Here is a 57,671-nt window from a genome sequence, read left to right as displayed (position 1 = left end):
TCAACTAAAACAAGGAGGATAATAAAATGAAATCAAATCACACTCAAAAACATCCCATGGCCCGTATCGCAACAAAAGCCATCGGGGGCATGATGACAGCCATCGCCATTTTGGGCTTCGTCGGCACCAAGGCTTCAACAGCTGACACATTGGATAATATAAAAGAACGCGGTAAAGTCGTCATCGGCATTCAGGGGGACAATCCACCCTTTGGTTTCTTAGATTCCACAGGAAAAAATGACGGCTATGACGCTGATCTGTCAAAGCTCTTTGCGAAGCATCTCGGTGTTGATCTGGAGCTGGTTATTGTCACGAACCAAAACCGGATTGCCGCCCTGCAAACGGGTAAGGTTGATGCGTTGTTTGCCACCTTGGGCATAAGCGCAAAACGCGCAGAATCCCTGCAGTACAGCATTCCTTATGCCGAAGACAGCATGCCTGTGATTGCCCCAATTGATGTCACTGTTTCTGATTTTAAAGATCTGAACGATTTGACCGTTGGCGTTCCAAAAGGCAGCACACAAGAGAACATCGTGCCCAAAGTTGCAGACAAGACAACCATGCTAAGCTTTGACGATGATTCAGCTACGATCCAGGCTCTGCTTTCCGGTCAGGTTGATGCTATCGGCGGAAATCAATTTGCAATGGGTAGAATAGAAGAACGCGCCCCGGGTAAATTTGAGCAAAAGCTTATACTTGCAACAAACTACAAAGGTGTTGGCACTATTTTGGAAGATGCCAAAATCAATGCCACAGTTAATTCTTTCCTAGAGGGCCTCAAAAAGGACGGAACAATGGAAACTCTTTACCAGAAGTGGTTTGGTCTGGAGCAACCAAAATTTGAAGCACCGGTCGAAGGCGTATCCTTTACCGTAAACTAATAAAAAAAGACCAAACAGGAAGCCGTCAAAATGCAAAACACGTCCCCGTTAAACACTGCCTCAATGTCTGTCTCGGAAAATGAAACCCTCATTGAGCTAAAAAATATCAACAAATGGTTTGGCGGCTTCCATGCTTTGAAAGATATCAGCTTAACAGTCAACAAAGGGGAACGAATTGTTCTGTGTGGGCCATCCGGTTCTGGAAAATCTACATTAATACGATGCATTAATCATCTGGAAGCAATCAAAGACGGGACGATTACGGTAGCGGGCAAGGAAATGGCAAATGATGCGAAATCAATTGATTCCATTCGCCGTGAAGTCGGCATGGTATTCCAGAGCTTTAATCTATTCCCTCACCTAAAGATTATCGACAATTGTTCACTCGCCCTGCGTCGTGTCAAAGGAATGCAACGAGACGAAGCAGAAGTTATCGCACGTAAATATCTAGACCGTGTTCATATCCTCGAACAGGCTGATAAATATCCCGCTCAACTGTCGGGCGGACAGCAACAGCGTGTCGCAATTGCCCGGGCTTTGTGTATGGAACCCAAGGTCATGCTGTTTGATGAACCAACATCTGCACTCGACCCTGAAATGGTGAAGGAAGTTCTGGATACAATGATTGGATTAGCCCAAGATGGAATGACAATGATTTGCGTTACCCACGAAATGGGATTTGCCCGGAAAGTTGCAAACAGGGTGCTATTTATGGCCGATGGGCAAGTACTGGAAGAAGCAGCCCCGGATGAGTTCTTTTCTGCACCCAAACATGAACGTGCCAAAGCTTTCTTGGGTGAAATACTTGCTCATAACTAGAGCTCAAAAACAGCACAACAATAAATAACGCTTAATTTTCATGAGCGCGCCATACATTGGCGATCATTCTTATCAAGCGTAACCATACTTTATTAATTAACGACCCTGATCCTTCTGGTTCAACAAACAGGTTATTGGATCTTAGGGGCATTGGGGTGTCTTCTGGACTGCCCGACGCACACGGCGTTGAAACCCCAGCCCAACAGGCGATTAGCCCGCCTGATCACAATCAGTACATAAACAGGAGGTAAATATGCACAACGCAGGTGTCATCGGATTAGGAGATATGGGGAGTGGCCTGGCCAAGAACCTGATTAATAATGGTTTCAAGACAACAGGTCTGGATCTGTCAAAAGATCGCATGGTTACATTTGAAGCCATGGGTGGTTCGCCAGCTAAAACAGTGGCTGAAGTCGGGCAAAATGCAACCGCCGTCTATGTCATGGTGATGAATGGTGATCAAGCCAAATCCGTCATTCTGGGGGACGACGGCTTGGTCAATCATATGTCCAGTGGCAGTGTTATCATCCTGACAGCAACCATTAAACCATCTGAAGCACGTGAAATCGCTGCCGCAATGGAAGGGGCCGGTATCCATCTTATTGATAGTCCGGTATCAGGCGGTTTTCCCGGCGCACAAAGCGGTACTCTGACAATGATGGCAGCCGGAACAAATACTGTTCTGGATCAATATGCCTCTGTCATGCAGGCAGTATCCAAAACCATTCATCGTGTCGGCGAGAATGCTGGTGACGGGCAGGTTGTAAAATCCTGTTTGCAATCCTTAATCGGGTCAATTTTTGGGGCAACTTTTGAAGCTGCTGCACTTGCCGCCAAAGCCGGGGTAAAAGGCGATGTTTTATTCAATGTGTTTTCAACATCAGGCGCAGGATGCGGTGTTGCAAATACCGCCCTTGAAAACATTATCGACCGACGATTTGAAGGCACGGGGTCCGGCATTGGCACAATGCATAAGGACTTAACCATCACCCTCGCCATGGCAGAAGAAATTGGCGTGCCATTACACATGGCCTCCACCGCCATGCAAATCTTTCACGCTGGCAAAAGTAAGTATCCGGACGGGGATAACTGGGTCTGCACACGTGTCATCGAAGATATCATTGGTGCAGAGTTGCATCGTTAATCAGGAGTACCGAATATGAAACTAGGCGTTATCTGTGACGGCATAAGCCGCGATCTGGCTCACACCGTTGATGTTATGGACGAATTTGATCTTGAATATGCCGAGCTACAGTTTGTTGGCGACACTGAAGTCGGTGATCATAGCAAACAGGAAATCGCAGAAATTGATAAGCTGTTACGTGATCGGGGAAAGCCTGTTTCGTGTCTGAGTCGTCATGTCTTTGCTGGCATGACCGGTGCGAACAAGCAAGGCGACGAGCTACACACAAAACATATGGATGCTTTGAAACGCGTAATAGAGATGGCACATATCGTAGGATCCCCTTTGGTACGCATCATGTCATCCAAAAAAGAACAAATTCTTTGGGGCCACAACGGTGCCGAAAAATGGAATGTCGCAAAAGGTGCCTGGGATGCGATGCTGCCTCTGATATCACCCGCTGTTGACTTAATCAGATCCGAAGGCCTGAAACTGGTCGTGGAAACCGGCAACGGCACGATGGTGAATTCCAATTATACCGCGCGTAAACTGATAGATGATCTAAATGCCAAGGATGCATTACAGGTACTGTGGGATCCTGCAAATAACTGTTGGTGTCATGAAAACGCATTCCCCGAAGGATACAATGAAGTAAAAGACGGATATCTTGGACATATTCATATTAAAGATGTTCAGGTTGATACCCCCCGCGCAACACTGGAAGTTCGCAGAATGGGTGAAGGTCAATTGGCACGTCTTTTCCAGCCTATCGCTGATGCGCTTTGTCGCGACAACTACGATGGAGTCATTTCATTCGAAAGCGTTTATCACCCGGGCAATAACGATTTTGAAGAGGGCTTCCGCCAATGTATCGGACAATTTAAACAGCTCTTCTCTTAGGTGTGCCTCACTGATTACTCCCTAAGTGCCACCCTGCTTCTTTAATCATTATTAGTGGTAGTGTTTAAAGCTCTGGCACTTATTTAACCCCGCTAAACTGATAAACGTTTGGCGGGGTTCTTTTTTCATACGATAAAATTGCAAATTAAAAGGCCTATCATTCGGTAACAATTTGGCCTTCGGCAACGATCCGGTTTTCCACAGCAATATCATTTTGCTCAACAACGGCAGGCTGTTTTCGTACACCCAGTCTGGGATGGAGCTTTCCAGCCACAACCCAGGCCGCAAACATACCAAACCCCGCGGTAGCAAAGAGCGCCGAGATAGGTGCAACAAGCAAGACCAGCCACGCCACACCCGGACTGATAATACCGGATATATCCCGAAAGGTAGAATAAACCGCAGACATTTCAGTACGTTCCGATGGCCTGACCGCCATCAGAAAAGGCAATCCGGCACAGATATCCAACAGAATTAGAAACAGTGTTCCAAATAAAAGAAACCCAACCGTTACCCAAGGCATGGATGCACTAAAGGTCGCCGCAATAAAAACACCGCCCCCAATCAAAAAGCCCGCACGTATAGCATGGCGAACAGAGTTTCTTTCAATCCACATCAGCATAAAAGGGGTCAGGAACAACAAGCTGTTGGAAACAGACAAAGCAATCCCGCCAATGCTTTCATCCAGTCCGGCCTCTACCGCGTAAATTGGCAGATAAACGATATAAACCCACCAGCTACAGGACTTTATAACCGCAAATAACCATCCGGCAATCAGTCTTGGTTGCACAAAAAAGCGTTGAATAAAAGCCACCGGATTTGGCGTCGGGGCACGGGCTTTGGTAATGAGTTTGCCGTCTCCTAGGCGCATCCACCAAAAGACAACAAGCAGAACAGTTGCGCCTAGGGCAGAAACTAGAAATGGCGCAGGCGTCCACCACTGTAACAACCAGACACCACCTGCTGGTCCCGCGGACCAAGCCAAGGCGCTATAAAATAAACGCAGGGTTTCGGAACGCTTCAGTTCAATCTTTGCAACATAATCCAGCACATAAGCATTAAAACAAACAAAGAGGATGACCACCGCAACGGTGTAGGAAAAAAGAGCCAGTGCAATCGCAATGGGCGAACCTTCTATCGCAAGGGAAGAGCTGACAATAAAAAGCACAGCCCCCAATGAATACATCCAACGACGGGGAATAAAGCGTGTCAGCCACGGCACCAGTAAGCCACAAGCAAGCGATATAATCCCGACAAAGAAATATATTTCGGAAACAACCAGCGTATCCTGAAATGCCCGATACATCACAAGGGGGAAAACAGAAATCAAAATACCGCGGGAGATTGATTCGATACCGGACAGAACAGCAAAGCCCTTTGCCCCCGGCGTCGGGGCATGACGAAGCCATTCGGGAATTCGACGCTGAAACATCTAATCACCTCATAACCTGTTGGTTTTAAAAGAGCATGCTTTTTGAATGGTGTCTCTCTTATCACCGACAAGAATGATGATTTTTAAGGTGAACCTGTCTTATTCACGCCGTTTTTGATGTTATACAGGGAACGCCAACGCACCATTAATAGCGTACTGCAGCGTTTACTTCAGCAATTGAACAAATCACAAATATTGAGGTTATTTTTTGACTAGGAAATATTAATCCTGTGTCAGATCAACTTCTTTCATCACCAAAAGTCGCGCATAGGTCGCTGTCCATAGAGCAACAGTAAACACCAGTAGCAGGCTCCATTGAACAAAAGGAACAAAAATTTGAACAAAAAACTTCGACTTGACGGCCAGCAAATTAAAGAGGTCAGGAAATTCAGCCAAAAAAGCGAAAAAAGCCCAAATGACAGCACCAAAGATCGCTGCGACAACAAAGTTGAGAAGAAACAGGCCAAGGATAGCAATATAATTACTTTTACTGAGTTCTAGCGTGCGTTTTAAAGCCCCAATAAAACTTGTTTTCTCTATCACCGTTAGTGGTATTAGGATGAAGAACAAAATACAGAATATGTGGTATGGTGCCTGTATCGCGATATCCAAGACAACGGGATATTCGCTCAAAATCGCACCGGAACTATCAACCTTTAAAAAAACATCCACCCAGACATCATAAATATACACTTCAACAGTCGGGTAAACGATCTCGGTAATAATCACAAGTATCAGAAGAGCCGAATTAAAACGCAAAAACTCTTTCGGAAACCACGCGCCAGCCTCTTTCTTGTCAGGATTGCGTAGGCACTGAAAACAGCGCCAAGACACCAGCCAATAGAGCGCATAGGTAAGCAACACGACCAAAGCCATGTGGCCAAGGTAGAGAAGACGCGTTTCGCTGTTTGTAATCCCGGTAATAAGATCCGGAACTTCATCTATTGGAAAAAAGGTAATCACCGTCACAAAGACAGCTGCTATTGGCGCAAAATATAGAAAATTACGCCCCCAAAGACTAAAAGCTTCTAAAAGTGTATCAAAAACAGGAAGCTTTGCGGGAATAGTCGAAGGAATTGCTGTCATTGTGAATGCTCTCTTCTCTTCCAAAGGTTGATATTTATAATATCAGCACACCACAAAAGACAAGCGCTAAGCCAGAAACTGTTCCCGTACTTTATGCAGGTTTTTCATCACCGCGATACAGAGTTCAGAGATTTCGTCGGTTGGGGCCAACATGTCGGGCACCATGATGGTTTGCAAGCCCGCCCCATGTGCTGACCTTACGCCGTTATGTGAATCTTCCAATGCAAGACAGTTTTGGGGCAATACACCCAGACGCCTTGTTACCAGCAAATAAGGCTCTGGATCAGGCTTGCCACGAGATACATCACCGGACGTCACGACAGTGGAAAAATAGGGCATCACCCCGGCATGGGTCAGATGGCTTTCTGCCCGCCGTCTGCTTGTTGAGGTTGCCACAGCAATAGGCAAATCCCGCTCAGCCAAGTGTGCCAGAAGTTCCTCTACACCTGTTTTCAACGGCACGTGACGGGCAAATTCGATTTCTAGTAACTCATGCATTTTACGATTGAATTCATCAAAGGGAAAATCGGTCCCCATCCCTCTGCGAATAACATCTTCCCCTGCCTGCATCGTCAGGCCAACCACGGACTTATAGAGATCTTCGCTGAGCTCGAACCCCAATTCCTTCGCCGCCTCAACGGAAGACCGTAAATAGATCGCCTCGGAATCAATCAAAAGCCCGTCCATATCAAAAACAACGGCCTGTAACTCATGGGCTTTAAAGGGCATAAAGCGAACTCCGACTTTGAAAAATAAAAGCAAAAAATTCAGTTGGACAGGATCAACCAACCGAGAAGAGAAAAGATGTATTCTGAAACCAGAACATTATTTGATGTATTACCCAATACACTATTTTCTTGCGGGAAGCTTTCGTAAAGTCATTCCATATTTATCTTCGTCAGAAAAACCAAGACTTTCGTAAAAGCCTTTGGCGCCACCGTCTTTGCGTCCCTTGCCCGTCAAGAGCATGATTTTATAGGCACCAGCTTGCCATGCCATATCAATAGCCCGTTCCATAACCTGTCTGCCCAGCCCCTGTCCGCGATATCGCTGTGATGTAATGACATTTTCAATCAAGGCATAAGGCCGCCCGAGATAGGTCATGTTGGGCAGAACATGCAACGTTACAATCGAACAGATGGGGGCACAGGTTTGATCGCTTTCCTGTTCTGCGACTGTCGCTTTTTTGCTCTCATCCACAGCAACAATAACCGATGTACCGGGATGCGCCAGCAAAGTCCGCCATTGAGCCAATCCCTCTTCCCCTGAAATTCCGGGAACAACCCCACCAAACTCGGCATAAAGCTCAACGACAGAGGCATAGTCTGTTTCTCTGGCAAGGCGGATTAACATTAACGAACCTGTTACGAGATGATGTCTTAAATGACGAATTTAAAATAAATTATGCGACGGCTTCAGCATACATATTCTACCCCTATTCAAATAGAAACTCCAACAAAGAAAACCAGTTGAATGCCTCCAACTGGTTTTCTTCTATGTACCTGTTTCTTATGCTGCTCTACGCTGCATCAAAGGCAGACAGCACCATATTTGCACCAGCTTCACGGGCGGCGGTCAGGGCCTGATATTCTGGGGATTGGTAAAAGGCATTCAGCTTATCTTGATCTGGGAAGCGAAAAACGGCCGTACCCGGCAGGGGATCTGTGCCTGTGAAAACTTTGATAGGAACACCCTTGAAAAGAAGTTCACCGCCGAACGAAGCCATAATTGGCGCAGCAGCTTGTGCGTAGGTTGCCAGTTTAGCTTGGTCTTTAACAACAAAATGAGCAACAAAATATGCAGACATAGCGTGGTTCCTTATTAAATAGATGGGTAAATTGAATTGATAATTTAATCCTCACACACATGCACAAAAACCGTAAATAGATAGATCTGCATAAAAACCATGCTATATTGCATAGATGGAAAATTGGGATGATCTTCGTATATTTCTTGCCGTTGCCCGCTGTGGATCAATCACAGCCGGGGCGATACAACTCGGGCTAGATCAAAGTACTGTGTCGCGCAAACTTCAGTCTTTTGAGGAAAGATTGGGCCTGAACCTCTTTATTGGCAATGCCAAACGCAACACGCTAAGCCCATCTGGGCAGAGGATTTTTGAAGGGGCTGCAAGACTGGAAAAAGAGGTTGAAGATATCAACCAGAACATCGCCGGATTAAACGAGGAACAAGGCGGGACAATTCATATCGTCACAACCAATATTCTCTCAAACCATCTGCTGATGTCAGTGACATCTGAATTCCTGCACAAATATCCCGACATCAACTTGCGCATTCGCACGCAGGATATTGATGAAAAACATCTGTCCTCAAATAATTCACATCACAATCCACTACCCGGAGATTTGGCGCTCTACGCCACCAACACCCCTAACGAAGATCTCTTTGGCCGCAAGCTGGCAACCGCCACCTTTGCGTCCTATGCCTCTCGCGATTATCTCGACAGTTTAAAGGGCGATCACGACAAGATAGTGTGGCTAAACTGGGATGACGGCACAGCGACGCCCACATGGCCCAGACTGGCCCCCGAAATTCCCGATCACATGTGTCGCCTGCGCAGTGATTCCGTCGCCAACTTGCTCGATGCTGTGCGGCTTGGCATCGGGGCCACCATCCTGCCCTGCTTTATCGGCGAGCAAGATCCCAACCTCGTTCGCCTCACCCCCGGCCAAACCGTCAGCCAGCGCGACATCTGGCTGCTGATGCACAAAGACCTGCGTCGCGTCCCCCGCATCCGCACCTTTGTTGATTTCTTCGTTCAGAGGATTAAGGAACGGAGAGGTATTATTGAGAGTGAGTGATAATCCGGCTTGATTTTTCACAACACCACTTTAAGTTGATTATTTAACAAGAACCATCAAGTGGAACAATCAAGATGTCAGAAAAAGGTTGGCTTTTCGGCGGCGCAGGGCTTTTGTTTCTCGTCTCTCTAGCGATGAGATTATTTGGAATACCAAATATCCTAACCCCTTATCCAATGCCCCTTTTTCTTGTTGCTGTTCTAGGCGGAAAGTACCTATTCCCCTTTATAACACCCCTGCTCTACATGCTGGCTTTAAAGATATTTTCCAATTCAAGACACTTCTCCAAGGTGGTTATTTTCCTGATTTTGGCATTTGCATTCCTGAATTTGTTGTATTTTCTGAACTCATGGGATCTTGCCGTAAAATATCAGAGCTATGATTACGCACTGTTCATTGCCCTAGAAAATGGTGTCGGATTTCTTTTAGCCCTGACAATGGGCCTTGCTGGCCATATCAAGAAATCACGCCGCTTGACCCTAACCGCAAATCTAACCCTCTTTATCCTCCTATCCTGGTGCGCCTTCCCTTACCTCGGAGAAATGCTGTAGTAATTCATAAGATACATATTTTATGATGAGGAAATTCATACACACAGCTTGGATTAAAACAGGCATAAGTAGTAATATTTTATTTTACGCTGCAATAAAGGTCGCGATTTTTGTTGAAATTCCTAGCTAAAAACACTCTGATATCTAAATTATCAGCTACCAGCTTTGTTATCAGTTTTTTATTTTCGACAATAACTATTGCAGCTGACACTCCGGCCTTTCCCATACCTGATGGCGCTGAAAAGTGGCGACCAGTAACCGTTACGCCAACAGAAAATTTACTATGGAATAGGGAATATGCACGACCACAGGGTAAACCTTGGTCAAGTATCATATGGATCACCAATCTAACACTGGAAGAATACCCTATTTCAGAGCGATTTGAGCAGGAAGAAACTCTCGTTATTAAAGTAAAGCAGCACGAGAATGGCTCGTTGAAAATTGTTGATATAGAGGGCGATTTCCTCCCCCAATCAACAAAAACTACTCTGGGTAAGGCCTTACATATCAACATTCAGCGATATTGGGCGTCAGAAAAGGAAGAAAACCGGGAACTCCTGACAGACAGCTTTGCCATCAACATTCCGCTGCCATCCAACGCAACCCGTCGATACGCCATCGAAGCCATCAAATATGTCATGTTTGAACGATGTATCGGAGCCTTGGAAAAGACAGGACATCCCGACACCAACGGCATGACCGAGATCCCCTTGGGAAAATACGGCAACGACACTCTCAAATCAAAATGGTCAAGCCCCCACTTCCCGATGCCACTGGATATTCATGAAACGCACTATAAGGATTTGCCATATCGCTCTTGTGTATTCCAAAACCCCTTTGACAGCATACCAACTTACATCAATGAAAATACATTTGCTGACCAATTTGAAAAATGGACAAATACAAAAGAGATCAGTTCAACTTATGAAACGCCGAAAACCTGTAAAAACTCTGAGAAAAACAAGCATTATATTAGCAAAAATGCTACAGCGTCGGGGCAATATATAAAAGTAGCTTACATCAACTATGATGAAAAAGGTGGACAGTTTTTGCTCGCTACCGCGTCCCAAAACGATCACGAGATGTGTAAATAATTTCCTCTGCCCTCCTTTTCGATCCCGTCAGAATCACCCGAAAAGGCTAAAAAAAAGACTTTGCGCGTATTTTCTAAAAAGGACGCACAGATCCCTCTCCCACAACTCTAAGTCGGTTTCATCAACAACAAATTCCCCCGGCAGATCAAGCCGATCACGCCAAGAAGTATAGAGGATGCCGTCAGGATGATGGTGCTATTGAGGCCGATTGTATCGACCAACACCCCAAGGCCGAAGGTGCCAAAGGTGGCCAGTCCCCAAAAGGCGGTCTGGTCAACGGCAATCAAAACACCCCGTTCATCGTTTGGGCTGTTATGCATGTATTTCCCATAGACCAGCGCCTTGCCCACATTGGTACTGCCAAAGACCATCACCAACAGGCACAGCGCTGTAAAGCTATCGACAAAGAGCAACAGGAAGACGCCACAAGCATAACCTCCCCACGTCATTAACGATACAAGGCCGGGCTTGATTATGCGGTAGGAATAGCGTTTGGCAATGGTCGTTGCTGTAATGGCACCGATCCACCCGCAAATATTTGCAACGGCAATATAATCACCATACTCGGGAAATTGTTCGCGCATGATCAGAGGCCAGAGGATGTATCCTGTCGGGACGATTAATAATCCCTGAAGCCCGCTGGACAGAAGGATATCAAAATTCTCCGGACATTTGCGATAATGAGAGAAAATCCTGTGAAAGACAAAACGGGAAACCTTCCCCTTTTGCTCAGATCGGTTTTGCTGCGATCCCTTTTGTGCTTTCTTTTTCTGCTTTAAATGCAACAGCAGGAATAAAACGCTGATCAGCATCAGGATGCCATTGGCGATAAAACCGCCAACCGCGATCAGAAAGGGTAACAACAGTCCCGTGACTGTCCCCGTCAATTTCGCCAGATTATGCGCCGTTGCGGCCAACAGGCTGTTTTCCTGCACAGGCAGAGATGAAGCCTCGGGAATAAAGGTATCAATCGCGGGGTTGGAAACCGCACTGACAATGCCAGCCAGCAGGCAATAGGCAAAGAACAGTTCAAAAACATACCCGTAGCTATGATCGAGTATTCCGTAAGCGATGAGTATCACGCCAAACAAACAGGTAGAGATCACATAGCTAATCGATGCGCCGACTTTGTCAGTCAGGGCACCGCCAGCTATGGTAAAGATCAAAAATGGAGATAACACCAGTCCCTGAAAAAAGCCAATTTCAGTCGCCGTCAGATCCGCATGAAAAGTCATGTACCAGGTAAAGAGAACGGTTTGAAAACCTTCTCCCCAGTGCCAAAAACCATAAGATCGAAAAAAGTTATTTTTGAATGGCATCATAAGACCTTATGACAAGATATACCAAACGATTAAGGGGAAAATGCTTTAACCCGGATCGTAATCAGCGTATAATTTCATCATAATTTATGTATCAAAATTATGATGAGTCAAGCATAAAGAAATGAAAACAACACGCCAGACCCAGCCCATTATCGGCAAACGCATGCGCGAACTCCGCAAAGCCAAGGGCTTGACGCTCAAGGAACTTGCGACAGAGACGGCATTATCTGTTGGCTATCTCAGCCAGTTGGAACGGCAGGATGCCGATCCATCTATCACCGCCTTGAACGCCATAGGAAAAGCCTTGGGCGTTGGCATCAACTGGTTTTTCCCTGATCCGGAAGAAGCAAGTAATCCGGAAGCTGACCTGGTTGTGCGTGCGGACAAACGGCGATCACTCCGTTTTGAGTCCGGCCTGCGGGATGAACTGCTCAGCCCTTCCCTTTCGGGTAAACTGGAGCTTATTTTGACAACCTTTAATCCCGGAGCCAGTTCCGGTGACGAGCTTTATTCCCATCCCGGAGAAGAAGCCGGTTATGTCACCGAGGGTCAGTTGGAACTAACCATTGAAGAACAAGTGATCCTGTTAAACCCCGGAGATGCCTTTCACTTTGATTCATCAAAGCCACATAGATACAGAAACCCCGGCAACATCAAAACCGTCATCGTCTGGGTAATGACCCCGCCGCACTATTAATAGGGGCACATTATTAAGACAAGCAAGCTTGCCAAACCAAACAATATTTATAAAAATAATTACGCATCAATATGATAACAAACATTTCTTCAGGAACTTATACATGCTCACTAGCGACAATTTGATCGCCAACATTGATGCTCAACGCAGAGAGAATGGTTTCCGTACTCTGGCTGAAACCATGGAACTCACAGGGAATGGCAACACGATCCTTGATCCCTTTTCAACCTTGATTTCAGTGCACGCCAAAATAGGAAGAGGCAACACTTTCTATCCCAACATCGTTATTCGCGCGAACAGCCCTGAAGCAGTCGTGATCGGCAATGAAAACACCGTTTATGCCCAAAGTTATATAGAAGCCAGTGGTGGGACCATCACCATTGGGTCGAACAACCAGTTTGGCCCGGAAGGTGGGGTAACAGTCAAGGCAAACACGCCTGACAGCGCTATTCGTATCGGTGACCACGGCAGATATCTTGGCGGCGTGACCATCCTCGGGAAATCAAGTCTGGGCAATGGCGCTCAAATCCTTGGAAGTATCACCTTTGAAAGCTCTTCCCTCGAAGCCGGCGGTTCTTTCACAGAACAGAACCCTGATTTGCGGGCCGCTGTAGTCAAAGGTCGGGGATTGATCCGCAATCAGGACATTCAACAAGGACATGTCGCTGTCCTTGGCGAAGTATCACCCCCGGTTAATACGCCTGTGAATATTCTGCCCCAATCACATTTTCATCCAAAGAAAACATATAACGCCGGGGAAAATCACGCGTAAAAATTCGCCATTTTCCGCACTGTGTCTTTCATTTCATCCACAAGTTCCTGTGGTGCCAAAACCTGACAGTTTGATCCTAACTGCAGGATATCGGCACAGGCATTCTGAAGGGTTTCAATCGGGATCGTAATTGTCACAAAACCGTCGGGATCAGGTTCCGGTTTGTTTTCCATGACAGCCCGGACAACTGGCTCGCCCAAGCGCGGTAATTGGCGAAGACCTTCTTCGTTTATACGCAAGGTCGCCCTATCCTGATAAATATTTGCCTCGTATCGACGAACTGCCTTGCGCCATACAGCCACCAGATCAAAATTCTTTGGGCGGTGAAAGCCTTCGCCCAAAACAGATACTTTCTGAAATTTTCCGACCCGATAAATACGTTCATTGTTCCCGGCATTGTCCCCGGCATCATCCCTGACATCATCCACATTGTCTTTGCCTTGGTTACCCTGTTCGCTACAGGCCTTAATCGCAAGGGCAACCAGATACCATTTCCCGCCTTTCACGACCAACCCCAGGGGACATAGCTCTCGCTGGACTTCTCCGCGCCAGCTTTCGTACACACATGAAATTTTACGCTGGTTCCAAACCGCATCTGCCAGTTCTCGAAGATCTTCGGCTGGCTCTTCCGCCCCGAACCATGAAACAGGATCCACATGAACACAGCCAGAAATCTTCCCGATAAAATCTTTTTGGGGCGCTGACAATGTGTCCAGAATTTTCTCTTGCCCACTTAGCATTGCGCTCTGCAACCCCAGTTGCCGGACCTGATCTGGCATACCGGAAAGCAACAAGGCCTCTGCCTCTATCGTGGTGAGGCCTGTTACCGGCATCTGCCATCCGTCCAAAAGCTGAAAGCCCCCTGCGCGGCCCCGGTCAGCGTAAACCGGAACCCCTGCGAAGCTCAGGTGATCCATATCGCGATAGATTGTACGGACAGAAACTTCCAGATCTTTCGACAGCTCTTCCGCCGTGACCTGTCCCTTTTGCAATCGCATCAGAATGGAAAGAAGTCGAGACGCACGCATTTATTTTTGCCTGCTAATAATACCTGACATTATTTGACAGGTATAACAAATTATCTTCCTCAAGCATAGAGGTATTGGGCATAGAGGCATTGGGCATAGATGCTTTTCAACTGAATACGCCAAGACCAATCCTGAAAACCTGACAGGCATGATGCCTGAATCTGGTTACACAATATGAGGAATAAAACATGACACAGCCACAGTCCACAGCCTTCGATTTTCTTCACGGGAAATGGAACGTACACCACAGACGATTAAAGGAACGCCTTTGCAGTTGCGAAGACTGGCAGGAATTTTCCGGGCAGATGCACGCGCAGCCCATTTTGGGCGGACAAGGCAATATGGATGACAATATTCTCAATCTGCCGGATGGTGCTTACCGGGCGATTTCCCTGCGCACCTATGATCCAGAGAGTGACAATTGGGCAATCTGGTGGCTGGACAATCGCACTCCACACAGTTTGGATGTTCCGGTAAAGGGTTGGTTTGAAGGGGGCAAGGGAACCTTCTACGCTGATGATATCCTGAATAACACCCCCATCAAGGTTCGCTTTCAATGGACCCGTATCGCTACGGCCACGCCGCGCTGGGAACAGGCCTTTTCATCTGATGGAGGTATAACCTGGGAAAGCAACTGGACCATGGATTTTACCAAACAGGAATGATCTTTAATTTTTCAAAAAAGCGTAAATCCTGGTACAGGGATCTCCTCTGTGTCCTGTAATAGGTTTACCCAGAGACCTGAGCAAATTGATATAAGTCAATGCACAAAATCACACAAACATTTAGTTAACTGTATGGGCAACGCACCCACCAAAATCACATAAAGATAAAGATCTTTAAAAAACAATATCTTAAGTAATTATTTTAAAGATTTAACATAATTAAAAGATCAGTATCTTCTCTTAGGATAATGCAATGAAAAGCTTTCTCTATAATCGCAAAATTTCTACAAGGGTGTTACTCAGCCTCTCATTACCCGTTCTTGGATTTCTGGTTTTATCGGGCCTGTTTCTCACCAGTTCCTTTCAACACTTGAAAAGCACCCAAACCATAGAAAACCTGTCTTATCTGGCACCAGAGATCTCAGCACTGGTCCATGAGATGCAAAAAGAACGCGGTGCATCCGCTGGCTTTACCGCGAGCAAGGGGAAGAAATTCAGTTCTGAAATTAAAGATATTCGAAAGGCAGCAGATCAAAAACAAAATATTTTTTATACCAGTCTGGAAAAATTTGATTTGGAATCTTATGGCACTTCGCTGGAAGAACGTGTCAACAAGGCCCGTACATCCTTAAAAAAGCTTGGCGACATACGAAAAAGCATATCAAACCAGTCAACCACAGTACCGAAACTGGCTAAATACTATTCTTCAACAATTCAAGACCTTCTTTCCATTATTGAACTTATGGCTGTGCTGGGGGATGATGCTGAAATAACCCGGACGATTACCGCCTACACAGCATTTTTACAGTCGAAAGAACGCGCAGGGATAGAACGCGCAATGGGTGCAACCGGTTTTTCTGCGGGCAAATTCAATCCAACTGTTTATCGCCGTTTTGTTCAACTTATCTCTGCTCAACAGGCATTTTTCAGCACTGCAAGCCAATTTGCTACACAGGAGCAGCTGGATTTTTATGATTCAGTGATCAAAGATCCTTCTGTTGCTGAAGTTCAGCGCCTTCGAAAGATTGCAATTGATAGTATTACCAATAATGATACTCAAGGTATTGAAGGTGACTATTGGTTTGAAAGCATAACCAAGAAAATAGATCTTTTGAAAAAAGTAGAAGATAATTTTTCAAACGATCTGAAAGTTCAGGCATCAGAACTAAGATCATCTGATGAGAAAGCTTTCATCACACTGCTTTCAGTGCTGGTAATCATGGCCCTGATTACCGCCTATATCGTGATCCAAATTGTTCGTAGTATTGTTAAACCAATTGTTGGCTTAACAGCCACCATGACCACGCTTGCAGATGGTGACCATCAGGTTGAGATTGAAGGCGCAGATCTTTCAGGCGAAATTGGCGACATGTCCCGAGCCGTGGTTGTCTTTAAAGAGCATGCACAAACAGCTGCGCGACTTCAGGAACAGGATAAAGTCCAACAACAAGCAAATGCAGACCGTATCGCCCTTGTTGATCATCTCATACACAGCTTTGAAGCCAAAGTCAGCAGCCTGTTAGGAAATTTCTCGGCAATGTCGTCCACACTGGGAGAGTCTGCGACCGCTATGGCAGGAACGGCACAGAGAACCAGCGAGCAATCCGCATCAGTTTCCGCCGCTGCTGAGCAAGCTTCTAGCAACGTCCAGACAATGGCGAGTGCAGCCGAGGAGCTTTCCAGTTCTATTTCCGAAATATCTAGTCAGGTAACAAATGGATCGGTCTCGGCACAAAAAGCCGTTGATGCATCGGTTAAGTCATCAGAAACCCTAAAAGGTTTGACACAATCGGCAGAAGATATCGGTGCTGTCATCAACCTTATTCAAGACATTGCCGAACAAACCAACCTGTTGGCTTTGAACGCAACAATTGAGGCTGCTCGGGCAGGTGAAGCAGGAAAAGGCTTTGCGGTTGTCGCCAGTGAAGTGAAAAACCTCGCCAACCAGACAGCCAAGGCAACAGAGGAAATTTCCAGTAAAATTACAAGCATTCAGCAAACCACAGAAGAAGCAGTCCAATCAAACATCTCGGTATCAGAATTGATCACAAACATGTCCGAAGTATCATCAGCCATTGCAGCCGCAGTAGAAGAACAAGGTGCTGCGACTACAGAGATAGCCCGAAATGCTCAACAGGCCGCGGTGGGGACAGAAGAAGTGACGAGCAGTATTTCACTGGTCAGCGCTTCGTCCAGTGAAACCGGTCAATCAGCAACGGAAGTACAGGGACTAGCAACAAACATGAATGATCAGGCTCAGGAAATGGAACAGGAAGTTTCTGATTTCCTCAATCGTGTCAGGGAAGCATGACACATAAACATTGCCAAGCACGTCTCTATAACGAAGCCAGCCAGTAATCCATTCCGGCTGGCTTCGTCTTATTAAAGTTTCTCCGTATAATTCCCGTTATAATTTCTACTCCTTACTTACATACGCAATAATATTTGATAGGTTTCATCCATGCATGATCTTTCAAATATGTCTTTGGTTTTTGCCATCTTTTTTCTGGCTGGCCTGATAAAGGGCGTTATTGGTCTTGGACTTCCCACGATTAGTCTCGGACTTCTAACGGTCTTTCTAGATTTGCCCAGTGCCATGGTGCTGCTACTCGCCCCCTCCCTTGCCACCAATATTTGGCAAGCATTCATCGGGGGAAAATTCATTGAATTACTCAAACGTCTTTGGCCTTTCTTACTTTTTGCTTCGATGTTCGTCGGGCTTGGTGGCTTAGCGATAATCTATGTGGAAAACTATATACTTACATCATTGCTGGGAATTTTATTGATCCTTTATGGTTTAATAAGTCTTTGTGGATTTCGCACTTCTTTGTCAGGAAAACAACAGATCTGGTTTGGGCCGCTAATCGGCGCTATGAATGGCATTCTAACCGGAATGACAGGCTCTTTTGTTGTTCCGGGAGTCATGTATCTGCAAGGGATTGGTCTATCGCGTGATATGTTGGTGCAAGCAATGGGCATGCTGTTTAGCCTGTCAACATTTGCCCTTGCTATAACTTTGGGCAGTATGACTTTAGGCGATATAAATCATGAGGGAAATAATCTGCTGCGTACAGAGCTTGGCATATTATCTTTTCTGGCACTTTTACCAGCAACCATAGGAATGATCTTGGGTCAGAAAATCAGACATCAATTATCTGAAAATGTTTTTCGCCAACTCTTCTTTATTGCCTTACTCATTCTCGGGAGTTTTATTCTTTGCAGAACTTTCTTCAATCACGAGTTCCTTTGGCACACTTTATCTATACATCTTTAGACAACGCCGATTATTTCATCAGTGTTTAAAACACGCTCTGTTATATTTTTAAAATCGACAATGTTAACTGGCTTTTTGATATAGGCACGGCAACCGCTGTCATACGCATCCGCAATAATCTTTTCGTTCGTGTCTGCGCTAACAACAATAATAGGTAAATCGTTTTTTTTCAGGGTATTCTTGATATATCTAATTGCTTCTAACCCGTTCATATTTGGTAAATTAATGTCCATATAAACAAGATCAAAATCTTCTTCCAGAATAAGGTCAAAGCTGTCTTCTGCCGTTTCTACCGAAAACAGCACCTCGCCCCAAAGTCGTTCAACAAAAAGGCGAAGAACACGCGTGTTCATGGGTTGGTCTTCAACATATAAAAGCTTCATGGAACCTCCATTGACTATAAAGACACCACACGAAATCAATCTGCAACTTTTATGCAGGACTATAAATATCTTTCCAGTACTTCGACTGTTTCCAGTAAATTGATTGGTTTTGCAATCATATCGCTGAATTTTTGCTTCTTGATTTTATTAACCGTTAACATGGAAACATCAGCCGTAATAGCAATAATGGGCGGCAATTCCTGATGTAATTTTTCAAGACATTTCATTGCATCTATACCGCTCATACCTGGTAAATTTATATCCATAAAAACCATGTCACAACGGTGTTTTTGGATATAGTCGACCCCCAGTTCTGCCGACGGGCAACTATCCATCGAAATTCCCGGATAAACCTTATTGACGATCTGCTTTAACAACGCAACATTTGACGGGTTATCCTCGACATAAAGAATGCGTCCGTTTGATCGTCTGATATTGCCATCAATTGACGGTTTTAGATCTTTATGGGTGACTTTCAACTTATTATCAGTATTCCCAATGGGTAAGTCTATCCAGAACTGGCTACCGTCCGGTTCACTGGAAAATCCAATATCCCCTTTCATCATACGAATAATTTTCTGGGTAATTGCCAATCCGACACCACTGCCCTCAATCACCGAATTCTCAAGCCCAAGCCGATCAAAGGGAATAAACAACTGGTCTTGCATTTTAGGCGGAATTCCATAACCAGTATCTGCAATATCAATGCGAACAAATTTGCTTTTCAATTTTCGATAGGAAATCGTGACGGTACCGCCTTCACGGTTATATTTAATCCCATTGGTGATCAAATTTATCAGGCCCTGTCGAACCCGCACCCTATCTGCATGAATGAAGGTTTTACCTCTGTCTTCCGGACGAAAGATCACTTTAATGTTGTTAGATGTTGCTAAAAATTTTGTTAAATCAATACACTCATCAATAATTTCGCGAACATCAATATCTTCCAGCGAAACCGCGATAATTCCAGCTTCTATTTTAGATAAATCAAGAACATCATCGATCAGGTTTAGAAGGTGGTCTCCACTTTTCAAGATATGTTGCGTGGCTTCTTGATAGAGCTCATATTTCATATCCTTCTCATCTGTAACTTGTATCAGCTGCGCAAACCCCAGAATTGTGTTCATCGGTGTTCGTAGTTCATGGCTCATAGAAGACAGGAAGTGAGATTTCGCCAGATTGGCTTTTTCTGCTTCTTCCTTCGCTTTTATTATTTCATTCTCAGCACGAACCTTCTCGGTCAAATCCCTCAAAATACCAACGAAACAAACCTGATCTCCGACCTCTAACTCGCTGACAGCAAGATACATAGAAATTTCACGTCCTCGTTTGGTCTTGCCTTCGACAATGCGACCAATCCCGATAATTTTATTAGGGCCGCCCGCCATAAAATTTGATAAATATTGATCGTGTTCAGAACTATAGCGTTTAGGCATCAGAATTTTTACGTTCTCACCAACAAGTTCCTCTTCTTCATAACCAAATATTTTCAGTGTCGCAGGGTTCACCATCTGGATCATTCCCAAATGGTCAATCACAATCATTCCATCAACAACCGTTTGCCATATAGATTGAAATAGCGGAGAACCACTTTGGGCAGCTGACAGATCAATACTCTTCATTGAGAACTTCTCATTGTGGGGGTGCGAGTAACTTTTACCTCCTACCACGTTACTCGGGATTACTTAAGGATGTATTACCATAGGAGCACTACCCGTATAGACGAAAACCTCTTCAAAACTCACAAAGATCATCTGTTCAAAACAGCAAACACTATTCCTCCGTCCCCCTTTACAGAAGATACTATTTGCCCTTTACAATACTAAGAACAATAACGCGCAGGATCTGGCATATGTGTACGATAGGTGGCATCCATATTTCCCAAGACGAATATATCCTCTTTAAGAACAAAGATTTTACCCGCTCTTTCTATGAAGATCAGATAATATCAAATCGAGACATTTGGGGTGCAGAAGGACTGGAAACTTTTGCAGAAGATCCAGCAACCGACGATGTCTATTCAGGCCTTTCTATTGGCGCAAACAAATATGGATTATTCGCCGCTGACGCCCATGTAAATATCACCACGAACCAAGCTAATAATTACGATATCCTAGTCCAAATTGCCCTCGAGCAAGGAAAAGATATAGAAACAGCGATCCCTGCGGTGCAAAGATATGCAGAACAAAATGAAAGCTGGTGGGGAAATATTGTGCTGGTTGACGCTTCTGGAACTGTCGCTCTTGAAGTACGGGGAAAAACGTTAAAAATTGAACGTGCAACTTCAAAAGTTCATCGGACAAACCATCAGTATCTTCACGGTGTACACAATGGTTTGGAAAATAATGATAGCAATAGTTACGGCAGATTTGAGTGGGCAAAAAACCATCTTGAAGATGCAAACAACATTATTGATCTGAAAAAGATGCTTGCTTCACATGACAAAGAATTGAGCAACGGCACACCTACTGGTATATGCAACCACACCTATAGCCAAACAGTATGCTCTTATCTACTGCATTACAAAACTGGTAAGACAACCCTGCATCACCTTAACGGTTTTCCCTGTCAGGTGTCACACTATAACGAACAGCAACTCTTTAACTAAGCTACTGTTCGCCATGATCATCAAGAAGCCCGGATCTGGTTCATAAACTCATCAACCTGACGCGTTAGAACCGCCGCATCATCCTGTAATGTTTGCGCTGCCGTCAGGACAGATTGGGCAACATTACCCGCCTCTTCTATATTGCTGTTCACCTCGGTAATGCTTCTTGTGACTTCACTGGTACCCGCCGCAGCTTCTTGAACATTTCGCGAAATTTCCTGTGTCGCAGCTCCCTGTTCTTCCATGGCCGAGGCAATCACAGTCGAGATTTCACTGATTTGCGAAATTGTGTTTCCAATACCGCCGATGGCTTCAACAGATGCATCTGTTTCATCTTGAATACCCGAAATCTGACTTGTAATTTCTTCTGTTGCCTTGGCCGTTTGATTGGCCAATGATTTAACTTCAGAAGCAACCACAGCAAAGCCCTTGCCGGCATCACCAGCACGGGCGGCTTCAATAGTTGCATTCAAGGCGAGCAAATTAGTCTGTTCCGCAATATCACTGATTAACTTGATCACATCACCAATCTTCAAGGCTGCATTGGATAGCCCCTGCACCTTGGCATTTGCCCGATCAGCCTCTTGCACAGCTTCCTGTGACACAGAAACAGCACGTGTAATCTGCGCATTGATTTCACCAATAGACGCCGACAACTCTTCTGTAGCACTAGCAACTGTTGCCACATTTGCCGATGCTTCTTCGGTAGCCGTCGAGACAACTGTTGTCTGCTTTGACACATTATCTGTCACCGCGGACATACTCTCTGCCGACGTCAAAAGATGATCAGACGAACTGGATACATTACCGACCACGCCCTGAACTTGCTCTTCAAACTGGTTTGCAATCCCTAGAAGCGTATCTCGACGTTCCTGTTCTGCTTTACGGTCTTTTTCCACCTGTTCTGATTGCAAGTCGCGAACCTGAATAAGCTTGTTACGGAAATGTTCCAGTGCCTTTGCCAGAACGCCGATTTCATCGCTCCGCTGTTGATCCTTAATTTCGACATCAGTCTCATCCCGAGATAGCACTTCAATAACACCGGTAATGTTTTTGAGCGGTTTGCTCATTAATACCGTAATCAAAACAGCAATGATCAACGCCATAAGCAGTGTCAAAACCACCGCTGCGATAATCATGTTATTACGAACGCTGGTAGCACCATCCTGAACCTTGTCCAATGGCATGATAGCAGCAATTGACCAAGGTGTTTTTGAATGCCCGACAGTCAAAGGAACCAGAACGTAAAGTGCTTCTTTACCCAGTTCATTTGAATAATTAATCCAGCTTGCGTTCTGGCCTTTTGCAATGAAATCCTTGTAATCCTGTAATTGTGGTGAACTTTCTTCAATCGGTTTTCCGATTTGTTCTCCATCTGGATATGCTGCCCAAACACCGTTGTTTGTAATGAGTGTGACGATACCCTCTTCGTAGGGTCGAATTTCAGAGATTTTGTCCTGTACTTCCTTTAGATTAAAATCAATACCAACGGTGCCAATAAACTTACTATCCTGTATCAGGGGAACGACAACAGACGTTGCCAGGAACTCCTCGGTCCCTTCATCTTTCGCCAGCTCCATAGAATAGGGTTCCGTAATCACCTCTGCCATGGCTTTTCTAGGGCCGTCATACCAGTCAGCCGTTTCCCCTTTATCGATGTTAAGCCCGCGAACACCAAGGTCGGTGGCATTCTTTAGAAACCAGAGATCAATAAAGCGACCACTTGCATTACTTTCTGGTGTGTTTGCAAAATCAGCATCCTTACCATCCAAGGCATTTGGCTCCCATCCACTCCAAACCGCTGCAAAATCGGGATTGTTAAGCGTGATACCTTTCAACGCTTCCCGATAAACGTTACGGTCCTTAATGCCAGCCCGATGATAAGCCAGAAATGTTTCAGCCATGGTGCGCGATGCTGTCATCGCCACATCAATATCAGCCTTCACCTGACTACCAATATTTCCGGCAAGCTCCTGGCCATGCTTTTCAGCCACATCCAGGATCGCATCCTGACTTTCCTTCACGACAAAAGCTGTCGTGGCGGTTAATCCGATGGCGAGAGTAATAACAACCGAAGTTAAAATCTTACCCGTGAGGTTAAAAGATTTACTGAAAATCTTTGGCATGATGTGACCTTGTGAGTGATTGGCAATAAGAAAATGCAAAATATTCGCTATCAATTTTCCGTCACAAAGTATTAATTTGTCTTTAAAAATGCACTTTAAAATTGTTAAAAACATAACATTTCAAGGTATTCTTAATTTGTTACTCTAATACTACAAATTACTATCCCTAAGGTTTATTATATTAGAGTATTTATTTATCAGGAGAGCAGCCATCTGCACTCAAATATTACTGTTACACCGATGTTGTGAAATCATATGTATTTAATTGATCAAGCCAGAGATCATTGGAATCAACTACGTGCCGATGATCACTTGCCTGCCAAGGAAGATTTGGATCCGATTAATATTCCAAGATTACTTGGCAATTCCTGTTTGATTGACGTGCTTGATGGTGGAACTGATTTTCGTTATCGCATTATTGGTTCAGCCATTCAGGACATATCCCGCGCTGGCCAATCGGGCAAGAAAATCAGCGAAATAGATAGCCAACGCCATCCCAGCAAAATTTATGACCTTTTCCATACCTCCGTCGAAGGCTATTGCCCGCAATATACAACCCTCGATTATATAGGGGAAGACACAAGGGTTGGAGACATTCATATCGGCGTATTTCCCTTCGCAACAAAAGAAACCCCCGAAGACGTGAAGTTTCTTTGGAGTGTTGTCGAAGTTAACATGAATTAAGCGAGAGATGAAACAAGCGATAGGGTAGGTCACCCAAGTGAGCAAAGCTTTTAAACAGAAACAGCTTAGCTCATAATCGACTGGCTTATTTTTGGGCTTATTTTTGGGTCTATCTTTTATTGTTGGTTATTTTTATTTGTTGGGCTTTGTGGTTGTCTTTCAAGCAAATAAAAGAGAGCCACAAAACCCGACAAAAATACCCCCATAAAAATAATCAAAGGCAGAACGCTTTTATCCCCCCGGATATTCTTTAACGTTCCTCAAGCCGTGACTGCTACCTGTGTCACCTTAACGATCTTTCCTTACCCCGACACCCGCATAAGCGACGCATACCACTACGCTGTAAATCAAAACGCGATCCCCACACTTAACCTATCGCATAGCGTTCTGATCTACCTACATCACAGTTAAATAAAACTGCGGGTTAGTCATCTTGATCAGGATCTTACGTCCTGTTCTATATGGCTTTCACGTTGGCTAGATCCCCCCCAAAAGGAAGTGCCTTTGACAGTTTGAAACCAGACAAGAACACAAGTTGTCGAATACCACACAAACGAGCTACCACACGCTTTGAACGAAAGGTTCCGGCCAAACACACAAGACCACCCATGACGCAACCACCCTACACATCAATTCGTTCAAAAAAGCTCTAGACGACCAGGTCCAGCTTCTACACGCACCCCACTCCATACTAATGATGATCAGGTTGTGCTTAAACACACTATACTAGTTCACAAATCTGATCCGGCTTGCGCTTTAATCAACATCATTGCGATGTCATACAAACCTTTATCTATGGAGCCACCCCTGACTACGTAGGGAGCGAATGTAGGAAAATTACGTTGAATTAGTTAAAGAGACATTAACGCAATCAAAATTCCGTGAACAGTCTTAATTAAACGAATACAATTTAACTAAATACCCAGTAGAAAAGTCAAGTATATACAACTTAAGAATCAAAGGCATACAGTAATTATTTAGCTAAATTTGAAGTTTTCACCCCCTAAGAATAAAAATAGTTATTTTCAAAAAAATCTATTAAAACACTATTTTACGGTACTTTTACGTACAATACTTCGATTCTATTTAAGAATGATTATCAAAATTGTCTAACGCCAAGATCTCACATTTTTCCACTAAGATAAATGGAGACAAAAAGCAGGCTATCGTATGCGTACTAAAATTACATATATATCAATAAATTATCCGATTTGTATTTATTAACTCGGCAACTATTCGCGATAATAATATTTTTGCAGACTATTGTATGCAACGTGTTGTTACTCCAATACTGTTTGCCACTTGTGGCTTTATCCAAAAAAAACTCTACAGATTCACGTCCCCTCCCCCTTCTAATCTTTTGTTTTTTAAATACAGATAATGCGTCGGTTGTCGAAAAAAGAAACTCAATTCAATGCAACATCGTTGGCGGGATTGTAATAAGCATATGAACCCCGCCTCCTTGAAACAAAAATAGACGTTAAATTTTTAAATTCCTAAAGGTCAGAACATCCATTTTAGCGCCGTCAGCAACAGTTTTATAATGATCAAGACATTCAAATCCAGCTTCCTTCAAATGGTGTAAAACACTTTCTGGTGTCATGCCAATACGGTCTTCAAAAACCTCTTCAACAACAATGAAACGTCCACCAGATTTCAGTACGCGCTGTACCTCACTCAAGCCCAACGGAATATCCTCCCAATGATGAAAGGTATTAATCGCCCAGGCAACTGTCACCTGGTCACAAGACAATGGAATAGCTTCGGCCCCACCCAATAAAAACCGCATCCGGGGGAACGCCGGGTGACACAGGCTCTCTTCCTGCGAGACACGCACCATAACCGGTGAAGGATCAACGCCTATAAGCTCTCCGGTCGTAACAATTTCACCTGCGGCCCTCAAGGCAGAGCCACTACCGCACCCAATATCCAGAACATAATCACTCTTCTCAAGTTGTGCCTGTTCGGCCGTCAGACGATTAATGGGATGCTCTCCGTATTTTTCGACATAACGAAGCGCCACTTCGTCACACCATTTATCCGGACCATTATCACCCTGATTGTTCTGCTCTTTTATTTCATCCATTCTACTTCCCCTTACAAATACGTTAGACTAACTAACTATTAGATTTTTAAATCTCTAAAGCGGAGTTTTCGTCACTTTCAGAAACTACCTACTTATGTTTTCGATTAAAGCGCCCTGTTGATTTTTGCCAGACAAACCTTGAACGCCTTTAGCTCATCGGCAGTGAGAACCTTTGCGATATCCTTGGCAGAGGCTTCATAAACGGCCTCTTCCTCGCGCAGATACTCCTCCGCTTTTTCTGTCAGGACAATATGTTGAGCCCGGGCATCATGCTGGCATTGAAATCTTTCAATAAGGCCACGCTTTTCCAGCTTTGTTATAGCAACACTTGCCGACGCCTTCTTGATCTTCAAAAGCTCAACAATGTCTTGTAAATGATGCCCCATTCCACTGGTCCCATCGGAATGACCACAGCTTTCCTCTCCCCCCCCTGCATTGGCCAGTTTATCGCCATCCAGACGTTCAATTGCACGTAAATACCCATACTCACTACAGGTAAGCGCATTAGGACGTTCAGAAATATCTGTCCACAAACAGGTTAAATAGCGATGGAATTGGTCAAGCGAATGGGTTAAGGACATAAAGCAGCATATAGTTAGTTACACAAACTACCTAAATATCCAAACCATATTTAAATGTCAAGTTTACAGAAAACCGCCAGACTATCTGCCCGGACAACTATTGCCTGATATAGCTAAATTTTGGCGCAAACGTTCCATCTCGATTGGTGTTCTTTTCAATCTCCTGCCGCACATGTTCCACTACGGCATCATCTGTTTTCTGACTGAATGCTGCAAAAAACTTATTTGTAACAGGCTGTAATCATCGACCTCAAACCACAATAATTGCGGCTATAAGTCTGCACCGTCTACTAACTCGTGAACGGCTCTCAAATATTGATATTGAAAGTTTGCTGAGTAATTGGACAAAATTTTCCAGTGTTTTCAGTGCCAGCTTTCAAACTGCTACAACGTCAAGAAAACGACCGTTTTATTTACGTGCAGAATAACACCAAAGGTTGTGCATCAAGCTATTTTATATAATGTTTGATTTACTACCGGAACTTCGGCAACCGACCCAAAGCGATCCTCACCGTTCAGAAAGCGTAACGACGAGTATACCGACAAAACAGACATTGGCTTATTTGCCGTGCTTGGAATCATAACAGCGATGAAAAATGCAGTTATCTTCGACCTTGATGAAACGTTATTCGACCGTACAGGATCATTGAGGCTATTTCTTACTGATCAATTTGGACGGTTGTACCCCGATATTTTCCAAGCACTAGAAACCACTATTATTAGATTTTTGGAATTGGATAATCGAGGACGAAGGCCAAAAGATGAAGTATATACAACCCTACTTGCGGAGCTTGGATTAAATGACGCGGGCTTGATCGCAGAATTGTTTGACCATTACGAGCAAAACGCGTGGCGATTCGCGTATGGCTTTGACGGTATGACAAAAACACTTAATGAAATTAGGGCACTTGGGTGGAAAATTGGTATTGTAAGTAATGGCCAAACACACATTCAAATGCGTAGCCTCTTCGCTTTGAACTTAGATCGTCTAGTGGATACATATCTCATCTCTGAGACTGTAGGACTTCGAAAGCCTGACCCACAAATATTCGAGCTTGCAGCTCTCAAATTATCTGTCCTCCCTTCAGATTGTGTATTTGTTGGTGATGCCCCAGAGGCCGATATAATCGGAGCACAGCGAGCTGGAATGAAAACTGTTTGGTTTCCAAACGGAGCACATTGGCCAAAAGACTTAGCAACAAAACCAGATGCAACAATCCATTCTTTGATGAAGTTAACCGGAGTGCTTCGTGAACTAAATGGCCTCCGATAAAGGCTCCGAGTTGTCGCTCACTTCAAATTCAGCAAACATCCCCTTATGGCACTAAGCCGCTATAAATCATAGCCTGATTTATAGTCGCAGTTATTGTGGTTTGAGATCGATGATTGCAGCCCAATCGCAAAGAATGTGGTTTCATTCGCAGCTAATGTGGTTTGGCATCCTGCGGATAGATGCAATTAATGTGGTTTCAAAAACCCGATAAGTGCAGTTCGTTACACTTATTCCCCATAACAAAAAAACTTTAACCACTTACAATACTTAAACAATATCATTAACTGATCTAGCCACAGGCGATGAAAACGTCACCTTCAAAGATGTCGAGAAAAACTAAGAATTATGACCTTCGGCATTTCTGAATAACGGACGTCACAGATCTTACGTTAAATATCCACAATCAACGGATGGACTAAACAACAACTTAAGAAGCCTGTGTGTTTAGCCCATCTGTCTTATTCTCGTCGCCATTTTTATGGAGGCCCATTGTCTTCTGGACGGATGCAAGAATGACCATAAGCATATCAACGTTTTTACCATCAGATGCCAGCGGAAGAATAAGATCCTCGACGTCCAGAACATCTTTTTTCGGCCCAACATAAGGCGTGAAAGCATAAACAGGTTCAGCCGATTCAACAGCTCTGCTGCAATTTTCCCATACGGTTCCCGGGGCTTTTAGAATATCGATGGCACTCATCCACTCACCCGTGTAATCGCGGGACAGCAAAGGCACAATACGCGTTCCCACAAGTCTGAAGCGGAAATCAAGCGGCTCATCCTGAACATCAAGCAATAAAATGTTTGGCAAAAACGCCACCATCTCCGCAGGACTTATGTCCTCACGGCTCGGGATTGCCTCGCCCCGGCATTTTGTAAGCCAGTATTTGTGCGCCAAGCCTGCGGCGACAGTTCTGTATTCCACGTTAAGCATCTTGGTGCTGCTAAGTTCCCTCAGGCCATAATTTTCACTGCAAAGTTCAATTAAGCCAACATCTGGCTTCTCTTTGGACCTTTAACAAAAATATCGCTTAGATTTAGGTCCAACTCTGGGCCTGTTCTAAAACAGGCAATTCTTTGGGGAACGCACGCCATTTATGATAAATAAATCATAAATACTGCCCAAAAGACTGCGCGGTTATGATGTATAGACAATTAAATGTCAAGCTTAGCAAAACAAAGGATACCGGCTTATTCCATCATATAAAGTCCAGTGACGTTTAATTACATTGATTATATTGATAAATTTTTCTTTTGCGGTCGAATACCAACCAATGACTGAATACTTGTTATCATTTAAAAACAATATTCGCTCACTACTTAGTAGAATGACAATTAGCTTGTAGATCGAACTATCTGCTGACAAATCGCAATCACATCTTCGGCCTGTTTCTTTGAGAGAGATGTGCTTTTAAATGCCTCAACCGTAACATCTATACTTTTTTCGGAAAGCTCTGACCCAACTTTGGTTAAAACGATGTTTTTCTGACGCTCATTATCACTCAGTCTTTTTCTTGTGATAAATCCTTTTTGCTCCATACGCTTTAGTAGTGGAGTCATGGTCGCATTGCTCAAGCCTGTCCTGTCAGCTAGCTCACTAATAGAAATACCGTCCTTTTCCCACAAAACCATCAGAACAATAAACTGAGTATAGGTAAGCCCCAGTGGTTCCAGAAGCTTTCGATAAACCCCCGTAAGACTATTGGAAGCACTATACAGAGCAAAACAGAGCTGCTCCTCTAATGGTACAATTGTCAAGATAAGAACCTCAAAGAATTTGAATAAACGTTGAGCCACCTTGCGTTAAAAATATTAAAATAACAAGTTTTTGCTTGCTAACATTTAGCTTACTAATTATATGCTTACTTAATGTATATAAAATTAGCAAAGGAAAGTAGGATAAAATGCAATACAAAAAGATCTTTCCACGAGAAATTTGTGCGGTTCTAGGCTTGTTTACCTATCTTACGTTCAGCGGTGAAGTCCTTAGTGACGGCTTTGACACGGCAACAGATACCGTAAATTCCTTTGAAGAACTATTCGGTGTAACAGAGGGGAAACGGCGAAATCATACAAAAGGATTTTGTTTCACCGGCACGCTATACCCCGCCGACAAAGCGATACAAAGATATTCAAATAGTCCTATCTTTAGTAGTGAATCTAAGGTGATCGGTCGCTTATCTCATAAAGGTGGCAACAACAGTGCTTCTGATGCAAAAGCAGCAGAATATGGAATGGGTCTTGCGATCACGACTACTAACGACGAAGAACACCTTATGGCCCTGAACACGTTGGATTTCTTCCCTGTTCGAACCCCGAAAGCCTTTGCAGAGCTAATGGCCGCAAAAGTCCAAGGGAAAGAAGCTGTAAAGGCTTTTAAAGCTACAAATAAAAACCTTCAGCGCTTTAAAAAACATGAAGCAGGTAAAAAAAAGAAGCTAACCCCATATGAGGGATCAACATACAACAGTATCAATAGCTTCTATCTCATAAACGATACCGACGACAAGACTGCTGTAAGATGGTCCTTTATTCCGACACGCCCGCAAAAGATTGTCCTTGAACCTCAACAGGATTTCTTTTTTGAAAACATGAATAAAAACCTCAACGACGGAATAATCGCCTGGGATATGCAAATTACTTTGGCCAATAAAACAGACGATGTTGATAACGCAGCAGTGCCATGGCAGGGAAAACACAGAAAAATAATTGCAGCACACTTAAAAGTAGATGCTATATCTTCGGAAAAAGATGGTCACTGTGATAACATCAATTTCGATCCTCTGGTGTTATCCACAGGTTTTGAGGCCTCAAACGATCCACTACTACAGGCGCGTCGAGACTCTTATGCAATTTCCTTTAGCCGTAGGCTCGGCGAACAGAATTAATCATCAAGCGCTTAAACACAAATTATAACAAAAAACCAACGGAGAGAGAAATGTCAGATAAATGGCTTGGAAGTTTAATAACCGACACCGCACAAGACGGCTATGAATTGGCTATCAAATTATCACGGATGGGCGTGAAATACACACAGCCGTCAGATGATATTCGAAAGAAGATCCGGCCTATCTACGAAGAAAATGCCGATAACCTGATAGCCTCGTCACAGGTAATCGCCACCCACTTTCAAACAGTAGCAGCTGCTAATAACTACTGGAAATAATCACAACTCAATCCAAGACAGTCAATAAATTATCATAAAACTGATTGTCTTGGATAAATTTATCTTTTGAAGCTTTTAACATATAAAATTTTCTCCAAAGCCTCCACCTATTCACTTGCGATCTGTATAACCTTCTAAAACAACATAGCAAAAAATCTAGAATAGAGAGCTAAAACTGCTCAAAGAAATAGGACATCAACAGTAAACCCAAATTCGCAAATACAGCTGGAAAATTTGATATTCACAAACCATATTTAACGAACTTTGAAACTCTTGCTGAAATCAGGTGTGACTAACGACATGCCCGATAAGATTTCCATTCAAGGTATAGCTTTGACCTGCCGTCCAGCCATGTTCATTGAGGGCACTCCGCACCTGATCACGGCTAAGGTATTTATCACGGGACTTTTTGTTGCAAGTTATGATCATCACTTCCTGCTCCTGCTCAGAATTCTTTCCGAGCCAATTCCGGAGCTCTTGCTCAGATAAAACTTTTATCCGCTTTAGCTTTGGTATGTTCATGACACTCAGTCCTGTAACCATCCTAATCTTTATGGCAAAAGTATTATTCACACGCCTCGGGGATATCGTCAATATCATAAGGAGTGGCCTCATAAAGCGATTTTATCCAGTTTGCATAGATTGCCGCAGTGTATCGCCAAGTATTAACCGGAGCCTTTTCGATATCATCATCCGGGAAATAGTTCGGCGGAATTGGTAACTCGGGATAGGCGTCACGATCGCGCAAATACTCTTTCTTCATTGTGAAAGTATCGTATTCGGGATGGTTGAACATATAGATCCGGCGGGGATAAGTCTTGCAGCCCTTTTTAAAGGCTTTGTTCTCTGCCACGATAAAGGTATCCCCCTCGTCCGTGCAGGAAACCAGTTCCAGCGCCTCGTATCCTTCTACCTTGTCGCGGTGTAGGCGCTGCCAACGGCCCACAGGGATCGGAAAGCGGTCTGGTAAGCCAAAAAGAAGGTCCGCACTATCGGCCTCGATACCATGCTCAAACACACCCAGCGTTTTTGTTTTGCCGTTGTGGCACTTGATATCATGGAAATAGCGCATGGCGGCAAAGCCGGCCCAACAAATATACATGGACGAAAGCACATTGGTTTTCGACCAGTTAAAGATTTCCTGAATTTCGCCCCAGATCCCTTCGCTGGTAACATCAGCATCAAGCAAGTTGACGCCAGTCACCAATAACCCGTCGAACTTGCGGTGCTTAACCGTACTCCAGGCATTGTAATATTTACTGATATGTTCACTCGGCGTGGATTTGGATTGATATCCAGCCTGCACATTGGCCATATAGCTATCTGTCGCAATAAAAGTCAGTCTGATCTGCAAAGGCGTATGCCCCAACCACCGCGCCAGTTGTAGCTCTGTTGTCTGTTTGTCAGCCATCAGGTTCAGGATCGCAATTTCCAGCGGACGAATATCCTGATGAAGGGCCTTTTCCTCTGCAATCGCCGTGGGATCCCCAAGCGACGGCAAAAAGGGATGAGCTTCACTAGCTGTAATAACGATAGGCAAACCAACAATCCTTTAATATGCAAACTATCCTGTGAGACCGACAAGAAGTCACGACAGCACAACAACAAAGACATAAACTAAACTTGATATAGATCGTTACACCTCAAATCAAGCCCGCCCTAGCCAAAAGATATTAATAAAAAATCCTGATTACGGAATACAAATCTTAATCGCATCTAATCACTAAATCGTAAATCCGCCCCAATAGATCCGTAGGACAGGTCAACAGGGGTATTCAGATACTTCCTGATCCCTGTTACCTAATCCCTGTTAAGTGTCTTGTTTTTGGACATCTTCTGGGCGAGAGTTAAGCCTAGCAATAAAACAACAAATCCAAAATCACAAAGTCCGCATCATGCCTAAAACACCAAAGAAAACCATACTCACCTGTGCCGTTACCGGAAACTTGACCAAGCCGGAACAGCATCCGGGTTTGCCCATTACGCCAAAGCAAATTGCAGAGGCAGCACTTGGTGCAGCAAAGGCCGGGGCAGCCATCGTGCATTTACATGTGCGCGATCCTGCAACGGGTAAGGGATCTATGGATCTTAATCTCTACGAAGAGATGGTTGGTCTGATCCGTCAAAAAAATCAGGATGTGATCCTCAACCTGACCACAGGTGAAGGCGGTCGTTTTATTCCTTCGGAAGATGATCCCAAAATCGCGGCACAAGGCAGTACCCTCTGTCGTCCCGAATTGCGTGTTGCCCATGTGGAAAAACTAAAACCCGAAATCTGTACCCTTGATTTCAATACAATGTGGTCTGGTGAAGCCGTGGTGATTAATACCCCACGCAATGTCGAGATCATGGCGGATCGTATTTATGCCGCGGGAACCAAGCCCGAGATTGAACTCTTTGACGTCGGTGATCTTAACATGACACTGGATTTTCTGGACAAAGGTATTCTTAAAGCCCCGACCATGATGCAAATCGTCATGGGGGTTCGTTACGGTATTCTACCGACCCCGCAAAGCCTGATGTATCTGGTATCACAAATTCCCGAAAATACCGTCTGGGCGGCCTTTGGCATTGGCCGTCACGAATTTCCAATCCTCGCCCAGTCTTTTTTGTTGGGTGGACACGTGCGGGTCGGCATGGAAGATAATCTGCAAATCCGCAAAGGCGAGTTGTGCCGCGATAACGCGCAACTGGTTGAAAAAGCTGCTGATATTATTGACCATCTGGGGGGAACACTGGCCACGCCGGACGAGGCCAGAAAAATACTGGAATTGTAAATTTACGAATATTCTTAAATGACACAACGCTGGAACGATACTAGATAAAAACTAAATACTCACCGAATAACAACAAAAAATTAACAGGATTAAAAGCGCTTATCTTGAGGATTTTCATTCAAGAAACACCATGACGTGTATCCATTGTTTTTCAAAAAAACATCAAATCCTTGGCTTGTGACACTGCGCTCAAAATAAGCGTTTTATGAGGTCCATAATTCTATTTACCAATTATTATAGATATGTTCATAAAATTTTATTCAAAATAAGTATAACAAAAAAACGCTATCCTTTGGAGCTTGATATGTATGGCATGGTTAACAAATACATAGTTCAAACAATACAAAATGCCTATGGAGAGAAAAAATGGATGGAGATTACGGCCCAAATTCCTGAAATTCCACACTTCTCACAAATGAAACAATATCCAGATGATATTACTTATTTAATTGTTCAAAAATCCGTAGAAATCTTGGCTGTCGATGCAGATACTTTGCTCGAAATACTTGGTAAAGGATGGATAAAAGAGACTGCAAATGGTCCTTATGGAAATTATTATAAACTTTATGGAGATACGGTTTTTTCATTCTTAAACAACCTAGACACTATGCATGCAGCATTAGGAGCACAGATGACCGATTTGTCTCCTCCCTCATTTATCTGCAAGAACATAGATTCTAACACAATTTGCATCCGGTATATGAGTGATCGCCCCGGACTTACTTCTTTCGTCAAAGGATTATTAGAAGGACTTTGCGAAAAATTTAACTATCCCGGCCATGTCACAATCAAACAAGTACGCTCAGATGATATCGATTACGATGAATTTTTTATAGAAAAAACTGCATGAAGACATCAATAGAAAGCAGTACGCTACTTGAAGCTATAGGGTTTTATTTTGCTTTCGGGAAGGATCTTTCTATTACCGAATTTGGCGGTAATCTTGAAAAAATCATTCCTGAAATTCAAATTGGAACAAATGTTAAAGATATATTTCTTCTGGAGAGGCCCAATATAAAATGGTCTTTGGAAGGTATTGATTTCATTTTAAAAAAACCAATTTCCATACGATCCATTTGCGGGAAAATTCTTTTTAATGGCGCTCTTTATCCAAATCACGATCGCCATCTTTTTGTCGGTTACCCGGTACTAACCAATATTAACGAAATCTCGGATTTAAATCTTACTATGACTGATTTTGCACCGAGTAATCCGTTTCACTTTTATTTCGGCACCTTACAGGCAAAAGATGCGTTACTCCAAGATTTAGGCGAAATGACCAAAACACTAGAAAACGCAACTATGGAAGCCCAAAAAGCTAATATGGCAAAGACCTCTTTTCTAGCAACGATGAGCCATGAACTCCGTACTCCTCTCAACACTATTATTGGTTTTTCTGAATTAATAACAAATCAGATCAATGGCCCAATAGGCAACAGCGATTATATTTCATATGCCAATGACATAAATAGTGCTGGCCACAATCTTCTTTCTGTTGTCAATGATGTCCTTAATGCAGCCAAGCTTGAATCTGGGAAAATAGAATTAAAAGAAACCGAGTTTGAATTAATTAGCTTGTTAAATTCCTGTGCAAAAAAAATAAACACTTCTGCAGCAGAAAAAAGCATCACTATTGATCTTGAGTTTGCTCAAGGAATCTCACAAATATATGCAGATCCTGATCAGGTTAAGCGCATTATTAACAACTTATTATCAAACGCTGTAAAGTTTACACCTAACAAAGGGACCGTTGTTATCAACTGTTATCTATCCCCCGAGAAACAACTAATTATTGAAGTTTCTGATAATGGTATCGGTATAGAATCTAAAAATTTAAAAGAAATATTTGAGCCCTTTAAACAAGTACAAAAAGTTTTAACCCGAGATTATGAGGGCAGCGGCCTCGGTTTATATATAACAAAGTCTCTCGTCGTATTGCACGGTGGAGAGATTGCAATTGATAGCCATGTTGATAAAGGTACCAAAATTACAACTACCTTTCCAAGTTATCGCGTGATTTAAAGGGTTACGGTCTCTATTTCGATGTTGCTATCGTCGCTTTTTCCAACACCATTAAAATAATTAAATCTTGCATCAATTAAGTTTGTTAAACTAAAGCTAGCTTGGACAGCAACAGATAACCAGTCAAATGACAGACCTTAAAGCAACGCTTCATCTGGTATGTGGGAAAATCGCCGCGGGGAAATCAACACTGGCGCGCGATCTATCAATTGATCCCAAGGTTATTCTGATCAACGAAGACACCTGGTTATCCCGCCTCTATCCTGAGGAAATCAATACTATTCCCGACTATGTGCGCTGTTCGGGCCGTCTGCGCAGCATTATGGAAGATCACCTGCAACAATTGTTACAGGCCGGATTATCGGTCGTTCTGGATTTCCCCGCGAACACACCTGATATTCGGGCATGGATGCTGGGCATCGCCACCCGCGCCAAGGTAGAAAACAAACTGCATTATCTCGATGTCAGTAATGACCTGTGCAAGGAACGCCTGCACGAACGCAACACATCCGGGTCCCATGAATTTACCCCCAGCGACAAAGAGTTTGATGTCATCACCAGCTATTTTGTACCGCCCCAAAAGGACGAAGGATTAAATATTATCCTTCACGTGCAATAGCCTATACACTTGAACTTGATTGCCATAAGTCTTATAGCTCGCATATTTCAATTCGCTCTATAACCAGAAATCTGGTTACCCGATATTTCTGGAATTCAAATGACAAACTCTCCCGTAACAATCGTCACAACAACGGAAAATAACGCCGTTAAAGCTACCCCGGTAATCAATAATGCAGAAAACAGCCCAACAGCCGCCCCCACCCGTATTCTTCTGGGCGTCACGCTGATGGCGCTGGCGATGATCGTTGTGCCGGGCATGGATGGCATTGCCAAGTATCTCAGCGATAATCATTCCACGTCCCAAATAGTCTGGGCGCGTTATGTCTTTATGACCGCCCTGTTGCTGCCCGTTATCCTTTTTCGCTATCGTTGGGAAGTCCTGCGGCCCAGATCACCCGCCAAGCAGGGGTTGCGCGGGCTATTGATTATCGCATCAAATTTCCTGTTTTTCTGGTCCCTCGCCTATATGCCCATTGCCGATGCACTGGCTTTGCTGTTTGTTTATCCGCTGGCGATCACCATTATGTCCGGCCTGATCCTCAAGGAAAAAGTCGGCCCCCGCCGCTATGGGGCCGTTGTGGTCGGTTTTCTTGGTGTGTTGCTTATTCTCAGACCCGAAGCAGACAATATTTCCATCCCCGCCTTGCTCGCCATCGCAGCGGGCATTTTACACGGCGCCTATATTGTCCTGACCCGCTCCCTCGCCCAACAAACGCCCGCGTTGGTCACCTTGTTCTATACCGGGATTGTCGGCACGGTTGTAATGTCCTTCGTTGCGCCCTTTTACTGGTCAGTGCCCACGGCAGATAGCTGGTTCTGGATGATTATTCTGGGCCTTTGTTCCGGTCTGGGGCATTTCCTGCTGACAAAGGCCTGTGCGCTTGCACCGGCCTCCATTCTTGCTCCGCTGGGGTATGTAGAGATTATCTCCGGCACGCTGATCGGCTATTTTATCTTTGGCGATTTCCCCGACCTGTTGACCTGGGCGGGCATTATCGTGATTTGTGGCAGTGGCCTGTTCATTGCGCTAAGAGAGGCTCAACTCAAGAAAAGGGATCATTGATCCCGTTTTATCTTGGGCCTTTTTCTATTTTCCCCCTGCGCAAAATTTTACCTCTTGGGCAAAACGCAAAGATTTAATCAGATTTTTTTAGGGATAAACAGCACAAGAAAATTCGCAATCAACAGCATCGCGCCGAGAAAATAGAAGGCCGAGATCAAGCCATAACGATCCGCCAATGCTCCACCGATAATGGGGGCAAAGGTGGTCATCGCTGACTGCACCCCGAATAACACAGAGGTCGCGGTGCCGCCCATGTGCGGCGGGGTCATATCCATCAGCCAGCTATGAACCACGGGGCGCACGGCAAATAACCCAAAGCCCAACATGGCAATGCCCGCCACAAAAACCGTTGTATTGTCAATCAGCGTCAACAAGATCAGCATAACCGTGGTAATGCCCAATCCCCCGACCACCAATGGCCTGCGCCCGATCCGGTCCGACCAGATCCCCGCAACCGGGGCCGCAACAAGCCCCGCGGCCTGAAAGGCAAAAAGCGCCAACGCCAAGTGAAAGGGCGACAGGTTCAATTCATTCGCAAGATAGAGCGGTAAAAACACCAGCAAGCCCGTCTGCGCCATATTGCGAAAACCAGACATACAACACAGTACCATCACCGCCCGGTTTTTCAGCAAAGCCCCCACCCCCGCGAGATAATCCCTCCCCCTCATTCTTTCGCTAATTTTTCCACTCACCTTTTCATTCTGGGAGTGACGTTTATCTGGGACGTTTTTATCCAGATCCCTTGTTTTCAGATGTTCGTTGGCTTGTTCCTTTGAAACCCGATATTCCCCTTGCTTTCGAAAACCAACCCGCTCGACAAAGAAGAACAGCAGTACAGCAACCACCAACGGGACAACAACGCTCGTCTCCATCGTCGCGCGCCAACTCAACGCAGCCAACACCGGTGCCATGATCACAGGCGCAACGGCATCACCCAGATTGGCCCCCAGCGCATGAATGGACAGAACATAGCCCCGCCGATCAGGATAACGCAGGGACAGATAGGATATCGCCGCCGGATGCCACAGGTTATTTGACATCCCGATAAAGACCATTGCGAGCACCAGCAAAGGATAGAGGCTAACCGCCCCCATGGCATAAAGCGCCATAGCCCCGACCAACAGGGAAACCACCTGCCACAAAACCCGACGTCCGGTAATATCCACCAGCGGTCCGCTAAAGACATTGGCCCCAAAGGATGCAAGAGAAAAGACCGAGGCAAACAACCCGGCCTCCACATAGCTCAACCCCAGATCCTGCGCCATAAAGGGCAACAGAAAATAAAAAGTCGCAATCACCCAATGCGTCGCGCCATGCCCAAGACCAACAAGGTAGATGGAATTGTCTTTTTTAACCCGAGAAAATGTCTGTGCCGCCAGTCTCATAAATTCGACTTAATACAAATGCCGCTGAAAGCCGACGAAGGCATCGCGGATACGGGGAATGCCGCCGAGGTGATGCGCGGCGTCGCCGGTTGAGCTGTATTTCAATTCCAACAAGCTTGGTAGTTTGGCCTGATCCAGTTCCTGAACGCCCTGTTCTTCGTATTGGCCGAGGACAAATTCCAGAAAGGCCTGTAGCTTGTCATCGTAATCGCGCAGGATGACATCTTTGTGGGTATCCACACGCTCGGTTCTGGTGATCGGGTCCATGGCAAAGGCGATATAGGCCAACACATCAAACAGGTCGCTTTGTTGCGCATCAATCAACTTGGCAACTTCGCTCAAAACCGCTTCGCCGTACCCGCGTTCTTCGAGTCCCTGTATCAGGGCTTTGCGGGTATCCGGCTTGCCCCAAAGCATACGCAGTTCATCTTCGTCCTTGAACAGTTCCGGCAGCTCCCCGAACAATCTGTTAATAAACTGCGCAGAGGAAACGGGCTTGCCATCCGGCCCCCAGAAGCTGGTCGCGGCCATGTGCTGTATGCGCCGGGCTGACCCATCTGCCAGTTTAATGACGATTGTTTGTTTTTCTTCCGGTTCCCCCGGATCATAGCCACCGGGTTCATCCTCCATCCCTGTGGGTTCACCATCTTCGTCTGGCTTTGACGGTCGAACAGGACGATCTGCGGGGTCCAGTGGTTCACCATCCCATTCGGGATCTTCGAACATTTCATAGTTTTTGCAAAAATCGTAGATGGTGAAATAGTCTTTGTCATCGAACAGGCGCGTGCCCCGACCAACGATCTGCTTAAATTCGATCATCGACTGTACCGGGCGTAGCAAGACAATATTGCGTACATTGCGGGCATCGACCCCGGTGGACAGCTTGGTACTGGTGGTCAGAACCGTGGGGACGGTTTTTTCGTTGTCCTGAAATGTGCGCAGGAAGGCTTCGCCGCGCGCGCCATCATCGGCCCCGACACGCTCACAGTAATGTAGGTCGGAACTTTCTTTGACTTGATTGATCAAATCACGGATCAGCGCAGCATGAGGCTGCCCCTTGCAGAAAACGATGGCCTTTTCCTGTTGATTGGCCTCGTCCATAAAGATCTCAACACGCTTGGCTTCACGTTCTTTGATGACGATACCGCCGGACTTGTTGAAATCCTGTTCCCTGTACCTCTTGCCTTCTTCGATGATATCCGCGCCCTCTAAAATCGTATCACCGGGGGTAAAGACATAATCATCCATGGTGGTGGTAATCTGACGCACCCGAAACGGGGTCAGGAAGCCGTCGTTGATGCCTTCTTTCAGTGAATATTCATACACAGGCCGCCCGAAATAGGAATAGGTATCCACATTGCCCTTGCGCTTGGGCGTTGCGGTCAAGCCAAGCTGCACGGCGGGTTCGAAATATTCCAGAATATCCCGCCACGCGCTTTCGTCCTTGGCCCCACCCCGATGGCACTCGTCAATGATAATAAAATCAAAGAAGTCTTCGGGGTAATCACCAAAATAGGGTATGCCATCTGGCCCGCTCATAAAGGTCTGGAAGATCGTAAAAAAGATATTGGCGTTTTTCGGCACCCGTCCCTTTTTCCGTACTTCGTCCGGGGCGATCCGCACAAGTGCATCTTCGGCAAAGGCAGAAAAGGAATTATAGGCCTGATCCGCCAAAATGTTCCGATCCGCCAGAAAGAGGATACGCGGACGTCGCGTTGGCTCTCGCGTCAGGTTCCAGCGACTTTGAAACAGCTTCCACGCCAGTTGAAAGGCAATAGCTGTCTTACCTGTGCCCGTGGCAAGGGTGAGCAAAATGCGGTCCTTGCCCGACGCAATCGCATCAAGGCTACGTTCAATGGCATTGTCCTGATAATAGCGTGGTTGCCACGTCCCGCCACGATCTTCAAAGGCCACCTCGGCAAAACGGTCACGCCAGTAATTCTCGACATGATAGATACGGTTCCACAGGGTTTCCGGCGACGGCACCGCGCCCATAGACGACAGTTCGACCTCTTTGCCCGTCTTGGTATCAATCTCGTAGAGGCCCTTGCCATTGGTGCTATAGGCAAAGCGCACCTGAAGGCGTTCCGCATACTCAACCGCCTGTGGCCGACCTTCGGAAACCGGGTATTTTTCTGCCTTGGCCTCAATCACTGCCAGCTTCTTATTGCGATAGATCAGCACATAGTCCGCCGCCAAAGACTGCGCCCGTCGCCCGCCACCGACCAGACGCCCCTGTGTGATGGTATGTTCCACAGAAATCCGACTGCCCTCAACCACCGACCAACCCGCCGCCAAAAGCGCGGGATCAATCAAATCCAATCTGGTCTGGGCTTCGTTTCTGCTCATAAAAGGACTTCTTGCCCCGTTACGCGCTTGCCTGTGCCTTGAGGCATAATATTTTCACGACGTATCCTCGCCAGTGCTTCGATAAATTCATGACGCGGGATTTCCCGTTTATCACTGTGCCAGTTTTCACGTGCCTCATGAATAATGTCATCGTCACTTGGCGTCTTACCATCCAATAACAGATTATTCCAAGCCGCATGAACAGTCGCCACGAGCTCAGCTTGGCGAGTATTTAAAGGCACCAAGAGACCAATAATTTTCGTATAGATATCCTTATGCTCGACTAAAGCATCCTGAGCTTGGGCAAGGTATTTGTCAAAATGAGAAAGTTTAACGAAATCATATCCTTTTCCTCGTTTCACGAACTCAAAAAACCTGTTTTCTTTTGCCCATTCCTCAGCTTTTCCCATATGCATGAAATCATTAGGACCGGCAGCATCTTTGATAGGTTCCCGACCAAGATCAACACCTCCAACCGCTTCGATCAAATGTAAAAGTTTCTGCGTTTTAACATGCCCAAATGTCTTCTCTTTTTCGAATTTAGCATGTCTGGCAAAAGCAATCGCAATGATATTGGCAGTATATTCCCGTGTCGTTGTATCAACCGTATCGGGTTTGGTAAGCTCCCCTGCAAAAGCCTTCTGCAACAGGGATTGTTTAAGTTCTTTGAGGGCTGTGAGTTTTTGTTGGTAAATAGCCTCAAGCTTTTTTGAAGATTGATATATTTCATCAATCTCTTGAGATAATATTTTTTGAGTTTCAATCGACGGAATATGAACTTTATAATTAAAAAGATGAGTTCTATTTACTTTAGGCATCCCTGCTCTAGCAGATCCTTTTACGGCATAATCCGTAAAATTTTTACAAAGAAGCATGTAAAAAAGAAAGTCACGCTCTAAAATATCCCGTTTGGGCATTAAAGGATATACATCTGCACTACATAAACCATTAAAATCAGGCCGGCATACTTTCATTAAGTATGGTCGAATTTTACTATACAAAACAACGCCTTTATCAAAAACAAACTTACCTGATATTAGCTTTTCTTCTCTTGCGGTCTTAACATTCACCAATTCATCTGAAAGTGTCATCATATTACCAGCACCAAGATGAAGAAGATCAATATATTCTTTATCTCGAGGATCAATTAACTTGGCTGTGATTTCACATATTTCCGTTAAACTTCTCTCCACCCAACCATCGTCTTTTTGTGTGAAGATGTTGTTGAGGTAGCTTTCGAAGAGTTCTTTGGCGTTGGCGAGGTTTTTCTCGGTGTTTTCTTTCGCCTTATCAATCCCCGCAAAGGCCTCATCCAATATCGCCACAATGCGCTTTTGCTCTTCAAGGGGAGGAAGAGGGATTTGCACTTTACCTAAATTTTTTCGACTTATTCGCTTTCGTGTAGAACCAGTGCATCTATAGTCAACGTCTTTTAGGTAATTACTGCTCAAGCTAAAATATTTAAAAAATTCAGGAGAAACGACGCCAGCCTTAAACCGCAAAATTGAACAATCAACTGCGGTAATAAGCTTCTCATTTAAGTCTGGTATAATACATGCTCGTCCAACAGGATCAGGTAACCGAGAAATTAAACAATCACCTGAAAAAATTTCTGTACACTTTAACTTTTTGAACGTTATATCATTGATATACCTTGCCTTCTCAACCCTATTTTTAAAAATACCCTCGCCGACATTACCTGTTTGAATTAATCGAATACCATCATTAGATTGATCCTTCTTTTCAATCCAATTTCCATCTGTAAAAATTTCACAGATATCTGAGATAGTTTTCATTTCCCACATCACAACATCCTCCGAATGTTCGAGAGGATCTTTGCGCTTTCAACGTCCAGTGCCGCGATCTCAGTCATAATCTCGTTTGGATCGCGCAAAGGCGCGTCCTCGGGGGTATTGGGGTTTTTCACAGAAAGATCATAGGTGGCTTCGTCCAGATCAGCGCGAGCAATGGTCCATGACTTTTCACTTTCGGCAGCAGTCTTTTGCAGGGTGACGAACTCGGCAATATCATTGTCGTTCAACGGGTTGGTTTTACCCATGTTGCGACCGGGGTCGAGTTGGTAGAACCATGTGTTTTTGGTGGCCTTGCCCTTTTCAAAAAACAGCACCACGGTTTTCACCCCTGCACCGATAAAGGTGCCCGAGGGCATATCGAGGACGGTGTGCAGGTTACAGCTTTCCAGTAGTTCTTTGCGCAGCGCGACAGAGGCATTGTCGCTGTTGCTCAGGAAGGTGTTTTTAATCACCACCGCACCGCGACCGCCCGCCTTAAGGGATTTGATAAAGTGTTGCAGGAATAAAAAGGCGGTCTCGCTGGATTTGATCGGGAAATTCTGCTGGACTTCCTTGCGTTCCTTGCCGCCAAAGGGTGGGTTGGCAAGGATAACGTGGTAGCGGTCTTTTTCCTGCAAATCCATGATATTCTCACCAAGGGTATTGGTGTGAACAATGTTCGGGGCTTCGATGCCGTGCAGGATCATGTTCATGATCGCGATGACATAGGCGAGGCTTTTCTTTTCCTTGCCGTAAAAAGTGTGTTTTTGCAGGGTTTCCAGCGCCGCCGTGGTGGTTGCCTTTTCCCGCAGGTAATCAAAGGCTTCGCACAGGAACCCAGCAGACCCCACCGCGCCATCGTAAATACGGTCGCCAATTTTAGGATCAACAACCTGTATCATCGCACGGATCAACGGACGCGGGGTATAGTATTCACCGCCGTTACGCCCGGCGTTGCCCATGTTTTTGATCTTGGCTTCATAAAGATGCGACAGTTCGTGTTTTTGCGTCTGGCTGTTAAAAGACAGGCCGTCCATTTCCTCGACCACATCGCGCAAGCTGTAGCCGCTTTGAAAGCGGTTTTTGATCTCGCCAAAGATCTCGCCAATTTTATATTCGATGGTATCCGGGTCTGTGGTGCGCTGTTTAAAGCCCTTGAGATAGGGAAAAAGATCGCCATCCACATAGTCGATCAGATCATCACCCGTCAGGGCTGTGTCCAAATCTATGCTGCCGTCGGCCTTTTTTGGCGCAGCCCAGACACCCCAGCTATGCTTTTCATCAATAATACGGCTATAGTCTTCGCCCTTGAGTTCCGCATGCATGGCCCGATCAAGTTCCAGCGCATCCAGATACTTTAAAAACAACAGCCACGACGTCTGTTCCGTATAGTCCAGTTCCGAGGCACAACCCGCCTCTTTACGCAGGATATCGTCAATGTTTTTAAAGCGTTGTTCGAACATGTAATTTTTACCAGACTTCAAGAATACTTTTGCTTTGGGGAGATGAGGAATACAACACGACCCCGGTTCATAGAAATCGAAGAGTATTGTACCCAATCCGGGTCACCTTATATCGTAAAGAGATTGAACCCCAAAGACTTATTCCCCCAAACAGTTCAAGAACTGTAATCATATTTTGCAACCACATCAATAAGGTTGTAAAAATCCATACAAGATCACGTATAACGAAATACAAGCACCTATTCTCTCTCAAGTTCTGTAATTGATCGTTCGAGATAACAAACAAGGTTTCCATTATGAATTCGGATATGGATTATTCAGAAATAGAACTTCGGGAGAAATTTAAAGATTATATCGGGTCGGGTGAAATCGAGGTGATCGAAGACAATGATGATCCGGCTGATTATGACTTTATCTATCAGGAATTTCCTTGGCGTGGCCAGTATATCCATTGGCAAATTGTTCCCAACGCTAAATATTATCAGGTTAAAATTCCCTATAGATCGGCAGAAAGTTACGATTTTACAAAAAGGATGATCGAGAAACATACCTTGAGTGGATCTGTCGTACTTTATGGCGACGTATTAATGCAGAATGATTACCGTATGGATATTTCATTATTACCAACTGTCCTTTGGGATTTCATACCGATACCACTTTGCCTCTATGCCGTTAGTCCTGAACAAAAATGGTGCTTTAGTTTTAATGAATATCGCCATCTCAATTTTGGCTATGTACCAAACAGCTTGTCGAAATAGATCCCGCAAGTAAAAAGGCCCTGTTATTCTCAGTGCGAGATATACAAGGCCTCTTTTATATACACCCAATCAGATCGGGTTCCCTAAACCGCAACAAAACGATCCCAATAAAACAACCTCGCTGAGGTTATTTTAGTTTCTTTTCGGTTTCTTTGATCACGCTGTCGAGAACATGACGTTTTTTCATGGTGCTGACGGCTGATTTCAGGACCTTGATTGCGCCTTTGTCATCGCCCTTGTCTTCCAGTGCGGTGGCAAGTTGGTTCAGCATACCGAAATAGCGGATATGGCCCAGAGTATCTGCGGCGCTATCAGGGTCATCAATCAAGGCGGCGGTTTGTGCCTTTGCGCCCTGATCAATTTTGGCGTTGATGGACTTGATTTCCAACTCTGCCTTGTCGTCAGTCCCGCTCAATACCTTAAAGTCCCGAAGCATTGGGGCGCTCAGGGCCAGATTGGCGTGGCGGGCCGCAGGGTTTTTGGCACAACGGGCCGCAACATCGCGCAGCACATCATTGGCACCATCCAGCGACGGTGCACCAGCGAAAGAAATGGTCCGGGCCACGTCTTCGGTGAAGTAATCCGGCGCCAGTTTGCTTTCTTCAGCAGAGGACGGCGGGTTCACATAAACCCGAAGCACGTTGGAACTGATGATTTCATCATTCACATCAATCACTGCCTGAATGTTATAGAAGCCGGGTTCATCAATGGTCCAGCCGTCGGTAGAGGCACTGACCATATGCGATCCGTAAATGGCTTGTCCCGGTTTCAGATCGGTGGTGTGTTCATGATGGCAATGGGTGGAAAGTGATCGCCACTTGCGGGTTTTCCCTTCACTGCGTTGAACAAACAGCGTGATGTGACGCCCATCTTCCAACAGATCTTCTTCGATCTCTACAGCCTGATCCGATACATTCTTGAGCTTGAGTTCAAGAGATACTGGTTCAAGGAACTGATAGCTGTTGCCAGATTTGTTCGGTCTGATTTCCAGATCAAAGTTACCGCTCTGTAAACTGCTGTCCTGTTCCAGATTATGGTTAGAGAACCAGTCTTCATTGCCCATCTGCACAAAACGACGTGGCGCATGGCGCATATACACCAGCTCTTCATCCATAAAGCGGAAACGGAAGTCCGAGAAGAAGGCGTTTTCACCACCGGACACCCGGAATGGGTAGCTCATAAAGGTACGCGCTTCGTTGTTATTGGTCAGCGGTATCCACGGGTCCCCCCCGTTATAGCTGAGCGATTTCTGCCACGAATGTGCCAGGTTAAAGGCATGACCCATTTCGTGGATTGCGGTCCAGAAAACCATGCGCCGACGCCATGCTGCTGCATTGGGATCACCCGCCGGGGCATCCTGAATAAAGCTGTCGGTGAAGATCGCTGTCCCCTGTCGGTGGTTTGGCCCGATATCATCGAACATGATACCGCCAAGGCCACGCCCGCGATCATGCCGCCGGGCAAAGAGCACCCACATGGCCCATTTGGGTCGGTTCTGGAACCGCGACCAATAGGTCACCATGGCATTGTGCATTTCCGCATCACTCCATGTGCCATTGGCCCCGGCCCCGCTTGTGGGGATCACCGATCTGTTCGGCGACATGGACACATCAAATCCCGCACGGCGATAGACCGTATCCATCGAGATGTTTTCCGCAGGTAGGTTCGCCGGACGGTTGGGGTGAGAGCCAATATCATAGGTGGTTGTTGGCGCATTCGCATTGGACACGCGATCAACCTCGAACTCAACCTCGTCAAAGTGTTGGCTTTCAAAATTAAGGCGATAGACACGGCGTGTTCTGCCGGGGCCAATCAGCGTTAATTTGTATGATCCATAGCTAAACCCACGACCACGGGACGCTTCGAAGATCACCCTGTTCCCGGGGATCAAGCTGTTCATACCATCACGATAGGTGATGTTTGTCTCGACCCGGCGGCGGTTCCACCCCAGACAGCGATCTGATGTGACCTCTGCAATGGCGTGTGCCCTCGAGAAAGGAAAACGACGGTTGACCTCAATAGAAATGCGGTTTTGCGGAAAGAAACGATCCACATCCACACGCACCTTAATGCTGATCAGCGACAGTGGAATGAAGGGACCGACGGGACGCGCTGGTCGTGCGGGTACAGAAGGCGCCGGCAGAGGAAAAGGACCGCGTGGTATCGGAAACGGACGCGGCGTTGGCCTGAACGGTGATGAATAGCTATAGGTGCCACTCAAGGCCGAGCAGAAGTTAAGGGGAATACTTGGTCCCGGAATACGACCAGGTATTCGGCCCGGAATTCGACCAGGTATGCCCGGTATACCGGGAACGCCGGGGATTGGACCACCCGGCACAGGCGTAAAGTTCTCCAGATCACCATCTTCACCCTCATCATCAAAGGCTTCCAGATCATCCAGATCTCCTTCGGTAAAGTCAGTCGGACCACTATAGATACCGGGAAGATAATCAGGATGTTCCTCGTCCTGAATAAGCACTTCTTCGTTGGTGAAATCGTCTGTGTCCAATTTCGACTTTCCAGAAGACTTCGCCTCTACAGACTTCACTTTTTCGGAACTCTCTTTTGTTTTTACAGCCATTGTAAACTCCTTCCAAATTCTTCAATTTAAAAAGGAGGACCTGAAATCAACGACACCCCGTTACAGCTTCCAAACAGTTATAAACTCTGGATCATCAGGTAAGCGTCCTGTTCCGGCTTCCGGATGACTGTATCGGGGGTGGTACAAATCTGAATGTTGAGTGCGTTATTTTCTCCAGACTTTATGTTCCAGATATACAATTTCAGATCTGGTTCAAATCTGGTCTAGATTTAGTCTAGATCTAGTCTGGCGCATCCCTTACCCACCGAGATGCCTTTGATGTCAGTATGGTACTGCATATATTGCAAAGCTATGTATGAATGAGTGCACAGATCTCATGATCAAAGCCTTGTCGAAATGCAATTCAAGCACCCTGTTTTTCGCCGGATATACTTCGGACGACGATTGTTCCGAAAACACAGTTCAATAAGGGTGCCAGATACTTCTCTGATCCGGTAGTTGGTAATGTGATTTACTCGAAACCCTGCCATAAAAGGCTTGGACAGAACAAAATCACCGTTTTGCCGAACGACCAACGAACGGAAAGCAAGCAAAGAGAAAGAATAAACAAGTTACAAACTGACGCTTTACACTTCTTGTCAGAAACCTATCTCTATTCAGATACCTCTTGCTAAGTTGATGGCTTCCCAAATCCATCGAAAATAAGTAAACCATAGCTTGCGTTTCATGTGTTGTGAATAAAAAGTGAATAAAGCGTCCTTTATCTAATATCCATTTTATATCAGAGTATTAACAAATTTTTTCACGCAAATCAGCTTACATTTTCCGACACTCCATTTTGCCTGAACGCCACTGATCCGATGACAACGACAAAGGCCAGCAGGACAAAGAGGCCAAAGGCAAAACGCAGGGAAGATATTTCGGCGATAAAGCCGATCAGAGGCGGGCCGAGGAGCAGGCCGCCGTAGCTGAAGGTTGCGACCGAGGCTATGGCCACGCCGGGGCTGAGCTGTTTACTGTTCGCAGCACGGGAAAAGACCAGTGGAAAGACGATGGAATAGCCAACCCCCATCAGGGCAAGCCCCAGATAAGTCACCATCAAACTGGAAGAGGTCGCCGTAACGGAGCTACCGATCAACGCGGCAATCCCACAAAAGCGTAAGATAGTGACCGGACCAAAACGAGTGATCAAGCGATCCCCGACAAAGCGCATGGCAACCATGGTAATTGAGAAAACGGTATAACCAAGCGCAGCCTGCCCCTCTCCGACAAGAATAACAGAAGTTAGGAAGACGGCGGACCAATCGGCCATGGCCCCCTCGCCCACAGCACAGGAAAAAGCCACCAAAGCGACAACAAATAATGCCCCCCGCGGGAGAGCCAGACGTGGCCCTTTCGGTTTCTTTCCCTTTTGATCCTGAGCTACATGATTTAGCGCTGGATTGTTTTGTCTGGACACTCCCTGACCATTTTTTGTGTTTAGAACTTGTGGCAAGGCTGAAAACCAGATCAAGGGCGACAGCATCATGGCAAAGGCAACGAACTGATGACCATAACTTATCTCTTCCCAAGCTGCGATGGCACCAAGCCCGGCACCAACACCCGCACCGACGGAAAAAAAGGCGTGAAAACTGGACATAATAGAGCGCCCATAGCTGCGTTCCACCTCTGCTGCCCAGGCGTTCATGGCAACATCCATTGCCCCCAATCCAGCGCCGAACAGAACCACAGCAATAGACAACATGACAATAACTGGACTATAGCCGACCAGCATGACCGCCAGACAACAAACCACAGCACAGATTAGCGTCACCTTTGCCGATCCAAAGCGATCAGACAGCCCCCCGGCAATCGGGAAAGCAGCAATCGCTCCGCCAGACATAAGCAACAGCAACAAGCCAAGATCACCCGGAGAGAGATCAAAATTCTGCTGAAGTGAAGGAATACGCGCCGCCCATGTTCCATAAAGTGCGCCATTGAGGATAAACATTGCCGTGACAGCCCATCGAGGAGATCGTAAACCCCGAGACTGAGACTGAGAGTGATACTGAGACTGAGAGTGATACTGAGACTGGTCTTCAACCTGTTTCCGTGCTTCTTTTTCCACAGTAATTGCGCCTTCCTTAGACATAGGATACCTCAAACATTCCGCACCTCTATTTCAAAAGCGTTATATACAGCTGTCATCTCTTTCGATCCCGATGAAATCAGGATATCAATGCCAGTACATGGAATAACCTGATGCGCTGACCGAGTATTGAGCTTTTCTTCTGACGCCAAAATCACAACACGATCTGCATTCTCTGCCATGATCTGTTTGATCGCTGCTTCTTCCAAGTCATCCGCCGACAAACCGAAATCAGGATCTAGTCCGCATGTTCCCAGTACGGCGACATCAGCCAAAGATTTTGACAGACTTCGAATGGCCTCTGCCCCCGTGGCAATTCCCCCCAAGGGTCGCAGTGTTCCCCCGATCAGGATCACTTCTATCTGTTTTTCCAATAACGCTGTCGCAATCAAAGGCGATGGCGTGATGATCTGCCCTTTGTAGCTAGGGGGTATTTGCCGCGCAAAAAAGAGAACCGACGTGCCGCCATCCAAAAACATACTTGGTGAATTCATCAGAAGATCCGAAAAAGCACCGCCTGCCTTTGTCAACCAGTCCGGCGCTTCCTTGAGGCGTTCCATCATAGGAGAAAGCGCTTTGTCAGCAGGGATCGCACCGCCTTTAACCCGCTTGAGCACACCTTGTTTTTCCAACGCAATAAGGTCACGGCGAATTGTATCAGGAGAGACTTGAAGCTCATCACTGATATCAAGCGCTACAAGTATTTTCCCGGTTTCAAGCCGTTCAATCAAAAGAGCTTGTCGTGTGTCGGGGTTGTTTAAATCAAGCTTTTGCATAGAATAAGTATCGTTAAATAAGAAGAGCAACACTACAAATTATTGCAAAATAATGCATGAATATGCAGTAATACGCAACGCTGTTCTTTAGAATAAGTATATTTACGGATGTCCTTCCTCATTCAAAAAGACGAAACTTATTGTTAATTTTATTTTTTGATAATGGGGGAACCTAGTTTCGAAGGACCATATCAAACAATGCGTTTAAAAACAGCATGACAGATCAAGAACCCGTTCGGGACACAGTAAAAATTCTCTACGCAGAGGAAAGCGTAGGCAATTGTAATAACTTTAAACATTTTATAGAAAATTCTAAAGTCGCCCAACTAGAACTCGGCCCTTGTAACGTTACGACAGTTTCTTCGGGACAGGATATTCTTAGAGAAGCAGATCAAAGTAAATTTGATATTATCCTGATTGATTGCCATTTAAAGGATACGTCAGGCCTTGAGATAGCACAGAATCTCTTGTCCAAACACCCAGAATGCCCGCTGTTGTTAATGGCGCAAACAGGTTCAGAATACCGCGCTCTAGAGGCTATCTCTCTGGAAGTTACCGATTACCTTATCCGCGACAAAGACCAGAATTACTTTCAATTCGCACCAATTCTGATCAAAAAACTTCTGGCACGTGCAAAAGTGAAACAGAGCCAGATCAAAATTGAAAATGATATAAAGAAGGCAAAAGATGAACTGGAACAACGGGTCGAAAAACGAACCCAGCAACTAAAGGTCCAATCCCATCTTCTGGAACGATCATTAAATTCCTTACATCATGGTTTTGTTGTTTGGGGCCCTGACGATCGAATGGTAGTTTGTAACAACCGCTTCCATACTCTTTTTGGTATACCCGAAAATACTTTCAAACCCGGAATTTCGCTATTTGAGCTTTTGCTCCATTTGGCAAAAATTGGATATTACGGCAAAGGTGTCCCAGAAGAACTGGCACGCAAAAGACACGCAGAAGTCCTGATCGAACGCGAGCAACCCAAAAAAATCCGCACCACCGGAAGCGGGCGTATTCTCGAAGTACTGGAATATAAAGATGGTGACCTTGGACGCATTGCGACCTTTTCGGACATTACAGAAATACACAATAGAGAGCGCGAAGCCGCAATGTTGCAAGAGGCTCTGGATAATTTTACCGACAGTGTTATTCTCTATGATCACGAGGAACGCGTTGTTTTTACGAACAAACGCTATCATGAAATATATCCGAATTCCCCTGCTCAGGATAAAATTGTCGGTTATACAATGACCGAACTTCTGCAAAAAAGCCTCAAAACCGGACAAATAGATCACCCTCTGGCCAAATCAGACCCGGATGCCTGGTTGGCCATGCTGCTCACAAAACGTAGAGAGAATATGCAGTGCGAAGGTGAAACCTTTCACGCCAACGGAAAGAGCTTTTTTTACAGAACCAGTAAATCCTCTCGCGGTGGTCTGATCCATATACAGACAGAGATAACAGAGCGCAAAAAAGCCGATGAAGCTCTACGAATTAGCGAAGAGCGCTTGCAAGCACAAGTTAATGAATTTCGTGAAAACGAAGTGCGTATGGAAGCGCAGGCAGCAGATCTTGTCTCGCTCGCAGAAAATTTGTCTGAAGCCCATGACAAGTTGGCGCGACTGAACGAACAAAAAGATAAATTCTTTTCCATCATCGCCCATGATCTTAAAGGTCCCTTTAACGCGTTACTTGGCTTTTCAACCTTGCTTTCAGATCGAAGCGAAACATTGACGCCAGAAAAGACCAAAGAATACGGCACCTTGGTCCATCAATCAGCAGAGCAAGTCTTTAAATTATTAGAAAATTTGCTGGAATGGTCACTGCTTCAAATGGGGCGCATGAAGTATGAACCTGGCCCTGTTGATTTAAATAAAGCCATCAAGATTAACGAAATTCTTTTTACCCCTGCTGCTGACAAAAAGAAAATAACGCTCCATTGCAAGCACACAGAATACGTCGTTCTGGCCGATTTCAACATGATCGATACAATTATTCGCAACCTGATTAACAATGCGATCAAATTCACCCCTATAGGCGGCTCCGTGACCATCGACACCCGATGTAATGGAGATTTTGTCGAGTTGGAAGTTATGGATACCGGCGTTGGAATTTCGCGAGATCAGGCTTCCCGGCTTTTCCGATTGGATGAAAATACGACAAAAACAGGTACAGATGGCGAGATCGGTTCAGGTCTTGGCTTGCACCTTTGCAAGGATCTTATCGAACACCAAGGTGGCAAAATCCATGTCATCAGTAACAGAGGCAAAGGCGCAACCTTTCGTATAACTATCCCTGTTTATCCAGCAGAATTACTATCAGATCAATTACTTAAAAAACCTCCCAAGCGGTGAGTATCGTTGATCTTGTATTTGATTTGCGATCTGAACTTTCACCTAAATGTCGGCAATTTGTTTTCGGGCAATCACCCACAACCAGACCGTCGGCTTTCCATCACTGCCCTGCCCCTTACGCTTATCAATAGCGATCAACTCAAAACCACTGTTTGTAATAAAATCGGTCAGATGACTTTCTGTCATGGCACAGAAATATCGCCCCAGACCGTCAACCCAATCGTGATTGCCCTCTTTAAAACTTGCGACAAAAACACCGCTATCTTGCAAGCTTCGCGCGATAGTCTTCAGAACACCCGGTAACTTATCCGAAGGAACATGTAATAATGAGGCTGCGGCCCAAACACCATCAAATTCAGCGTCAAAGTACAGGTCTTCAAAATCCCTCACCAGAACGTCCAGCCCTGTTCTTTTCTTTGCAATTTCGGCAAGCTCGGCAGATCCATCAAGAAGTGTGACATCAAATCCATGGGCTAAAAAAGCTTGCGCATCCCGTCCACTACCGGACCCTAATTCAAGCACTTGGGGCTTAGTCTGTTTTCGGTTTGGGAGCTGCAAACTTTCTTGAAACCTTGCCTGAACCCTGGAAACAAAAAGATCACGATATTCCTCAAAAGTTCCGGCGAAATCCCGCGCTGCATAAGCTACGGCATTTTCCTCATAATACGCCAGCGTGCTGTTTTGCTTTGTCATGAGATTAAGATTCCCGGAAAGGACTTCAATTGGATAAATAAGCGCTTGTCATCACAAAGCTTACCAATACGTTTCAACAGATCAGCTATTAATTATAACGCCTTCTGGTTTTCTATCTGTCGCCAAAGTTTGTTTGCTTCCAACCCCAAAAGATTACAAAGCATCGCAAACTCTTTCTGTTCGCGCGGATCAACCTCACGATCAGCACAGATAATCAAGTGCGCAACACGCAGCAGCGTTCGAGATCTTTTATATTTCCCTTCAAAGATTTTGATTTTCTTATAGAGTTCAGCCTTAACGCCCTCTGCATCACTTTTGAGCAGATAGATATAATCATCCAGAATTTCGATTGCACGAACTGGATCAAACGTTTTCAAGGCTTCAATGTTATCAATTGCATAGTCGATGGAATAACGTTCCTCTATTGAAACTTCCCCATCTGAATAGGCCGTAATGGCACAAACCGCCATCGCCGCATGCAGGAAGTCCTTATTTTGATACCGACGCACTTCTGTGACGAGCTTTTCCAATAACAAACTGGACATTGTGCCTGACCTCCCTCTTATATTTAATTTCCCATTACCCTGTTTTAATAGGTAGAACCTTTAGCGACTAACTTCCAGTAGAGAAGTGAAAATTAAGAATTTTTAATTCTCACTTCTATGTGAGAAACACCAACCACACCCGAGCTATTATTTTGCCGTATTATCGCCCTAAAAATCCTTAATGCTCTTTAGTAAAGGCATTGTTTCCATCATTAAAATTTGCTTTTTAACCGCAAATACTTTTTGACAACAAATGCCTTATGACAACAAATACAAATCAATTATATTTATAACGATTATTCAGATGCAGGACGTTTTTATGGATATTTTTCAGATCACAAAAAAAACGACGACAAGCTTCATTCGCACTTCTCTCATTGTTAGTGGTTTCATCACCGGGCTTGGATTTGGGATACAGAGCGCCCTTGCTGACAGCACGATCAACCCTGCACTCTGGAAACTAACAGATGAAGACAGCATCGTTTGGATATTTGGCACAGTTCACGCTCAAGATGAAAACCTGCAATGGAAGACGAATAAGATAAAACAGGCTTTTGACAGTGCTGACATCTACTACATGGAAGCCCCTATCGCCGACGCGACGCCCGAGACAATGATCCCCCTGCTCCAGAAGCACGCCTTTAACAAATCAAGTACCCCCTTTTATGAGCAACTTGCTCCCACAGATCGGGAGAATTTTGTACGGGCGTTAAATTCTCTGGGTATTCCAGAAGAAGCCATGCCAAATTTCGCAACCCTGCGCCCCTGGTTCACTGCCGTAACCCTGGCTGGTATTCAAATGCAGGCCAAGGGTCTCAACCCGGAAGCTGGTGTTGACAAAGCTCTTTGGGATGATGCCAAAGCTGCGGGGAAAGAGTTGGGGTATCTTGAAACACTGGAACAGCAATTGCGTATTTTTGGGGATATGACACCCGAAGAAGACCTCGCCATGTTCAACAGTTCTATGGTGCAAATGGTCGAAGACACCGATATGCTCGATCAACTTTTCATCTATTGGAAAACCGGCGAGATAGAAAAACTTGCTGAGCTGATGAATGCCTCCTTCGACGGACAGGATCGCATAAAAACCGCCTTACTGGATGATCGTAACGCCAACTGGGCCGAAAAAATCGAAGACATCATGCGCGGATCGGGAACAGTCTTCATCGCCGTCGGCGCCGGCCACCTCGGCGGCGACCAATCCCTGCAATGGTATCTGGAACGACTGGGCTATGAAGTGGTTCGGCAGTAAAGAGAGAAAAGAAAAACTGCTTTTATTTTAAAGTCTTAACATCCTTTAAATTCCTTCAACACACACTCTTTTGCAAGCCTTTGACCTTCTTCTACCTGCTCTATCGGTAGATGACTTTCTGCTTCTCTGAGAATATCAATTTGATCTTGGCTACCGTTCATAACTATGAGATTTAGCCACATCAGAGCTGTCACCATGTCTTCTTGAACACCCTCACCCCTCATATAAGCTTTGCCAATATTGACAAAAGCAACAGGTAATCCTTGACCAGCCGCTTTCTTGAACCACATTAACGCCTTTTGAAAATCTTGGCTGGTTCCCTGGCCCTCGCGGTGCATAAGACCCAAATTATTTTGTGCTTCAGGGTACCCCTGCTTTGCTGCAAGCGTGTATAGCTTAAAGGCAACCTCATAGTCTTGTGGAATCCCAGTACCATTTAAGTACATCGAAGCCAGATTATGCTGTGCGTAAACCTGCCCCTGATCAGCGGACAAGTCATACCATTCAGCAGCAATCGCTTCATCTTTTAGGACACCTTTCCCACTTTCATACATCAACCCCACATTAAATTGGGCATCCGCCTGACCTTGTTCTGCTGCAAGTTTGAACAGATAAAGCGCCATAGCGTAATCCTGCCTTACCCCTTGTCCATCCAGATACATATTCCCAAGCGCAATTTGTGCAGGACTATAACCTTCTTCAGCTCCTTTTTGATATAAAGCCAAGGCTTTTTCATAATCCTGAGGGACACCATAACCATCATGATACAATCCAGCCAAATTATAGACTGCAGTTGCATCGCCTTTTTTTGCAGCCTTCTGATACCACTTCATGGCTAAACTATAGTCCTGATCGACACCTTTCCCTCGTGCGTAAAGAACACCGAGATTCACCTGTGCATAACTGTTCCCCTGTTCAGCAGAAAGCTGATACCACTTTTTAGCAAGGACATAATCTTGCGGAAGACCATGCCCATTTTCATAAAGCCAACCAAGACTGTTCTGCGCCAAACGGTTTCCTTGCTCCGCGCGCGACCGCCATTCTTTTAGGGCAGTCTGATAATCTCCTCTGTCATAGGCGGTCTGGCCTGGATCATATTGAGCATAAAAAACGCCACAGATGACCATAAGCAGGATAAGCAAAATTAAAATACCCAATGATTTCATCGAAGGACCACACAACCAGATTAAAAATAACCTTAAAACACAAGCATTACGCGAAATAAGCACAAATCTACAAAGGCGTATTTAACAATTTCTTAAAGTTAAAATGCGGTATTTATTTTATAGCTATCATCTCTGCTGATAGGTATTTTTGCTTTATTCTCTCTAACGCATCGATCAAACAGATCGTGATGTCAAAACCGCAGAAAAAATCAAAGAATTAATCGCGTTAAAATTCATTCCGCAATAATCACCAGAACAGTTTGGGCTTCTTCCAATCCCTGATCTGCAGCGAGCTGATACCATTTGCGGGCGGTGTCCATATTTTCTTCAACGCCTGAGCCAAAGTGATACATCATCCCCATCATCATCTGCGCTTGCGCGTCTCCATTCTCCGCAGATTTTGTCAGCCACTGGTGAGATAACGTATCGTCAACGGCAACGCCCTGCCCTTCCTTGTACATAACGCCCAGATAATATTGCGCTGTGCGATCCCCTTGCTCAGCCAACGGTCTTAATTCTGTCAGGGCTGTGGTATAATCGCCCTTGATCAACGCGGACTTACCTTTATCAAGATCAGCAGCCTGAACAAGGCCCCCGACAACGAA

General features: G+C 45.2%; 52 protein-coding genes and 1 pseudogene (1 of these 53 cut by a window edge). 26 read left to right on the top strand and 27 right to left on the bottom strand.

The window, feature by feature from the left end:
• The first annotated feature begins 26 nt into the window (after positions 1–26).
• The 5 genes and pseudogenes from WH96_RS05265 (at position 27) to WH96_RS05250 (ending at position 3,723) form a co-directional block, all read left to right on the top strand.
• Positions 27–881 (top strand): transporter substrate-binding domain-containing protein, encoded by an 855-nt coding sequence (locus WH96_RS05265; protein ID WP_053005710.1) that lies wholly within the window; start codon positions 27–29, stop codon positions 879–881.
• A gap of 30 nt (positions 882–911) precedes the next feature.
• Positions 912–1,700, top strand: coding sequence for an amino acid ABC transporter ATP-binding protein (locus tag WH96_RS05260; protein WP_281175835.1), 789 nt, complete (start codon positions 912–914; stop codon positions 1,698–1,700).
• 244 nt (positions 1,701–1,944) lie between these two features.
• Positions 1,945–2,421 (top strand): annotated as a pseudogene (locus WH96_RS22755) (NAD(P)-dependent oxidoreductase); the annotation flags it as partial.
• Positions 2,404–2,844: an NAD-binding protein gene (locus WH96_RS22750; protein ID WP_407060097.1), complete on the top strand. Its 441-nt coding sequence runs from the start codon at positions 2,404–2,406 to the stop codon at positions 2,842–2,844. The pseudogene WH96_RS22755 and the gene WH96_RS22750, both read left to right, overlap by 18 nt.
• Before the next feature lie 15 nt (positions 2,845–2,859).
• Complete coding sequence (locus WH96_RS05250; RefSeq protein WP_047763058.1) at positions 2,860–3,723, top strand: sugar phosphate isomerase/epimerase family protein; 864 nt, start codon at positions 2,860–2,862, stop codon at positions 3,721–3,723.
• A 157-nt stretch (positions 3,724–3,880) separates the two neighbouring features.
• Here the strand turns inward: WH96_RS05250 and WH96_RS05245 are convergent, their stop codons facing one another.
• The 5 genes from WH96_RS05245 to WH96_RS05225 form a co-directional block, all read right to left on the bottom strand.
• Positions 3,881–5,155, bottom strand: a complete 1,275-nt coding sequence (locus WH96_RS05245) for an MFS transporter (protein WP_047763057.1) — start codon at positions 5,153–5,155, stop codon at positions 3,881–3,883.
• Between the two features lie 222 nt (positions 5,156–5,377).
• The gene (locus WH96_RS05240; RefSeq protein ID WP_047763056.1) at positions 5,378–6,241 is read right to left on the bottom strand and encodes a hypothetical protein; all 864 of its coding nucleotides are present in this window, start codon (positions 6,239–6,241) and stop codon (positions 5,378–5,380) included.
• Between the two features lie 66 nt (positions 6,242–6,307).
• The gene (locus WH96_RS05235) at positions 6,308–6,970 is read right to left on the bottom strand and encodes an HAD family hydrolase (RefSeq protein ID WP_047763055.1); all 663 of its coding nucleotides are present in this window, start codon (positions 6,968–6,970) and stop codon (positions 6,308–6,310) included.
• 120 nt (positions 6,971–7,090) lie between these two features.
• On the bottom strand, positions 7,091–7,594 hold the full coding sequence (locus WH96_RS05230; RefSeq protein WP_053005709.1) for a GNAT family N-acetyltransferase: 504 nt from the start codon (positions 7,592–7,594) through the stop codon (positions 7,091–7,093).
• Positions 7,595–7,760: 166 nt separating this feature from the next.
• Positions 7,761–8,048 (bottom strand): DUF1330 domain-containing protein, encoded by a 288-nt coding sequence (locus WH96_RS05225; protein WP_053005708.1) that lies wholly within the window; start codon positions 8,046–8,048, stop codon positions 7,761–7,763.
• 115 nt (positions 8,049–8,163) lie between these two features.
• Between WH96_RS05225 and WH96_RS05220 the strand changes: the two genes are divergently transcribed.
• The 3 genes from WH96_RS05220 (at position 8,164) to WH96_RS05210 (ending at position 10,708) form a co-directional block, all read left to right on the top strand.
• Complete coding sequence (locus tag WH96_RS05220; protein WP_047763054.1) at positions 8,164–9,063, top strand: LysR family transcriptional regulator; 900 nt, start codon at positions 8,164–8,166, stop codon at positions 9,061–9,063.
• A 74-nt stretch (positions 9,064–9,137) separates the two neighbouring features.
• Complete coding sequence (locus tag WH96_RS05215; protein WP_047763053.1) at positions 9,138–9,614, top strand: hypothetical protein; 477 nt, start codon at positions 9,138–9,140, stop codon at positions 9,612–9,614.
• A gap of 113 nt (positions 9,615–9,727) precedes the next feature.
• Entirely contained in the window at positions 9,728–10,708 is a 981-nt protein-coding gene (locus WH96_RS05210; protein ID WP_162200121.1) for a hypothetical protein, read from the top strand.
• 107 nt (positions 10,709–10,815) lie between these two features.
• Here the strand turns inward: WH96_RS05210 and WH96_RS05205 are convergent, their stop codons facing one another.
• Positions 10,816–12,027, bottom strand: coding sequence for an MFS transporter (locus tag WH96_RS05205; RefSeq protein ID WP_047763051.1), 1,212 nt, complete (start codon positions 12,025–12,027; stop codon positions 10,816–10,818).
• A gap of 124 nt (positions 12,028–12,151) precedes the next feature.
• Between WH96_RS05205 and WH96_RS05200 the strand changes: the two genes are divergently transcribed.
• Positions 12,152–12,727 carry a helix-turn-helix domain-containing protein gene (locus WH96_RS05200; protein WP_047763050.1) on the top strand — a complete coding sequence of 192 codons (576 nt, stop codon included), beginning with the start codon at positions 12,152–12,154 and terminating at the stop codon, positions 12,725–12,727.
• Between the two features lie 103 nt (positions 12,728–12,830).
• Positions 12,831–13,499: a hypothetical protein gene (locus WH96_RS05195; protein ID WP_047763049.1), complete on the top strand. Its 669-nt coding sequence runs from the start codon at positions 12,831–12,833 to the stop codon at positions 13,497–13,499.
• Here the strand turns inward: WH96_RS05195 and WH96_RS05190 are convergent.
• Positions 13,490–14,527, bottom strand: a complete 1,038-nt coding sequence (locus tag WH96_RS05190; protein ID WP_047763048.1) for a helix-turn-helix transcriptional regulator — start codon at positions 14,525–14,527, stop codon at positions 13,490–13,492. The genes WH96_RS05195 and WH96_RS05190 overlap by 10 nt on opposite strands.
• A gap of 188 nt (positions 14,528–14,715) precedes the next feature.
• Here WH96_RS05190 and WH96_RS05185 point away from each other — a divergent pair, with 188 nt between their 5' ends.
• The 3 genes from WH96_RS05185 (at position 14,716) to WH96_RS05175 (ending at position 18,466) form a co-directional block, all read left to right on the top strand.
• A complete protein-coding gene (locus tag WH96_RS05185) occupies positions 14,716–15,192 on the top strand; it encodes a hypothetical protein (protein ID WP_047763047.1) in 477 nt (158 codons plus the stop codon).
• A 253-nt stretch (positions 15,193–15,445) separates the two neighbouring features.
• A complete protein-coding gene (locus WH96_RS05180) occupies positions 15,446–17,503 on the top strand; it encodes a methyl-accepting chemotaxis protein (RefSeq protein ID WP_047763046.1) in 2,058 nt (685 codons plus the stop codon).
• A 168-nt stretch (positions 17,504–17,671) separates the two neighbouring features.
• On the top strand, positions 17,672–18,466 hold the full coding sequence (locus WH96_RS05175) for a sulfite exporter TauE/SafE family protein (RefSeq protein ID WP_204248129.1): 795 nt from the start codon (positions 17,672–17,674) through the stop codon (positions 18,464–18,466).
• Here WH96_RS05175 and WH96_RS05170 read toward each other — a convergent pair.
• Both WH96_RS05170 and WH96_RS05165 read right to left on the bottom strand, forming a co-directional pair.
• A complete protein-coding gene (locus WH96_RS05170; protein WP_047763044.1) occupies positions 18,463–18,849 on the bottom strand; it encodes a response regulator in 387 nt (128 codons plus the stop codon). The two genes, WH96_RS05175 and WH96_RS05170, sit on opposite strands and share 4 nt — an antisense overlap.
• Positions 18,850–18,908: 59 nt before the next feature.
• On the bottom strand, positions 18,909–20,471 hold the full coding sequence (locus WH96_RS05165; protein WP_053005707.1) for a PAS domain-containing hybrid sensor histidine kinase/response regulator: 1,563 nt from the start codon (positions 20,469–20,471) through the stop codon (positions 18,909–18,911).
• A gap of 230 nt (positions 20,472–20,701) precedes the next feature.
• Here WH96_RS05165 and WH96_RS05160 point away from each other — a divergent pair, with 230 nt between their 5' ends.
• Complete coding sequence (locus WH96_RS05160; protein WP_047763043.1) at positions 20,702–21,457, top strand: carcinine hydrolase/isopenicillin-N N-acyltransferase family protein; 756 nt, start codon at positions 20,702–20,704, stop codon at positions 21,455–21,457.
• A gap of 20 nt (positions 21,458–21,477) precedes the next feature.
• Here WH96_RS05160 and WH96_RS05155 read toward each other — a convergent pair whose 3' ends face one another.
• Positions 21,478–23,583, bottom strand: coding sequence for a methyl-accepting chemotaxis protein (locus WH96_RS05155; protein ID WP_047763313.1), 2,106 nt, complete (start codon positions 23,581–23,583; stop codon positions 21,478–21,480).
• Between the two features lie 255 nt (positions 23,584–23,838).
• Here WH96_RS05155 and WH96_RS05150 point away from each other — a divergent pair, with 255 nt between their 5' ends.
• Positions 23,839–24,267, top strand: a complete 429-nt coding sequence (locus WH96_RS05150) for a PAS domain-containing protein (protein ID WP_047763042.1) — start codon at positions 23,839–23,841, stop codon at positions 24,265–24,267.
• A gap of 1,480 nt (positions 24,268–25,747) precedes the next feature.
• Here the strand turns inward: WH96_RS05150 and WH96_RS21170 are convergent.
• Positions 25,748–26,353, bottom strand: a complete 606-nt coding sequence (locus WH96_RS21170) for a class I SAM-dependent methyltransferase (RefSeq protein ID WP_053005705.1) — start codon at positions 26,351–26,353, stop codon at positions 25,748–25,750.
• Positions 26,354–26,457: 104 nt separating this feature from the next.
• Positions 26,458–26,934, bottom strand: coding sequence for a MarR family winged helix-turn-helix transcriptional regulator (locus WH96_RS05140; protein ID WP_047763041.1), 477 nt, complete (start codon positions 26,932–26,934; stop codon positions 26,458–26,460).
• Positions 26,935–27,523: 589 nt separating this feature from the next.
• On the opposite strand from WH96_RS05140, the gene WH96_RS05135 reads away from it, so the two are divergent.
• The gene (locus WH96_RS05135; protein ID WP_047763040.1) at positions 27,524–28,207 is read left to right on the top strand and encodes an HAD family hydrolase; all 684 of its coding nucleotides are present in this window, start codon (positions 27,524–27,526) and stop codon (positions 28,205–28,207) included.
• A gap of 427 nt (positions 28,208–28,634) precedes the next feature.
• Here WH96_RS05135 and WH96_RS05130 read toward each other — a convergent pair whose 3' ends face one another.
• Together WH96_RS05130 and WH96_RS05125 are read right to left on the bottom strand one after the other, a co-directional pair.
• Positions 28,635–29,132: a PAS domain-containing protein gene (locus WH96_RS05130; RefSeq protein ID WP_162200120.1), complete on the bottom strand. Its 498-nt coding sequence runs from the start codon at positions 29,130–29,132 to the stop codon at positions 28,635–28,637.
• Positions 29,133–29,542: 410 nt separating this feature from the next.
• The gene (locus tag WH96_RS05125) at positions 29,543–29,965 is read right to left on the bottom strand and encodes a MarR family winged helix-turn-helix transcriptional regulator (protein ID WP_047763311.1); all 423 of its coding nucleotides are present in this window, start codon (positions 29,963–29,965) and stop codon (positions 29,543–29,545) included.
• A gap of 146 nt (positions 29,966–30,111) precedes the next feature.
• On the opposite strand from WH96_RS05125, the gene WH96_RS05120 reads away from it, so the two are divergent.
• Both WH96_RS05120 and WH96_RS05115 read left to right on the top strand, forming a co-directional pair.
• Positions 30,112–31,095: a catalase gene (locus WH96_RS05120; RefSeq protein ID WP_053005704.1), complete on the top strand. Its 984-nt coding sequence runs from the start codon at positions 30,112–30,114 to the stop codon at positions 31,093–31,095.
• 50 nt (positions 31,096–31,145) lie between these two features.
• Positions 31,146–31,373 carry a hexameric tyrosine-coordinated heme protein gene (locus WH96_RS05115; protein WP_047763038.1) on the top strand — a complete coding sequence of 76 codons (228 nt, stop codon included), beginning with the start codon at positions 31,146–31,148 and terminating at the stop codon, positions 31,371–31,373.
• 282 nt (positions 31,374–31,655) lie between these two features.
• Here the strand turns inward: WH96_RS05115 and WH96_RS05110 are convergent, their stop codons facing one another.
• Entirely contained in the window at positions 31,656–31,895 is a 240-nt protein-coding gene (locus WH96_RS05110; protein ID WP_047763037.1) for a hypothetical protein, read from the bottom strand.
• Between the two features lie 43 nt (positions 31,896–31,938).
• The gene (locus WH96_RS05105; RefSeq protein WP_053005703.1) at positions 31,939–32,913 is read right to left on the bottom strand and encodes a homoserine O-succinyltransferase; all 975 of its coding nucleotides are present in this window, start codon (positions 32,911–32,913) and stop codon (positions 31,939–31,941) included.
• A gap of 355 nt (positions 32,914–33,268) precedes the next feature.
• On the opposite strand from WH96_RS05105, the gene WH96_RS05100 reads away from it, so the two are divergent.
• From WH96_RS05100 to WH96_RS05080, 5 genes are all read left to right on the top strand, one after another.
• The gene (locus tag WH96_RS05100; protein ID WP_047763036.1) at positions 33,269–34,150 is read left to right on the top strand and encodes a BKACE family enzyme; all 882 of its coding nucleotides are present in this window, start codon (positions 33,269–33,271) and stop codon (positions 34,148–34,150) included.
• A 304-nt stretch (positions 34,151–34,454) separates the two neighbouring features.
• Positions 34,455–35,000 carry a heme NO-binding domain-containing protein gene (locus WH96_RS05095; protein ID WP_053005702.1) on the top strand — a complete coding sequence of 182 codons (546 nt, stop codon included), beginning with the start codon at positions 34,455–34,457 and terminating at the stop codon, positions 34,998–35,000.
• Positions 34,997–36,172 (top strand): ATP-binding protein, encoded by a 1,176-nt coding sequence (locus tag WH96_RS05090; RefSeq protein WP_053005701.1) that lies wholly within the window; start codon positions 34,997–34,999, stop codon positions 36,170–36,172. Before WH96_RS05095 ends, WH96_RS05090 begins: the two co-directional genes overlap by 4 nt.
• Before the next feature lie 127 nt (positions 36,173–36,299).
• On the top strand, positions 36,300–36,791 hold the full coding sequence (locus tag WH96_RS05085) for an AAA family ATPase (protein WP_047763035.1): 492 nt from the start codon (positions 36,300–36,302) through the stop codon (positions 36,789–36,791).
• Positions 36,792–36,890: 99 nt separating this feature from the next.
• Positions 36,891–37,856, top strand: a complete 966-nt coding sequence (locus WH96_RS05080) for a DMT family transporter (RefSeq protein ID WP_053005700.1) — start codon at positions 36,891–36,893, stop codon at positions 37,854–37,856.
• A 77-nt stretch (positions 37,857–37,933) separates the two neighbouring features.
• On the opposite strand, the gene WH96_RS05075 is transcribed toward WH96_RS05080, so the two are convergent.
• The 4 genes from WH96_RS05075 to WH96_RS05060 are packed head-to-tail and all read right to left on the bottom strand — an operon-like array spanning position 37,934 to position 44,846.
• Positions 37,934–39,241: an MFS transporter gene (locus WH96_RS05075; protein ID WP_047763034.1), complete on the bottom strand. Its 1,308-nt coding sequence runs from the start codon at positions 39,239–39,241 to the stop codon at positions 37,934–37,936.
• Positions 39,242–39,250: 9 nt separating this feature from the next.
• Positions 39,251–41,590, bottom strand: a complete 2,340-nt coding sequence (gene hsdR, locus WH96_RS05070; RefSeq protein WP_047763033.1) for an EcoAI/FtnUII family type I restriction enzme subunit R — start codon at positions 41,588–41,590, stop codon at positions 39,251–39,253.
• On the bottom strand, positions 41,587–43,395 hold the full coding sequence (locus WH96_RS21165; RefSeq protein WP_053005699.1) for a restriction endonuclease subunit S: 1,809 nt from the start codon (positions 43,393–43,395) through the stop codon (positions 41,587–41,589). The genes hsdR and WH96_RS21165 overlap by 4 nt, the downstream gene beginning before the upstream one ends.
• Complete coding sequence (locus WH96_RS05060) at positions 43,395–44,846, bottom strand: class I SAM-dependent DNA methyltransferase (protein WP_047763032.1); 1,452 nt, start codon at positions 44,844–44,846, stop codon at positions 43,395–43,397. The genes WH96_RS21165 and WH96_RS05060 overlap by 1 nt, the downstream gene beginning before the upstream one ends.
• A gap of 296 nt (positions 44,847–45,142) precedes the next feature.
• Here WH96_RS05060 and WH96_RS05055 point away from each other — a divergent pair, with 296 nt between their 5' ends.
• Positions 45,143–45,604 (top strand): hypothetical protein, encoded by a 462-nt coding sequence (locus WH96_RS05055; protein ID WP_047763031.1) that lies wholly within the window; start codon positions 45,143–45,145, stop codon positions 45,602–45,604.
• A 127-nt stretch (positions 45,605–45,731) separates the two neighbouring features.
• Here the strand turns inward: WH96_RS05055 and WH96_RS22115 are convergent, their stop codons facing one another.
• The 3 genes from WH96_RS22115 to WH96_RS05040 all read right to left on the bottom strand — a co-directional run bounded on the left by WH96_RS22115 (position 45,732) and on the right by WH96_RS05040 (position 51,050).
• The gene (locus WH96_RS22115; protein ID WP_204248128.1) at positions 45,732–48,185 is read right to left on the bottom strand and encodes a zinc metalloprotease; all 2,454 of its coding nucleotides are present in this window, start codon (positions 48,183–48,185) and stop codon (positions 45,732–45,734) included.
• Positions 48,186–48,957: 772 nt separating this feature from the next.
• Positions 48,958–50,277: an MFS transporter gene (locus WH96_RS05045; RefSeq protein WP_053005698.1), complete on the bottom strand. Its 1,320-nt coding sequence runs from the start codon at positions 50,275–50,277 to the stop codon at positions 48,958–48,960.
• 8 nt (positions 50,278–50,285) lie between these two features.
• A complete protein-coding gene (locus tag WH96_RS05040) occupies positions 50,286–51,050 on the bottom strand; it encodes a DeoR/GlpR family DNA-binding transcription regulator (RefSeq protein ID WP_047763030.1) in 765 nt (254 codons plus the stop codon).
• A 215-nt stretch (positions 51,051–51,265) separates the two neighbouring features.
• On the opposite strand from WH96_RS05040, the gene WH96_RS21160 reads away from it, so the two are divergent.
• Positions 51,266–53,410 (top strand): PAS-domain containing protein, encoded by a 2,145-nt coding sequence (locus tag WH96_RS21160; protein WP_053005697.1) that lies wholly within the window; start codon positions 51,266–51,268, stop codon positions 53,408–53,410.
• Between the two features lie 42 nt (positions 53,411–53,452).
• Here the strand turns inward: WH96_RS21160 and WH96_RS05030 are convergent, their stop codons facing one another.
• Both WH96_RS05030 and WH96_RS05025 read right to left on the bottom strand, forming a co-directional pair.
• Complete coding sequence (locus WH96_RS05030) at positions 53,453–54,103, bottom strand: class I SAM-dependent methyltransferase (RefSeq protein WP_047763029.1); 651 nt, start codon at positions 54,101–54,103, stop codon at positions 53,453–53,455.
• Between the two features lie 92 nt (positions 54,104–54,195).
• A complete protein-coding gene (locus tag WH96_RS05025) occupies positions 54,196–54,648 on the bottom strand; it encodes a tellurite resistance TerB family protein (RefSeq protein WP_047763028.1) in 453 nt (150 codons plus the stop codon).
• Between the two features lie 319 nt (positions 54,649–54,967).
• Here WH96_RS05025 and WH96_RS05020 point away from each other — a divergent pair, with 319 nt between their 5' ends.
• Positions 54,968–55,900, top strand: a complete 933-nt coding sequence (locus WH96_RS05020) for a TraB/GumN family protein (RefSeq protein WP_047763027.1) — start codon at positions 54,968–54,970, stop codon at positions 55,898–55,900.
• 35 nt (positions 55,901–55,935) lie between these two features.
• Here WH96_RS05020 and WH96_RS05015 read toward each other — a convergent pair whose 3' ends face one another.
• Together WH96_RS05015 and WH96_RS05010 are read right to left on the bottom strand one after the other, a co-directional pair.
• Positions 55,936–57,066 carry a tetratricopeptide repeat protein gene (locus WH96_RS05015; protein ID WP_053005696.1) on the bottom strand — a complete coding sequence of 377 codons (1,131 nt, stop codon included), beginning with the start codon at positions 57,064–57,066 and terminating at the stop codon, positions 55,936–55,938.
• A gap of 233 nt (positions 57,067–57,299) precedes the next feature.
• Positions 57,300–57,671: the 3' portion of a tetratricopeptide repeat protein gene (locus tag WH96_RS05010; RefSeq protein ID WP_053005695.1), read on the bottom strand. 39 nt of this gene lie beyond the right edge of the window; only the last 372 of its 411 coding nucleotides appear in the window; its start codon lies off the right edge, out of view; the stop codon is at positions 57,300–57,302.

Source organism: Kiloniella spongiae (assembly GCF_001026905.1).
In the GTDB taxonomy this organism is placed as follows: Bacteria; Pseudomonadota; Alphaproteobacteria; order Kiloniellales; family Kiloniellaceae; genus Kiloniella; species Kiloniella spongiae.
The sequence above is the reverse complement of the archived record's forward strand: the minus strand, read 5'-3'. Positions and strand labels throughout refer to the sequence as shown.

Bases quoted from the DNA above. Each gene is read 5' to 3' on its own strand.
- WH96_RS05265 (WP_053005710.1), top strand. From the start codon at position 27: ATGAAATCAAATCACACTCAAAAACATCCCATGGCCCGTATCGCAACA.
- WH96_RS05260 (WP_281175835.1), top strand. From the start codon at position 912: ATGCAAAACACGTCCCCGTTAAACACTGCCTCAATGTCTGTCTCGGAA.
- WH96_RS22750 (WP_407060097.1), top strand. From the start codon at position 2,404: ATGCAGGCAGTATCCAAAACCATTCATCGTGTCGGCGAGAATGCTGGT.
- WH96_RS05250 (WP_047763058.1), top strand. From the start codon at position 2,860: ATGAAACTAGGCGTTATCTGTGACGGCATAAGCCGCGATCTGGCTCAC.
- WH96_RS05245 (WP_047763057.1), bottom strand. From the start codon at position 5,155: ATGTTTCAGCGTCGAATTCCCGAATGGCTTCGTCATGCCCCGACGCCG.
- WH96_RS05240 (WP_047763056.1), bottom strand. From the start codon at position 6,241: ATGACAGCAATTCCTTCGACTATTCCCGCAAAGCTTCCTGTTTTTGAT.
- WH96_RS05235 (WP_047763055.1), bottom strand. From the start codon at position 6,970: ATGCCCTTTAAAGCCCATGAGTTACAGGCCGTTGTTTTTGATATGGAC.
- WH96_RS05230 (WP_053005709.1), bottom strand. From the start codon at position 7,594: ATGTTAATCCGCCTTGCCAGAGAAACAGACTATGCCTCTGTCGTTGAG.
- WH96_RS05225 (WP_053005708.1), bottom strand. From the start codon at position 8,048: ATGTCTGCATATTTTGTTGCTCATTTTGTTGTTAAAGACCAAGCTAAA.
- WH96_RS05220 (WP_047763054.1), top strand. From the start codon at position 8,164: ATGGAAAATTGGGATGATCTTCGTATATTTCTTGCCGTTGCCCGCTGT.
- WH96_RS05215 (WP_047763053.1), top strand. From the start codon at position 9,138: ATGTCAGAAAAAGGTTGGCTTTTCGGCGGCGCAGGGCTTTTGTTTCTC.
- WH96_RS05205 (WP_047763051.1), bottom strand. From the start codon at position 12,027: ATGCCATTCAAAAATAACTTTTTTCGATCTTATGGTTTTTGGCACTGG.
- WH96_RS05200 (WP_047763050.1), top strand. From the start codon at position 12,152: ATGAAAACAACACGCCAGACCCAGCCCATTATCGGCAAACGCATGCGC.
- WH96_RS05195 (WP_047763049.1), top strand. From the start codon at position 12,831: ATGCTCACTAGCGACAATTTGATCGCCAACATTGATGCTCAACGCAGA.
- WH96_RS05190 (WP_047763048.1), bottom strand. From the start codon at position 14,527: ATGCGTGCGTCTCGACTTCTTTCCATTCTGATGCGATTGCAAAAGGGA.
- WH96_RS05185 (WP_047763047.1), top strand. From the start codon at position 14,716: ATGACACAGCCACAGTCCACAGCCTTCGATTTTCTTCACGGGAAATGG.
- WH96_RS05180 (WP_047763046.1), top strand. From the start codon at position 15,446: ATGAAAAGCTTTCTCTATAATCGCAAAATTTCTACAAGGGTGTTACTC.
- WH96_RS05175 (WP_204248129.1), top strand. From the start codon at position 17,672: ATGTCTTTGGTTTTTGCCATCTTTTTTCTGGCTGGCCTGATAAAGGGC.
- WH96_RS05170 (WP_047763044.1), bottom strand. From the start codon at position 18,849: ATGAAGCTTTTATATGTTGAAGACCAACCCATGAACACGCGTGTTCTT.
- WH96_RS05165 (WP_053005707.1), bottom strand. From the start codon at position 20,471: ATGAAGAGTATTGATCTGTCAGCTGCCCAAAGTGGTTCTCCGCTATTT.
- WH96_RS05160 (WP_047763043.1), top strand. From the start codon at position 20,702: ATGTGTACGATAGGTGGCATCCATATTTCCCAAGACGAATATATCCTC.
- WH96_RS05155 (WP_047763313.1), bottom strand. From the start codon at position 23,583: ATGCCAAAGATTTTCAGTAAATCTTTTAACCTCACGGGTAAGATTTTA.
- WH96_RS05150 (WP_047763042.1), top strand. From the start codon at position 23,839: ATGTATTTAATTGATCAAGCCAGAGATCATTGGAATCAACTACGTGCC.
- WH96_RS21170 (WP_053005705.1), bottom strand. From the start codon at position 26,353: ATGGATGAAATAAAAGAGCAGAACAATCAGGGTGATAATGGTCCGGAT.
- WH96_RS05140 (WP_047763041.1), bottom strand. From the start codon at position 26,934: ATGTCCTTAACCCATTCGCTTGACCAATTCCATCGCTATTTAACCTGT.
- WH96_RS05135 (WP_047763040.1), top strand. From the start codon at position 27,524: ATGAAAAATGCAGTTATCTTCGACCTTGATGAAACGTTATTCGACCGT.
- WH96_RS05120 (WP_053005704.1), top strand. From the start codon at position 30,112: ATGCAATACAAAAAGATCTTTCCACGAGAAATTTGTGCGGTTCTAGGC.
- WH96_RS05115 (WP_047763038.1), top strand. From the start codon at position 31,146: ATGTCAGATAAATGGCTTGGAAGTTTAATAACCGACACCGCACAAGAC.
- WH96_RS05110 (WP_047763037.1), bottom strand. From the start codon at position 31,895: ATGAACATACCAAAGCTAAAGCGGATAAAAGTTTTATCTGAGCAAGAG.
- WH96_RS05100 (WP_047763036.1), top strand. From the start codon at position 33,269: ATGCCTAAAACACCAAAGAAAACCATACTCACCTGTGCCGTTACCGGA.
- WH96_RS05095 (WP_053005702.1), top strand. From the start codon at position 34,455: ATGTATGGCATGGTTAACAAATACATAGTTCAAACAATACAAAATGCC.
- WH96_RS05090 (WP_053005701.1), top strand. From the start codon at position 34,997: ATGAAGACATCAATAGAAAGCAGTACGCTACTTGAAGCTATAGGGTTT.
- WH96_RS05085 (WP_047763035.1), top strand. From the start codon at position 36,300: ATGACAGACCTTAAAGCAACGCTTCATCTGGTATGTGGGAAAATCGCC.
- WH96_RS05080 (WP_053005700.1), top strand. From the start codon at position 36,891: ATGACAAACTCTCCCGTAACAATCGTCACAACAACGGAAAATAACGCC.
- WH96_RS05075 (WP_047763034.1), bottom strand. From the start codon at position 39,241: ATGAGACTGGCGGCACAGACATTTTCTCGGGTTAAAAAAGACAATTCC.
- hsdR (WP_047763033.1), bottom strand. From the start codon at position 41,590: ATGAGCAGAAACGAAGCCCAGACCAGATTGGATTTGATTGATCCCGCG.
- WH96_RS21165 (WP_053005699.1), bottom strand. From the start codon at position 43,395: ATGTGGGAAATGAAAACTATCTCAGATATCTGTGAAATTTTTACAGAT.
- WH96_RS05060 (WP_047763032.1), bottom strand. From the start codon at position 44,846: ATGTTCGAACAACGCTTTAAAAACATTGACGATATCCTGCGTAAAGAG.
- WH96_RS05055 (WP_047763031.1), top strand. From the start codon at position 45,143: ATGAATTCGGATATGGATTATTCAGAAATAGAACTTCGGGAGAAATTT.
- WH96_RS22115 (WP_204248128.1), bottom strand. From the start codon at position 48,185: ATGGCTGTAAAAACAAAAGAGAGTTCCGAAAAAGTGAAGTCTGTAGAG.
- WH96_RS05045 (WP_053005698.1), bottom strand. From the start codon at position 50,277: ATGTCTAAGGAAGGCGCAATTACTGTGGAAAAAGAAGCACGGAAACAG.
- WH96_RS05040 (WP_047763030.1), bottom strand. From the start codon at position 51,050: ATGCAAAAGCTTGATTTAAACAACCCCGACACACGACAAGCTCTTTTG.
- WH96_RS21160 (WP_053005697.1), top strand. From the start codon at position 51,266: ATGACAGATCAAGAACCCGTTCGGGACACAGTAAAAATTCTCTACGCA.
- WH96_RS05030 (WP_047763029.1), bottom strand. From the start codon at position 54,103: ATGACAAAGCAAAACAGCACGCTGGCGTATTATGAGGAAAATGCCGTA.
- WH96_RS05025 (WP_047763028.1), bottom strand. From the start codon at position 54,648: ATGTCCAGTTTGTTATTGGAAAAGCTCGTCACAGAAGTGCGTCGGTAT.
- WH96_RS05020 (WP_047763027.1), top strand. From the start codon at position 54,968: ATGGATATTTTTCAGATCACAAAAAAAACGACGACAAGCTTCATTCGC.
- WH96_RS05015 (WP_053005696.1), bottom strand. From the start codon at position 57,066: ATGAAATCATTGGGTATTTTAATTTTGCTTATCCTGCTTATGGTCATC.